This window comes from Proteus myxofaciens ATCC 19692 (genome assembly GCF_001654855.1).
GTDB lineage: Bacteria > Pseudomonadota > Gammaproteobacteria > Enterobacterales > Enterobacteriaceae > Proteus > Proteus myxofaciens.
In genome coordinates, this window is sequence record NZ_LXEN01000139.1 from 1 (window position 1) to 57671 (window position 57671).

Annotated in this window: 48 protein-coding genes, 2 pseudogenes and 1 other annotated feature (1 of these 51 running past the window's edge); of the genes and pseudogenes, 22 read left to right on the forward strand and 28 right to left on the reverse strand. The window is 37.2% G+C overall.

Annotated elements, in window-relative coordinates; translation table 11 throughout:
• Nucleotides 1–238: 238 nt before the first annotated feature.
• Entirely contained in the window at nt 239–1390 is a 1152-nt protein-coding gene (yiaY, locus tag M983_RS13885) for an L-threonine dehydrogenase (RefSeq protein ID WP_066752115.1), read from the forward strand.
• A gap of 154 nt (nt 1391–1544) precedes the next feature.
• Here the strand turns inward: yiaY and hisIE are convergent, their stop codons facing one another.
• Genes hisIE through hisG form a run of 8 tightly spaced genes read right to left on the reverse strand, consistent with a single transcriptional unit; the run spans nt 1545 to nt 8664 of the window.
• Nucleotides 1545–2162, reverse strand: coding sequence for a bifunctional phosphoribosyl-AMP cyclohydrolase/phosphoribosyl-ATP diphosphatase HisIE (gene hisIE / locus M983_RS13890; RefSeq protein ID WP_066752118.1), 618 nt, complete (start codon nt 2160–2162; stop codon nt 1545–1547).
• On the reverse strand, nt 2162–2935 hold the full coding sequence (gene hisF, locus M983_RS13895; protein WP_066752120.1) for an imidazole glycerol phosphate synthase subunit HisF: 774 nt from the start codon (nt 2933–2935) through the stop codon (nt 2162–2164). The genes hisIE and hisF overlap by 1 nt, the downstream gene beginning before the upstream one ends.
• Nucleotides 2917–3654: a 1-(5-phosphoribosyl)-5-[(5-phosphoribosylamino)methylideneamino]imidazole-4-carboxamide isomerase gene (gene hisA / locus M983_RS13900; protein ID WP_066752123.1), complete on the reverse strand. Its 738-nt coding sequence runs from the start codon at nt 3652–3654 to the stop codon at nt 2917–2919. Before hisA ends, hisF begins: the two co-directional genes overlap by 19 nt.
• 5 nt (nt 3655–3659) lie before the next feature.
• Nucleotides 3660–4250, reverse strand: a complete 591-nt coding sequence (gene hisH, locus M983_RS13905) for an imidazole glycerol phosphate synthase subunit HisH (RefSeq protein WP_066752126.1) — start codon at nt 4248–4250, stop codon at nt 3660–3662.
• Nucleotides 4250–5317, reverse strand: coding sequence for a bifunctional histidinol-phosphatase/imidazoleglycerol-phosphate dehydratase HisB (hisB, locus tag M983_RS13910; protein WP_066752128.1), 1068 nt, complete (start codon nt 5315–5317; stop codon nt 4250–4252). Before hisB ends, hisH begins: the two co-directional genes overlap by 1 nt.
• Before the next feature lie 40 nt (nt 5318–5357).
• The gene (gene hisC, locus M983_RS13915; protein WP_066752130.1) at nt 5358–6440 is read right to left on the reverse strand and encodes a histidinol-phosphate transaminase; all 1083 of its coding nucleotides are present in this window, start codon (nt 6438–6440) and stop codon (nt 5358–5360) included.
• Nucleotides 6424–7758, reverse strand: a complete 1335-nt coding sequence (gene hisD / locus M983_RS13920; protein WP_066752132.1) for a histidinol dehydrogenase — start codon at nt 7756–7758, stop codon at nt 6424–6426. Before hisD ends, hisC begins: the two co-directional genes overlap by 17 nt.
• Nucleotides 7759–7764: 6 nt before the next feature.
• On the reverse strand, nt 7765–8664 hold the full coding sequence (hisG, locus tag M983_RS13925; protein ID WP_066752135.1) for an ATP phosphoribosyltransferase: 900 nt from the start codon (nt 8662–8664) through the stop codon (nt 7765–7767).
• Between the two features lie 43 nt (nt 8665–8707).
• Nucleotides 8708–8836, reverse strand: a sequence feature (His leader region).
• A 356-nt stretch (nt 8837–9192) separates the two neighbouring features.
• Between hisG and M983_RS13930 the strand changes: the two genes are divergently transcribed.
• Complete coding sequence (locus tag M983_RS13930) at nt 9193–10014, forward strand: SDR family oxidoreductase (RefSeq protein WP_066752138.1); 822 nt, start codon at nt 9193–9195, stop codon at nt 10012–10014.
• Nucleotide 10015: 1 nt separating this feature from the next.
• Here the strand turns inward: M983_RS13930 and M983_RS13935 are convergent, their stop codons facing one another.
• On the reverse strand, nt 10016–10636 hold the full coding sequence (locus M983_RS13935) for a glutathione S-transferase family protein (protein WP_066752141.1): 621 nt from the start codon (nt 10634–10636) through the stop codon (nt 10016–10018).
• A 156-nt stretch (nt 10637–10792) separates the two neighbouring features.
• Here M983_RS13935 and M983_RS13940 point away from each other — a divergent pair, with 156 nt between their 5' ends.
• Nucleotides 10793–11995, forward strand: coding sequence for a serine hydrolase (locus M983_RS13940; RefSeq protein WP_066752144.1), 1203 nt, complete (start codon nt 10793–10795; stop codon nt 11993–11995).
• An 84-nt stretch (nt 11996–12079) separates the two neighbouring features.
• Here M983_RS13940 and M983_RS13945 read toward each other — a convergent pair whose 3' ends face one another.
• The 4 genes from M983_RS13945 to ybjG form a co-directional block, all read right to left on the reverse strand.
• On the reverse strand, nt 12080–13750 hold the full coding sequence (locus M983_RS13945; protein ID WP_066752147.1) for a formate--tetrahydrofolate ligase: 1671 nt from the start codon (nt 13748–13750) through the stop codon (nt 12080–12082).
• Between the two features lie 304 nt (nt 13751–14054).
• On the reverse strand, nt 14055–15419 hold the full coding sequence (locus M983_RS13950; protein ID WP_066752150.1) for an L-serine ammonia-lyase: 1365 nt from the start codon (nt 15417–15419) through the stop codon (nt 14055–14057).
• A gap of 117 nt (nt 15420–15536) precedes the next feature.
• Nucleotides 15537–16862, reverse strand: a complete 1326-nt coding sequence (locus tag M983_RS13955) for an HAAAP family serine/threonine permease (RefSeq protein WP_066752157.1) — start codon at nt 16860–16862, stop codon at nt 15537–15539.
• Nucleotides 16863–17764: 902 nt separating this feature from the next.
• On the reverse strand, nt 17765–18376 hold the full coding sequence (ybjG, locus tag M983_RS13960) for an undecaprenyl-diphosphate phosphatase (RefSeq protein WP_066752158.1): 612 nt from the start codon (nt 18374–18376) through the stop codon (nt 17765–17767).
• 216 nt (nt 18377–18592) lie between these two features.
• On the opposite strand from ybjG, the gene M983_RS13965 reads away from it, so the two are divergent.
• The gene (locus M983_RS13965) at nt 18593–19018 is read left to right on the forward strand and encodes a secondary thiamine-phosphate synthase enzyme YjbQ (protein ID WP_066752159.1); all 426 of its coding nucleotides are present in this window, start codon (nt 18593–18595) and stop codon (nt 19016–19018) included.
• A 253-nt stretch (nt 19019–19271) separates the two neighbouring features.
• Here M983_RS13965 and M983_RS13970 read toward each other — a convergent pair whose 3' ends face one another.
• The gene (locus M983_RS13970) at nt 19272–19535 is read right to left on the reverse strand and encodes a GrxA family glutaredoxin (RefSeq protein ID WP_066752160.1); all 264 of its coding nucleotides are present in this window, start codon (nt 19533–19535) and stop codon (nt 19272–19274) included.
• Nucleotides 19536–19709: 174 nt separating this feature from the next.
• On the opposite strand from M983_RS13970, the gene M983_RS13975 reads away from it, so the two are divergent.
• The 4 genes and pseudogenes from M983_RS13975 to M983_RS13990 all read left to right on the forward strand — a co-directional run bounded on the left by M983_RS13975 (nt 19710) and on the right by M983_RS13990 (nt 23196).
• Nucleotides 19710–20012 carry a YbjC family protein gene (locus M983_RS13975; protein ID WP_066752162.1) on the forward strand — a complete coding sequence of 101 codons (303 nt, stop codon included), beginning with the start codon at nt 19710–19712 and terminating at the stop codon, nt 20010–20012.
• Between the two features lie 168 nt (nt 20013–20180).
• Nucleotides 20181–20684, forward strand: a complete 504-nt coding sequence (locus M983_RS13980; RefSeq protein ID WP_066752163.1) for a type III secretion system chaperone family protein — start codon at nt 20181–20183, stop codon at nt 20682–20684.
• A gap of 34 nt (nt 20685–20718) precedes the next feature.
• Nucleotides 20719–21852: a 23S rRNA (uracil(747)-C(5))-methyltransferase RlmC gene (gene rlmC / locus M983_RS13985; protein ID WP_066752166.1), complete on the forward strand. Its 1134-nt coding sequence runs from the start codon at nt 20719–20721 to the stop codon at nt 21850–21852.
• Nucleotides 21853–21997: 145 nt separating this feature from the next.
• Nucleotides 21998–23196 (forward strand): annotated as a pseudogene (locus M983_RS13990) (multidrug effflux MFS transporter).
• A gap of 188 nt (nt 23197–23384) precedes the next feature.
• Here the strand turns inward: M983_RS13990 and artM are convergent.
• From artM to M983_RS14020, 6 genes are all read right to left on the reverse strand, one after another.
• On the reverse strand, nt 23385–24053 hold the full coding sequence (artM, locus tag M983_RS13995) for an arginine ABC transporter permease ArtM (protein WP_066752169.1): 669 nt from the start codon (nt 24051–24053) through the stop codon (nt 23385–23387).
• Nucleotides 24053–24757, reverse strand: a complete 705-nt coding sequence (gene artQ / locus M983_RS14000) for an arginine ABC transporter permease ArtQ (RefSeq protein WP_066752172.1) — start codon at nt 24755–24757, stop codon at nt 24053–24055. The genes artM and artQ overlap by 1 nt, the downstream gene beginning before the upstream one ends.
• Before the next feature lie 31 nt (nt 24758–24788).
• Nucleotides 24789–25523, reverse strand: coding sequence for an arginine ABC transporter substrate-binding protein (gene artJ, locus M983_RS14005; RefSeq protein ID WP_066752180.1), 735 nt, complete (start codon nt 25521–25523; stop codon nt 24789–24791).
• A gap of 20 nt (nt 25524–25543) precedes the next feature.
• Entirely contained in the window at nt 25544–26272 is a 729-nt protein-coding gene (artP, locus tag M983_RS14010; RefSeq protein WP_066752248.1) for an arginine ABC transporter ATP-binding protein ArtP, read from the reverse strand.
• A 113-nt stretch (nt 26273–26385) separates the two neighbouring features.
• A complete protein-coding gene (locus M983_RS14015; RefSeq protein WP_066752183.1) occupies nt 26386–27840 on the reverse strand; it encodes a DUF2867 domain-containing protein in 1455 nt (484 codons plus the stop codon).
• Between the two features lie 48 nt (nt 27841–27888).
• Nucleotides 27889–28791, reverse strand: a complete 903-nt coding sequence (locus M983_RS14020; RefSeq protein WP_066752185.1) for a LysO family transporter — start codon at nt 28789–28791, stop codon at nt 27889–27891.
• A 340-nt stretch (nt 28792–29131) separates the two neighbouring features.
• On the opposite strand from M983_RS14020, the gene M983_RS14025 reads away from it, so the two are divergent.
• From M983_RS14025 to macB, 3 genes and pseudogenes are all read left to right on the forward strand, one after another.
• Complete coding sequence (locus tag M983_RS14025) at nt 29132–30805, forward strand: ATP-dependent nuclease (RefSeq protein WP_066752189.1); 1674 nt, start codon at nt 29132–29134, stop codon at nt 30803–30805.
• Nucleotides 30806–30949: 144 nt separating this feature from the next.
• Nucleotides 30950–32056 carry a macrolide transporter subunit MacA gene (macA, locus tag M983_RS14030; RefSeq protein WP_066752190.1) on the forward strand — a complete coding sequence of 369 codons (1107 nt, stop codon included), beginning with the start codon at nt 30950–30952 and terminating at the stop codon, nt 32054–32056.
• Nucleotides 32056–34001, forward strand: a pseudogene (macB, locus tag M983_RS14035) (macrolide ABC transporter ATP-binding protein/permease MacB). Before macA ends, macB begins: the two are co-directional and overlap by 1 nt.
• Before the next feature lie 171 nt (nt 34002–34172).
• Here the strand turns inward: macB and M983_RS14040 are convergent.
• A complete protein-coding gene (locus M983_RS14040) occupies nt 34173–34391 on the reverse strand; it encodes a cold shock domain-containing protein (RefSeq protein WP_066752192.1) in 219 nt (72 codons plus the stop codon).
• A gap of 285 nt (nt 34392–34676) precedes the next feature.
• Here M983_RS14040 and clpS point away from each other — a divergent pair, with 285 nt between their 5' ends.
• Both clpS and clpA read left to right on the forward strand, forming a co-directional pair.
• Nucleotides 34677–34991: an ATP-dependent Clp protease adapter ClpS gene (gene clpS / locus M983_RS14045; protein ID WP_066752195.1), complete on the forward strand. Its 315-nt coding sequence runs from the start codon at nt 34677–34679 to the stop codon at nt 34989–34991.
• Nucleotides 34992–35021: 30 nt separating this feature from the next.
• On the forward strand, nt 35022–37313 hold the full coding sequence (clpA, locus tag M983_RS14050) for an ATP-dependent Clp protease ATP-binding subunit ClpA (protein ID WP_066752198.1): 2292 nt from the start codon (nt 35022–35024) through the stop codon (nt 37311–37313).
• A gap of 150 nt (nt 37314–37463) precedes the next feature.
• Here clpA and infA read toward each other — a convergent pair whose 3' ends face one another.
• The 5 genes from infA to trxB form a co-directional block, all read right to left on the reverse strand.
• Nucleotides 37464–37682, reverse strand: a complete 219-nt coding sequence (gene infA, locus M983_RS14055) for a translation initiation factor IF-1 (protein WP_004244560.1) — start codon at nt 37680–37682, stop codon at nt 37464–37466.
• 328 nt (nt 37683–38010) lie between these two features.
• A complete protein-coding gene (aat, locus tag M983_RS14060) occupies nt 38011–38703 on the reverse strand; it encodes a leucyl/phenylalanyl-tRNA--protein transferase (RefSeq protein ID WP_066752200.1) in 693 nt (230 codons plus the stop codon).
• Nucleotide 38704: 1 nt separating this feature from the next.
• A complete protein-coding gene (gene cydC / locus M983_RS14065) occupies nt 38705–40456 on the reverse strand; it encodes a heme ABC transporter ATP-binding protein/permease CydC (protein ID WP_066752203.1) in 1752 nt (583 codons plus the stop codon).
• Nucleotides 40457–40458: 2 nt separating this feature from the next.
• Nucleotides 40459–42228, reverse strand: a complete 1770-nt coding sequence (gene cydD, locus M983_RS14070) for a heme ABC transporter permease/ATP-binding protein CydD (protein WP_066752250.1) — start codon at nt 42226–42228, stop codon at nt 40459–40461.
• A 138-nt stretch (nt 42229–42366) separates the two neighbouring features.
• Nucleotides 42367–43326, reverse strand: coding sequence for a thioredoxin-disulfide reductase (gene trxB / locus M983_RS14075; RefSeq protein ID WP_066752205.1), 960 nt, complete (start codon nt 43324–43326; stop codon nt 42367–42369).
• Between the two features lie 544 nt (nt 43327–43870).
• On the opposite strand from trxB, the gene lrp reads away from it, so the two are divergent.
• The 9 genes from lrp to allD all read left to right on the forward strand — a co-directional run bounded on the left by lrp (nt 43871) and on the right by allD (nt 55922).
• Nucleotides 43871–44365: a leucine-responsive transcriptional regulator Lrp gene (gene lrp, locus M983_RS14080; protein WP_004244566.1), complete on the forward strand. Its 495-nt coding sequence runs from the start codon at nt 43871–43873 to the stop codon at nt 44363–44365.
• A 125-nt stretch (nt 44366–44490) separates the two neighbouring features.
• Entirely contained in the window at nt 44491–48279 is a 3789-nt protein-coding gene (locus tag M983_RS14085) for a DNA translocase FtsK 4TM domain-containing protein (RefSeq protein ID WP_066752208.1), read from the forward strand.
• 113 nt (nt 48280–48392) lie between these two features.
• The gene (gene lolA, locus M983_RS14090; protein WP_066752211.1) at nt 48393–49001 is read left to right on the forward strand and encodes an outer membrane lipoprotein periplasmic chaperone LolA; all 609 of its coding nucleotides are present in this window, start codon (nt 48393–48395) and stop codon (nt 48999–49001) included.
• A gap of 7 nt (nt 49002–49008) precedes the next feature.
• On the forward strand, nt 49009–50352 hold the full coding sequence (locus M983_RS14095) for a replication-associated recombination protein A (RefSeq protein WP_066752253.1): 1344 nt from the start codon (nt 49009–49011) through the stop codon (nt 50350–50352).
• A gap of 113 nt (nt 50353–50465) precedes the next feature.
• Nucleotides 50466–51755: a serine--tRNA ligase gene (gene serS, locus M983_RS14100; RefSeq protein ID WP_066752214.1), complete on the forward strand. Its 1290-nt coding sequence runs from the start codon at nt 50466–50468 to the stop codon at nt 51753–51755.
• 304 nt (nt 51756–52059) lie between these two features.
• Nucleotides 52060–53055, forward strand: coding sequence for a methionine ABC transporter ATP-binding protein (locus tag M983_RS14105; RefSeq protein ID WP_066752217.1), 996 nt, complete (start codon nt 52060–52062; stop codon nt 53053–53055).
• Nucleotides 53048–53734 (forward strand): methionine ABC transporter permease, encoded by a 687-nt coding sequence (locus M983_RS14110; protein WP_066752220.1) that lies wholly within the window; start codon nt 53048–53050, stop codon nt 53732–53734. Before M983_RS14105 ends, M983_RS14110 begins: the two co-directional genes overlap by 8 nt.
• A 43-nt stretch (nt 53735–53777) precedes the next feature.
• Nucleotides 53778–54602: a MetQ/NlpA family ABC transporter substrate-binding protein gene (locus tag M983_RS14115; protein ID WP_066752223.1), complete on the forward strand. Its 825-nt coding sequence runs from the start codon at nt 53778–53780 to the stop codon at nt 54600–54602.
• A gap of 270 nt (nt 54603–54872) precedes the next feature.
• Complete coding sequence (allD, locus tag M983_RS14120) at nt 54873–55922, forward strand: ureidoglycolate dehydrogenase (protein WP_066752226.1); 1050 nt, start codon at nt 54873–54875, stop codon at nt 55920–55922.
• Nucleotides 55923–55989: 67 nt separating this feature from the next.
• On the opposite strand, the gene M983_RS14125 is transcribed toward allD, so the two are convergent.
• Both M983_RS14125 and pflA read right to left on the reverse strand, forming a co-directional pair.
• Nucleotides 55990–56895 carry a BPSS1780 family membrane protein gene (locus M983_RS14125; RefSeq protein WP_066752237.1) on the reverse strand — a complete coding sequence of 302 codons (906 nt, stop codon included), beginning with the start codon at nt 56893–56895 and terminating at the stop codon, nt 55990–55992.
• Between the two features lie 347 nt (nt 56896–57242).
• Nucleotides 57243–57671, reverse strand: the 3' portion of a protein-coding gene (pflA, locus tag M983_RS14130; protein WP_066752240.1) for a pyruvate formate lyase 1-activating protein. 312 nt of this gene lie beyond the right edge of the window; only the last 429 of its 741 coding nucleotides appear in the window; its start codon lies off the right edge, out of view — the gene reads right to left on this strand; it ends in the stop codon at nt 57243–57245.

Genomic DNA, 57671 nt, shown 5'->3' on the forward strand with positions numbered 1-57671 from the left:
GTACTGAGTTGTTGTGATTGTTTTGATAAGTTCTTCAAACTATTTTGTTAAAAATAATAACCTATAATTAGCATTATCTTATTGAATTAATAGTAAAATTATATTTTACAATCTGAATTTATATACTAATATGATAAGGAAAATGATATTTATTGTTTTTATTGATTACGATCAATTTACGTATTTCAAGAATAGAACATATTAAAAACAGTTAAAAGAATTAAAAAGGAAGTCAATGATGGCCGTTTCAACATTTTTTATTCCCCCTGTAAATAAAATTGGTTCAGGTTGTCTTACAGAAGCCGTAGCTTCAATGAAGGATTTTGGCTTTACTAAGGCATTAATTGTTACCGATAGCGTTTTAAACCAATTAGGTGTTGTTAAGAAAGTAAGTCAATTACTTGCTGATTCAGGTATTGCAAGCGTAACTTATGATGGCACTGCACCTAATCCTACTGTTGAGAACGTTGACGCTGGTTTAGCATTATTAAGAGACAATCAGTGTGATTGTGTCATTTCTCTTGGTGGTGGTTCTCCTCATGATTGTGCTAAGGGGATTGCATTAGTCGCTTCTAATGGTGGAAAAATCGCTGATTATGAAGGATTAGATCGTTCAGCAAAACCTCAGTTACCAGTGATTGCTATTAATACAACAGCAGGTACAGCTTCTGAAATGACACGTTTTTGTATCATTACTGATACTGTGCGTCATATTAAAATGGCAATTGTTGATAAAAATGTAACGCCAATTTTATCCGTTAATGATCCGGATTTGATGTTAGGTATGCCAAAAGGACTAACAGCAGCAACAGGTATGGATGCATTAACTCATGCTGTTGAAGCTTATGTTTCTAGTGCAGCTAATCCAATTACTGATGCATGTGCATTAAAAGCTGTCACGATGATCAGTGAGTCTCTACGTACTGTTGTACATAATGGTAGCGATGCGAAAGCTCGTGAAAATATGGCTTATGCACAGTTTTTAGCGGGTATGGCTTTTAATAATGCATCATTAGGTTATGTTCATGCTATGGCTCATCAATTAGGTGGATTTTATAATTTACCTCATGGCGTGTGCAATGCAGTGTTATTGCCACACGTTCAAGTTTACAATATTCAGGCCGCAGCTGGCAGATTAAAAGATATAGCACAAGCAATGGGTGTTGATGTTTCTGCGATGAGCGATGAGCAAGGTGCACAAGCTTGTATCGAAGAAATTCGTAAAATGGCAAAAGATGTGGGAATTCCTGCTGGCTTAAAAGAACTCGGCGTTAAAGAAGAAGATTTCCGCACTTTAGCTGAAAATGCATTAAAAGATGCATGTGCAATCACTAATCCAGTTCAAGGTAGTGTTGAAGATATTATTGTGCTATTCCGTAATGCAATGTAATTAATCTCTATAAAGAGAAAAGGCAAGTAGCGATTTTTTAACTTGATACTTGATATTGCATTTTAATATTAAGCCGATACAACTATTATTGTGTCGGCTTTTGTTTTTATTTCTTTTTATCTTTTATATAAAAAATATAAAAGAAGATAAGGTCTTATTGTGCTTTCTTATGACGCTCTTGTAGGCAACCTATAACATCTGATAGCGATAATGATTGGTCTTGTAATAAGACAAGCAAGTGATAAATCAAGTCAGATGCTTCATTTTTTAACTCTTCTCTATCATTAACCGTTGCAGCGAGTGCCGTTTCTACACCTTCTTCACCTACTTTTTGTGCAATACGCTTTGTGCCACTAGCATAAAGGCTCGCGGTATAAGAGCTATCAGGCGATGCATTTTTGCGTTCAGCTAACAGGTTTTCGAGTTCATAGAGAAAACCCCATTGGCTTTGAGCAGGAGCAAAGCAACTTTCTGTTCCGTTATGGCAAGTTGGTCCTATTGGGTTAGCTAAAATAAGTAATGTATCGTTATCGCAGTCAGGATAAATATTGGCGACTTTAAGAAAGTTGCCTGATGTTTCGCCTTTAGTCCATAAACGTTGTTTAGTTCGTGAATAAAACGTCACATTGCCACTAGTAAGTGTTGCCGCTAATGCTTCTTTGTTCATATAACCCAGCATTAATACATCGCCAGAAATCGCGTTTTGAATAATAACAGGCATTAGTGAATCGACTTTTTCCCAGTCGAGTTGTTCTGATTTTAATGTATTCATTATAGTCTTACCTTAATGCCATTTTCTGCAAGATATTGTTTTAGTTCGTCAATGTTAATGATTTGTTTGTGAAAAACAGAGGCTGCAAGTGCGCCATCTACATTAGCAAGTTTGAAGGCATCTAGAAAATGGGACATTTCACCCGCACCCCCTGATGCAATGAGTGGAACATTGGTAATTTCTCGCATTGCTGCTAACTGCTTTAAATCATAACCTTGTCTAACACCATCTTGATTCATCATATTTAATACAATTTCACCAGCACCACGTTGTTGTACTTCTTTTATCCAATCTTGTGTTTTCCATGGTGTTTGTTGTGTGCGTTTTTCATCACCAGTAAATTGATAAACAAAATAATCTCCCGTTTGTTCATCAAACCAAGTGTCGATACCAATGACGACGCATTGCACACCATAGCGATCGGCTAAACGTGAAATAAGCGTAGGATCGGATAATGCAGGCGAATTAATGGAGATTTTATCTGCACCAAAGGAGAGAATTTTTCCAGCATCTTCAACAGAACGAATACCGCCAGCAACACAAAATGGAATATTAATGACTTCAGCGACGCGAGATACCCAGCTTTTATCAACAACACGCCCATCAGAAGAGGCGGTAATATCATAAAAGACTAATTCATCAGCGCCTTCTTTAGCATAACGTTCAGCAAGAGGAACGATATCTCCAATAATTTCATGGTGACGAAATTGTACACCTTTGACGACTTGCCCATCACGAACATCAAGACAAGGAATTATGCGTTTTGCCAACATGTCATTGCCTCTTCTAAAGTAAATTTACCTTCTAGTAATGCTCTTCCAACAATAACGCCAGAAACACCAGATTGAGGAAGTGCTGAGATATCGTTTAAATCACCAATACCGCCAGAGGCTTGAAATTGAATATTTGGAAAACGTTGGCTGATTTCTTTATAAAGGGCAACGTTTGAACCACTTAGTGTGCCATCACGAGAGATATCAGTACAAAGTACATGTTTTAAACCAACTGATTGATAAATTTCAATAATTTCTTCAAGAGTATAGGGTGAATTTTCTTGCCAACCACTGATCGCAACCCATTTTTTACCTTGTTCATCAATTCTGATATCAAGAGCTAATACAATGGCATCAGCGCCATAGTGTTTAAACCATCCTTTTACCATTTCAGGATGACTTACTGCAGTAGAGCCAATAACAACACGGCTTGCTCCAGCATCAAGAAGTGATTTCACATCATCTTCTGTGCGTATTCCACCACCGACTTGTACTGGAATATTAACGCCAGCAACTAATTGCTTAAGCAATGGTATTTGGCGAGCAGTAGGATCTTTTGCTCCTGTTAAATCAACAAGGTGTAATAATTTAGCACCTTCTTTTTCATATTGCTGATATAACGTCAGTGGTGAATCACTATAGTCACGTTGCTTTGTGTAATCACCTTGGTGCAAGCGAACGACTTTTCCTTCAATTAAATCTAATGCGGGGATAATCATAAGGCCTACATCTCCAAGAAGTTTTTGATAAGTTGTGCACCTGCTTTTCCTGAGCGTTCAGGGTGAAATTGCACACCGTAAAAGTTATCTTTTTGGATTGCACTACTAAAGCGAGAGCCGTATTCGGTTTCTGCAATAGTTGACTCGTTAAGCGGTAAACCATAGCTATGCACAAAATAAAACCATGCCTCTTTATCTATATCGCGAAAGAGTGGATGTGCTGGTTTTGCAAGGATTTGATCCCATCCCATATGAGGGAGAGGTAATCCTGCGGTATCTAATTTATTAACGGTACTATCAATGAGTCCTAATAAAGGAATATTTTCACCTTCTTCGCTAATTGATGCCAAAATTTGCATACCAAGGCAAATCCCTAAGACCGGCTGTGTAAGTGCTTTTATTAATGGAATAAGGTCTCGCTCTTTGAGTTGTTCCATTGCGGCTTTTGCAGTACCTACACCAGGTAAAAAAAGCTTATCTGCTGATAACACCGTATTTTTTTCACAAGAGATGATGGGGGAATAACCAAGCCGTTCAATGGCATAAGCAACTGAGGCTAAGTTAGCGCAACCTGTATCTAAAATAACAATTTTCATTACAGAACACCTTTTGAGCTTGGTAGGGTATTACCTTCAACGCGAATAGCTTGTCGTAATGTACGACCAAAGACTTTAAACAAACTTTCCGCTTTGTGGTGATCGTTTTTACCTTTTGATTTTAAGTGTAGTGTGCAACCCATTGTGTAAGAAAGGGAGCTAAAAAAGTGTTCAATCATCTCTGTGCTTAAATCGCCGACACGCTGATATTTAAAATCAGCTTTATATTCAAGATGAGGGCGGCCTGAAATATCTAATGCGCAACTTGCTAAGCATTCATCCATAGGTAATGTAAAGCCAAAACGAGCAATACCTCGTTTATCACCCAGTGCTTCACGTAAAGCTTCTCCTAATGCAAGTCCGGTATCTTCCACGGTGTGGTGATCATCAATGATTAAGTCACCCATTACCTTAACATTCATACGAAAACCGCCGTGTGTTGCAATTTGGTCAAGCATGTGGTCGAAAAAGCCAATACCCGTGCTTATTTGGCTTTCGCCTTCTCTATCAAGCCAAATATCGATAGCAATTTGTGTTTCTTTTGTTTTACGTTCAACGTGCGCATAGCGATCCTTTTTTGTAAGACGCTGTGCAATGGTTGACCAATTTATGGTTAATGGATCATAAAGAAAGCTTTGAATTCCCATGTTATCAGCAAGTTGGCTATCTGTTTTTCTATCACCAATAACGTAACTATTAGCTTTATCAATGACATTCTCAGCAAGGTATTTAGTGACTAATTGAGTTTTCGGCTTACGGCATTCACAATTATCTTCTGGCTTGTGAGGACAAATCAGCACTTCTTCAAATTTAATGCCTTGTGATGAAAAGATTTGCATCATTAATTGATGAGGTGGTTCAAAATCGGCTTGTGGAAAACTCTCTGTGCCTAATCCATCTTGATTAGTTATCATCACCAGCTTATAGCCCGCTTCTTGTAAGGCAGTTAATGCTGGGATAACGCCTTTTTCAAAAGCCAGTTTTTCTAGGCTATCAACTTGGTAGTCTGTCGGTGGCTCTGTGATAAGTGTGCCATCTCTATCAATAAAAAGTATTTTTGGGCTCATGATTGTGTTCCTTTTCGTTATTTTTATTGTTTTTTATTGGTTATGCGTTTGCAGTTGCTATATTTTTTATTGCGTTAATCACGTTATCACATTCATCTGCGGTGCCGATAGAGAGACGCAAACAACCACTAAGTCCGTATTGGCGCTGTTGATCGCGTAAAATAATGCCTTGATCCCATAATGTTTTGAAAATCATGCTCGCATCAGTGAACTTTACTAAAACATAGTTGGTTTCACTGCGATAAACCTGTTGAACACAAGGTGATTTTTTTAACTCATCAACTAAATGTGTTCTGTTTTGAACAGTTTCATAAACATGTTGCTTCATTGTCTCGATACCTTTTTCTGTTAACGCTTGAGCGGCAATATCAGCCACTGGTGTTGAAAGAGGATAAGGAGCAATGACCTTTAGTAATAATTCAATAATAGGCGGATTTGCAATAGCAAACCCACAACGTAACCCTGCTAAAGCAAAAGCTTTCGATAAGGTTCGCAAAATAACTAAATTCGGATGCTCTTTTAACCATGATACGAGAGAGGCTTGTGGGCAAAACTCAATATAGGCTTCATCAATCGCGACAATGGCTTTATCCTTGGTTTGTTCTAATACTTCACGAATAAGTGAAGCATCCACAATATTGCCAGTTGGATTATTTGGGCTACAAAGATAAATCAGTTTCACATTATCAAGTTGAGAAGTGATAGCCTCTACATTAGGAGACCAATTTTCTAATGCTGGAATAACGCGTTGCTCAATACCAAATGTTTCAGCACTGACACTGTACATGCCATAAGTTGGTGGACAATAAAGAATGGCATCCTTACCTGGTTCACAAAAAGCACGTATGAGTAATTCAATTGCTTCATCTGCACCACGGCTAACTAATACATTTTCAGGTTTTACACCCGCATATTGTGCATAACGTTCAATTACCTTAGTTGGCTGGCATTCAGGGTAGCGGTTGAGATTTTTTTCATTAAAGGTGAAATTGGGTGCAATTGGGTATTCATTGGCATTTAACCAAACTGTACCATTGCCACCTAATCGCCTTGCTGATTGATAAGGTGTTAATTCTCTGACGTTTTTTCTTGCAAGTGTTGTTACATCAAATTGTGTTGTCATTACTGATGTCTCCTTTTGCAAGTGCTTTAACTCGTAGGGTTACCGCATTTTTATGTGCCGTTAATTGTTCTGCTTGTGCCAATGTTTCAATCGTTTGAGCTAAATCAGAAAGCCCTTTTGCTGTGAGCTTTTGTACTGTCATTCGCTTCATAAAATCAGCTAGCCCTAAGCTGGAATAGGTTGCTGTATAGCCATAAGTTGGTAACACGTGATTAGTCCCTGAGGCATAATCTCCTGCTGATTCTGGTGACCAAGCACCAAGAAAAACAGAACCTGCATTTGTAATGCTATCAACACGTGAATCAGCATCATTAGTTTGGATTATTAAGTGTTCAGGACCATATTGATTGCTAATTTCAATACATTCATCAAGATTGCGAGTAATAATTACGCGACTTTCAGCTAATGCTTGTTTTGCAATATCAGCACGACTAAGTTGTTTAAGTTGTATACGAGTTTCTTCAATAACCGCATTTGCTAATGTTTCATAAGGCGTTAATAGAACGACTTGTGAATCAGGACCATGTTCTGCTTGTGAAAGCAAATCAGCCGCAATGAACGCAGGTGTCGCATCTGAATCTGCAATAACTAACACTTCAGAAGGCCCTGCTGGCATATCAATAGCAGCACCTTGTAGTGATTGGCTAACTTGGCGTTTTGCTTCTGTAACATAAGCGTTGCCAGGGCCAAAAATTTTATCAACACTTGGAATGGTGTCAGTACCAAAAGCCATAGCAGCAATCGCTTGAGCACCGCCAACTTGAAAAATTTCATCAATACCAATTTGTTTAGCAATGTAGAGTATTTCATCTGCAATCGGCGGTGGTGAACAAAGGATAATTTTACGGCAACCTGCAATGCGAGCAGGTATTCCCAGCATCATGACAGTGGATAATAAAGGCGCAGAACCACCAGGAATATACAACCCAACAGTATCAATAGGACGACTGATTTGTTGGCAAAATACGCCAGGTTGAGTTTCAATGTTAATCGGTGCTGGAATTTGCGCTTCATGAAAGCGTTGTATATTTCCCATGGCTTGTGTTATTGCACGTTTTATTTCGTCATCAAGCGTTGCGCTGGCTTTGTCAATTTGCGTTTTTGTAACCAGTAAACTTTCTGGCGCTGTTTTATCGAATTTTTGACTGAGTGCTTTAAGCGCATAATCTCCTTCATTACGTACCTGTGAAATGATACCGGCAACTTGCTCTGTGATTGCGCTAGATGCAGAAATAGCAGGGCGCGTTAATAAAGCGCGTTGCTCTTCTTTCGTGCATTTATCCCAATAATTTAATGTATTAAAACCCATTTTCATCATGCCACCTTATTCCATCATTTTTTCGATAGGTAGAACAAGAATTGAACTTGCGCCTAGTTCTTTTAGTTTTTCCATGGTTTCCCAGAATAAGCTTTCACTACTTACCATGTGCATTGCTACGCGATTTTTATCACCTGCTAACGGTAATATTGTTGGGCGTTCTGCTCCTGGTAATAGAGAAATAACTTCTTCTAAGCAATCACTCGGCGCATGTAACATGATGTATTTTGATTCGCGGGCTTGAATAACGCCTTGAATACGGGTGAGTAACTTATCTATCAGTGCTTGTTTATCGGCTTCTATTTCACCCTCTCTTTGAATAAGGCATGCTTTTGAGCGATAGATAACTTCGACTTCTTTTAAGCCGTTAGCTTCTAGAGTGGCTCCTGTTGAGACTAAATCACAAATAGCATCAGCAAGCCCTGCTCGAGGTGCAACTTCAACAGAGCCATTTAATAAACAGGATTTAAAAGTGATACCTTTTTGATCTAAATAGCGTTTTAAAAGATTAGGGTAAGATGTTGCAATACGAGTATTATTCATACATTCAACACCTTGATAATCGAAATCCACAGGGGCTGCTAATGATAATCTACAGCCACCAAAATCAAGACGACGTAAAGTGACATAGTTTGGGTTATCACCTTGAGCACGGCGTTTTAATAACTCTTCTTCTAATACATTTTCGCCAATAATGCCAAGATCAACCACGCCATCCATTACTAAGCCTGGGATATCGTCATCTCTTACCCGTAAAATATCGATAGGCATATTTTCTGCGTAAGCAATAAGTCTTTGTTGGTTTAAATTAATTTTGATCCCACAACGCGCTAACAGAGCACGAGAATCATCACTTAAACGACCTGATTTTTGCATTGCAATTCGTAATCTTTTTTTATCTAGCATAATGTTTACCCTGTCTCTATCCCTGTTTTTTACTGAAATTTAGTTATAAAAAAACCCGGAAGTTACCTTCCGGGTTTTATAAGTCATTTGCATTCAGACCACCGGAAGCGTTGCTTAAACGTCTTCCAGCACTCATCGCCTGAAAGACTAGTCAGGATGATGGTGATGATGGTTTAGTTGAATGCTATACATAATTATTTACCTAATAACTGAATTTTGTTTGAGAGCCTGTTATTTTAACAAGCGCTTAGAATTTGTCTGTCTTTCAAGCTACCTGATTTACAAAGTAAAAAGCAACCTATTTTTTAATAATAATTTAAATTAATTGTAACCTTATGTTTTTTAAGTTTTTAATTAATAATCTTATTTACTTAGTTAAAATATTAAGCGAGTATATAAATATGAGCAAAAAAGATAAAACTAATTAATAATGTTTAGTTTTATTAATTAATTCCTAGTGAGTTAATATACAGTAATTTTTTGGCGTATACTTAAATTTTATAGTCGCCAAATCAGTAGGGGATAAACATGAGACGGATAACGATTGTTGGACTGGGCTGGTTAGGTTTGCCTCTTGCAAGTGCACTGAGTGAAGCGGGCTATCAAGTTAAAGGAACAAAAACAACCGAAGATGGTGTAGAAGCAGCAAGGATGAGTGGTGTTGATTGCTGTTTAATGACTTTAACGCCAGCCATTGAATGTGACCGAGATGATTTCGATTATCTTATGGAAACTGACGTATTAATTATTACTTTACCACCTAGCGCTGCTGGTGGCGGTTATGATTATGTTGAAGGCATACAAACACTGGTTGATAGTGCGATGTCACGCCATGTTACAAGAGTTATTTATATAAGCTCTACTTCAGTATATGGTAATCAAACAGGGAATATTACTGAGGAAATGGATATCATGCCAGAAACTCAGTCTGCCAAAATGTTAGCAGAAGTTGAAAACTGGTTGCATCGTTTGCCATTAACTACCGTTGATATTTTGCGCTTAGCGGGTTTAGTCGGGCCTAATCGTCATGCTGGCCGTTTTTTATCAGGTAAAAAGCAAGTGAAAGGGGCTCATCAAAGTGTAAATTTAGTCCATTTAGATGATGTTATTTTTGCGATTGAAGCATTGCTTGCTCAAAATGAAGGAGGGCATTTATATAATTTATGTGCACCTATTCATCCTAAAAAACGTGATTTTTATTCAAAAGCATCAGCTCAACTTGCACTCACGCCACCTGAGTTTGCTGATGAAGAAAAACCATTAAGACGAGAAATTGATGGCCAGCTCATTTGTCGAGATCTAGGGTTTCATTATCATTACCCTGATCCCGACAAAATGCCAATGAATTAACTTAATTTATCGGTAATAGAACTATATCTCTGAAAATAGCGTCTTCACTTAATTGTGCAAACCAACGCTCGATATGAGGAACTGGCGCTCTTTCTTTACACGCTTCTAGCCATGGATAGATTAAAGGTGCAATGGCGATATCAGCAAGCGTAATTTTGTTACCCACAAAATAAGGTGTTTTAGCTAACTGATTATCTGCAATCATCATAATTTTATTAAGTTTTTCTTGTAAGCTAGCAACTAAGTTTTTATCTTGTTTTTCTCTTGGCGTTCTAACTACATTGATCATTAATTGTTGAATAGGAGAAAAAAGTGTGCCATTTGACCAATCCATCCACTTTTCGATGGATGCACGTTCTTCTAAATCAATAGGATAGAATTGTTCACCCTTATATTTAGCACATAAATAGCGAATAATGGTATTAGATTCCCATAAAGTAAATTCATTATCTTGTAATGTGGGAATGGTGGCGTTGGGATTCATTGCTAAATAGTTGGCATCAGTCAATCCACCAAATGGACCACCAGCATCAATTCGCTCATAAGGGATATTGAGTACTTTTAAGCACCATAGAACTTTTTTAACATTAGATGAATTTTTTCTACCCCAGACTTTTAACATAATGGCTCCTAAGCGACGTTAAGTAACAGAATTTTCCTCTATAGAGTGCGCAATATGAATATAAGATAAATCTCTATATATCAATGTTGGCGTCTTATTCCAGAAAGCCCTATAGTAGGGAAGCTTTAACAAATTGATATAAAAGGGTGATCAGTAATGAAAAAACATCTTCCATCTATTCTCAGTAAGGTTACCGCGGGAATGGGTTTACTGCTAATTATTTCTACTCCTGCATTTGCGGTGAGTAATCCTGTACCTCCTCAAATCGATGCAAAATCGTATGTTCTGATGGATTATAATAGTGGTAAAATTCTTGCCTCAGAAAAACCTGAAGAGCGATTAGATCCTGCAAGTTTAACAAAAATAATGAGTAGCTATGTTGTTGGACAAGCCATAAAAGAAGGTCGAATGTCACCTGATGATACGGTGATTGTGGGTCGTAATGCTTGGGCAACAGGTAATCCGGTATTAAAAGGTTCTTCACTGATGTTTTTAAAACCAGGTGATCAAGTTAAGGTGATTGAGTTAAACCGAGGCATGGTTATCCAATCTGGTAATGATGCGAGTATTGCACTTGCAGAGCATGTAGCAGGGAGTCAAGAAACCTTTGTAGATCTAATGAACTCTTACGCAAAAAAATTAGGTTTAACAAATACGCATTTTAAAACAGTGCATGGATTAGACTCTGAAGGCCAATTTACTACAGCAGAAGATATGGCATTATTAACTGCGGCCATGATCCGCGATGTACCTTCAGAATATGATATTCATAAAGAAAAAGAATTTACCTTCAATAATATTCGCCAGCCTAATCGTAACCGCTTATTGTGGAACAAAAATATGAATGTGGACGGGGTAAAAACAGGCCATACTAATGGGGCTGGTTTTAACCTTGTTTCTTCTGCGACAGAAGGTGATATGCGCCTTATCGCGGTTGTTTTAGGAGCACCATCAGATAAAATTCGCTTTGCCGAAAGTGAAAAGTTATTAGGGTGGGGATTCCGTTTCTTTGAAACTGTAACTCCTGTTAAAGCTGATGTGCCAATGACAACCCAAAAAGTTTGGTATGGCGATAAAGGTGAAGTGGCTTTAGGTGTTGCTAATGATGCTTCAATTACTATCCCTAAAGGTGAGTTAAAAAACTTAAAAGCATCATTTACGCTAACTAATCCAGTTTTAGAAGCGCCATTAACAAAAAATCAAGTAGTGGGTACCGTCAACTTTTTGTTAAATGATGAAGTGATTGAACAACGCCCACTGGTTGTAAAAGATGCGGTTGAAGAAGGGGGTTTCTTTAGTCGTATTTGGGATTTTGTGGTTAAAACAGTATCTGGTTGGTTTAATGCAATTTTTGGTTAATAAAGCCTATCTTTACTGAGTTTTTCATCCTTATTTACTCAATCCCCAAAGTGAGTATTCTTTTGGGGATTTTTTTATGTGATATCAGAAAAGTCCGCTGATATTGCCATTATTATCAATATCAATACTCATTGCAGCAGGTATTTTAGGCAATCCAGGCATTGTTGTGATAGAGCCGGTTAATGCTACTACAAAGCCAGCACCTGCTGAGACATACACTTCACGCACTGTGATGGAAAAATCAGTAGGACGACCAAGCAATTTGGCATTATCAGAAAGTGAATATTGCGTTTTTGCCATACAGATTGGGAAATGACCAAACCCACTAGCTTCAATCTCTTGTAGTCTAGCCTGCGCAATATTGCTATACGTTACACCCTTAGCGCCATAAATCTCTTTGGCGATTTTTTCTATTTTTTCACTGAGTGATAAATTATCAGGGTAGAGTAACTGAAATTGCGCTGGCTCATTAGAAAGTGTTGCAACAACTTCATTTGCCAATTCAATTCCGCCTAATCCACCTTTTTCCCATACATTGGCGATAGCGAATCGACAACCGCGTTGTTGACAATATTGGGCGATAAATTGGTGTTCAGCCTTAGTATCTGTAATATAGGCATTAACAGCGACAATCACAGGTAAACCGTATTTTTGTAGATTTTCAATATGTTTTTCTAAATTAACTATGCCTTTTTCTAATGCTTCTAAATTTTCTTTACTCCAATCCTCTTTACCTAATCCGCCGTTATATTTTAGTGCTTTGGTTGTGACAACAAGAACAGCACAATCTGGTTGTAATCCACTCATGCGACATTTTATATCGAAGAATTTTTCAGCCCCTAAATCAGCGCCAAATCCCGCTTCTGTCACGGTGATATCGGCAAGTTGTAAGGCAAGTTTTGTAGCTCTCACACTATTACAACCATGGGCTATATTGGCGAAAGGCCCACCGTGAATAATAGCGGGTGTATTTTCGAGTGTTTGAACTAAATTAGGATTGATTGCATCTTTTAGTAAACTTGCCATTGCACCAACAGCTTGTAAGTCAGCGGCTGTAATGGGTGTTGCATCATAAGAATAAGCGACAATAATACGCGCTAAGCGTTGTTTTAAATCATCAATATCTTGTGCTAAACAAAGTATCGACATAATTTCAGAGGCAACCGTAATCACGAAACCGTCTTCTCTTGTTACGCCATCTTTATCTGTGCCTAATCCTGCAATAGTATGGCGCAATACGCGATCATTCATATCCATACAACGTTTAAAAACAATTTTTTTAGGATTAATATTTAGCGTATTACCCTGAAAAATATGGTTATCAAGCATGGCTGCTAATAAATTATTTGCTGACGTAATTGCATGAAAGTCACCCGTAAAATGAAAATTGAGATCTTCCATAGGAACCACTTGTGCATAACCGCCACCAGAAGCCCCACCTTTAATACCAAAGCACGGCCCTAATGAAGGTTCACGTAATGCGATAATGGCTTTTTTACCAATATGGTTCAATGCTTGACCTAAGCCTACAGTAACGGTTGTTTTGCCTTCACCTGCGGGAGTGGGATTAATTGCAGTAACAAGAACTAATTGTCCACGTGGATGAGATGCTGTTTTTGACCAGATTGAGTGACTAAATTTTGCTTTGTATTTACCATAAAATTCAATATCGTCGTTATCTATATTTAAGTTTTTAGCAATGTCCTGAATAGGTAAAAGTTTTGCTTCTTGCGAGATCTCAATATCTGATTTCATTTTAGTTCTCTTTATCCCGTTTATAGTGCATTTAGTGATTTTGATTAATCTGTATGATGTGATTGTTTAGATATGAAACAATAAATACTTATCGTTCTCTCATACCAGATAAAATCTCGTTGGATAACTGTCGCTAATAATACTCTAGCCAATAATATAGTTAACACCAGCATATTAATAGCGTTGTGAGTGTTATGAATGAAATAGCATGCTTATGATTCGATAATGTTATTTTTACAATAAAAAATGCCAGCGTTGGCTGGCATTTATCTTCTTAGAGAGATAATAATCTTCTTTCAAGTGTTCAATCACAGGTGACTTTTATTGCCAGTCCACCTTGTGAGGTTTCTCTATATTTTGAATTAATATCTTTTCCTGTTTCATACATCGTTTCTATGACTTTATCTAAGCAGATACGGGGATCACTCACACGGCGTAAAGCCATTCTTGATGAGTTGACCGCTTGAACTGATGCAATAGCATTTCGCTCAATACAAGGGACTTGTACTTGGCCAGCAACAGGATCACATGTCAATCCTAAATTGTGTTCCATCGCTATTTCAGCTGCCATACAGACTTGTTCTGGGCTTCCACCTAAAAGTTCTGTTAAAGCACCAGCAGCCATTGAACAAGCAACGCCAACTTCGCCTTGGCATCCTACTTCTGCACCTGAAATTGAGGCATTCATTTTATAAAGAGAGCCAATAACACCAGCGACTAAGAAGAAACGACTATATGAGTTCTCATTTACAGGGCGAATGAATTTATCATAATAAGAAAGTACAGCAGGGATAATACCACATGCGCCATTCGTTGGTGCGGTAACAACACGACCACCAGCGGCATTCTCTTCATTCACTGCTAATGCAAACATATTAATCCAATCGACAACCGCCATAGGATCTGTTGTTGTGCTATCGCCTGTGACTAACATACGGCGTAATGCAGAAGCACGGCGCGGTACACGCAATGGACCAGGTAATAAGCCTTCGGTATTAACACCACGCTCAATTCCTGATTTCATTACATCCCATACTGCAGCAAAATGTGCCATTATTTCTTCACGGCTTCGTAATGCGAGTTCATTTTGCATAACAAGTGCTGAGAGAGAAAGGCCCGTTTCTTTGCAATGGTGACGTAAATCAGCCGCATATTGATAAGGATAAGGAACTTGAACTTTATTTTCTTCAGGTTGACCAAAATGTTCTTCATCAACAATAAAGCCACCCCCAATAGAGTAGTACGTTTTTTTCAATAAAACGTGTTCACCATTAAGAGCCGTAATTGTCATGCCATTTTCATGAAGTGGTAAATTACTTTTATGAAAATTCATTCCACCTTCAACAGGAAAATCGACTTGCTTTGCGCCATTTGCAAGCATTAGGCGCCCTGTATTTTCGACTTGTTGAATAAATGCCGGTATAGAATCAATATCGACAGTATCAGGTAAATTACCTGCTAACCCCATGATAATAGCGATATCTGTTGCATGTCCTTTACCTGTTAAAGATAAAGAGCCATAAACATCGACAACAATACGAGAAACACTTGAAAGAAGGTTTTGCTCAGCAAGTAAATCGACAAATTCCTTACCTGCTTTCATTGGACCTACGGTGTGTGAGCTTGAAGGGCCTATGCCAATTTTAAAAATATCAAAAACGCTAACCATAATATTCGCCTCCCTATATTAAAGGCGCAACGGTGTGATTATTAGAGTAATAAAATCTAGTTTGAATATAAGTGCTGGATGGCTACATTCATTGCTGAAAGTAGCCATCAATCTTATTTAGCTAAAATATTTGATAAATGTTTGAGTCAGGGTATAGAACACCGCGGAAATTGCGATAAGACCCATGATTACAACAAATACATTACTGATATGGCCTTGGTATTTCTTCATTGCAGGAACTTTACGGATTGCATACATAGGCATTAAGAACAGTAACATAGCAATGACTGGGCCACCTAATGTTTCAATCATCCCTAAGATACTTGGGTTTAATGTTGCAATAATCCAAGTGGTGACCAGCATAAAGAGCGCAGTGATTTTATTTAAACGATCTTTTTCAACCGTTTTGCCTTTATCACGTAATGTTTTAATCACTAGACCATTAAAGCCTTCACGTGCACCTAAATAGTGACCTAAGAATGATTTAGTAATCGCTACAAAGGCAATAAATGGCGCAATATATTCAATAACAGGGTTGTTAAAATGGTTAGCAAGATAAGATAAAATACTGATATTTTGTTCTTTTGCTTCAGCTAAGTTTTCTGGTGTTAAGCTAAATACACAGCTAAACACGAAGAACATAACTGTAATCACCATCATGATATGAGCATAAGCTAAAATACGAGAACATTTTTTCTCAGCATTTTCGCCATATTCTTCACGTTTTGCGACAGCAAACGCAGAGATGATAGGTGAGTGGTTAAAAGAGAACACCATCACAGGGATTGCTAACCACAGTGTCACGATTAGGCCTTGGCCCATACCAGATGCAGACGCGTGATCTAAAGACAGCGTTTCTAAAACTGCGCCATTCCATTCAGGAATTAGGTATAAAGCTAATACCATTAAGACAGCAACAAATGGGAATACTAGAACGCTCATCGCTTTAACGATAGCTTGTTCACCAAAGCGGATAATACACATGATGCCAATAATCAATACGAGTGATAAAATCGCACGAGGTGGCGCAGCCATATGCATTTGGTTAACAATAAAGCTTTCAACGGTATTGGTAATAGCAACACTGTAAACCAATAAAATGGGGTAAATAGCGAAGAAATAAAGCAGAGTAATTAATTTACCAGCTGTTTTACCAAAGTGCTCTTCAACCACTTCAGTAATATCTTCTCCGGGATTTTTTCCTGATAACACAAAACGGCACATACCACGGTGTGCAAAAAAGGTCATAGGAAAAGCAAGAACGAGCATGATTAATAGTGGAATTAATCCGCCAATACCTGCGTTGATAGGTAAAAATAAAACACCAGCACCGATAGCAGTACCATATAGACCTAACATCCATACCGTATCTGACTTACGCCATGCTTTGTAATCACCTTTAGTGTTACCTGATGTGATAGAACCAGCTTGGGTTGTATCCATAATACTCTCCGAAATAACGCGGTAAAAATAATGAAAAAATGAGTAAGTTTTTAAAAAAATTTTTGTTTCAATTTAATAATGCATAAATGAGCGCATTGAGTACCTGGTGTTATCTCAATATCTTCAGTTACCACATTAGATAAATAATTAAATATCAAAAGCCTTAAATACTTTTGATATTTGAAAAAGTATTCAATAAGTTTATTTCCAGTCTTAAGATGCACAGAATATAGTGTTTTTCAGGATAAAGTACCGTGATCACTATCTCAGTTGCTGAATATAACTGAAAAAATCAAAAATGTAATATTTTTTATACTTAGTTATCTAATTAGGCATTTAAAAAAACATTTTGCAATGGCTATACAATTAAAATGAATACTTAAAATAATCTAGATATAAATATATTCACATGTTAATGATTAATTATAGCTATTTTTATTTTCTATAAAATAAATGATTAAAATCAATAAAGTTATTTTTGATTACATTTAAAACAATATTTTAACTTTATATCTTATTGAAATAAAAGGATAATATTTTTATTTTAAATTTAATCTAATGATTAAAAATACAATATCGAATATATTATTTATGATTATTTATTAATGAATATCTGCTACTCGTTGATGTTAAGATCTTAATGTGATGTATAACAATGAAGCGCTGTTTAAATTTAGAGCAATAATAAGCTTAATTAGTAGATTCAATAATTTGACCTAGAGTAAATATAACGTGTATTTTTGGTTAAAATGACATCAAATAATTTTTTGGACAAAAAATAAAATAATAGAAAATATTTTTATTTAAGTATTAAACAGCAAATAAGATATTTAGGATATAAAATACAAAAAAAGACCTTATTATTTATAAGGTCTTTTTTGATGTTTATTAGTTATAAAATGTTACGCTTTTGTCCAACCTTTACGAATTGGATAAGCAAAACATAGTCGATAAAGTTGCAATATCCATTTTTGCAGTTTTTCTCCACCTTGAGGCCAAACAATTTGGCTTAGTGCACAGGAGAGTAGAGCCACACAAAATGCCCCAATCATATCAATAGGCCAGTGCACACCAAGATAAATACGAGCCCATGCAATAGCAAGGCTGAGTGCAAGCATTATATAGCCAATGCGTTTGCGTTTGTGCCAAAAGAGATAAGATAAGGCGATAACAAATACGAATGTGCCGTGATTACTAGGGAATGAAGGTGTTGCTTCATGAGACAAGAAATTATAGCCAACGTGTGCAACAAATGGACGTGCATGAGGTGCTATCGCACCGATCAACCATGAAACAGACAGTGCGATTGCCAAAGAGATAGCCGCTTTGCAAACTAATGTTCTTTGCTGGTTAAGATTTTGCTCATTTCCCCATAACCAATAATATAAGAGAGACAACGGAAAAAGATAAACAAGATACTTAGCAATAAAAGTTGCAACATTGATTTCAAACGGTAATGTCGCAGGTGTTGCATTTATCATCGAGAATAAGGCTAAATTAAGTTGCTCGAGCAAAGTAGGCTCCATACAAATTGTACTGGTAATAAACATAATCGGCAACTGGTAAGGGTAAATGAGCGATTGAGACGGGTAAAGAGTAATTTTCTTATTTAATTGTGCTTTTTTTCAAGATTTGTCAGATTATTTTTGTTTTTTATTTTATTGCATTGAAAAAAAAGAATAATTTTTGTTATTTTATTATGGTGTTTTTTATTTTTTGAGGTGACGATAATGTGGTTTCAAAAAAGCATTACTCTTAGTGCGAAGTCTCGAGGTTTTCACCTCGTGACACAAGGTATTGTTCAACAGTTGCCAGAGCTTAAACAATATAAACTGGGTCTTGCCCATTTTTTTATTCAGCATACTTCAGCATCATTAACAATTAATGAAAATGCAGATCCTACAGTTCGTCGTGATTTTGAGAGTTTTTTTAATCAAGCAGTAAAAGAGAATGAAGATTATTATCTCCATAATTATGAAGGAAGTGATGATATGCCAGCGCATATCAAAAGTAGCTTATTAGGGCAAAGCGTGACAATACCGATAACAAAAGGTGAGTTGAATTTAGGGACATGGCAAGGGATTTATCTAGGAGAACATCGTAACTATGGTGGAGAGCGCCGTATTATTGTAACTCTACAAGGTGAGTGTTACTAAATTTTAGGCAATAAAAAACCCGACAGTTATTTCACCAAAAGGGTTGAAACTATCGGGATCCTCAATATTTGGGGACATCAAAGAAAAGCAGTGGCACTAATTATGACTGCAACTTATAAAGAAAGTTCGCGGATTAATAAAAAAAGTAAAAAAAAACTTTTAAAAAAGTAAATAGATTAAAAAGAAGAGAAGAATAACGGAGGGATAACGCTAAAATATCAATTTTTATCAATATTTTAGCGTTATAGGAAAATTAGTTATAAATACCTAAATGCTCTTTAGCATAAGCTTCAAAATCAGTACATCCGCCAATGTGCTTCTCATCAATAAAAATTTGAGGAACAGTTTCAACGGGTTTACCAACAGTTTTAGATAAATCAGCTTTGGTGATACCTTCAGCTTGGATATCAACATAGTTGAAAGAGAAATCATCACGTTTTTCTGTCAAAGTTTCTGCTAATTGTTTTGCACGTACACAGAAAGGGCAACCAGGGCGACCAAAAATGACAACAAACATACTAGCTCCTTATTAAAAAATAAAATTCAGGCATTGTCTTAAACCTTTATTGGATAATACTATGCCTGTTTATTCGGCTAAACAAAAACAGTTATTGCCTTTTAGTGTAATAAATTATATCAATTTGATGAATCATGAGATAGGGCTGTAATAACGCAATATAGGGAGAAAACAATGGAAAAACCTTCAAATCAGGATATGCGTACACTATCTGATATGCCAAAAGCCGTGATGATCATTGAGATAATTGGCATTATTTTATTAGTTACCGCTTATTTATATATCAATCAATATATTACCTCACCTGAATGGTTTGCGAGTTATGCAGGGCAATTAACATTAGTTGTATTTGGTGTAATTTGTATGATCCCTGCTGCAATCCATATTGTATGGCGAGCTATTTATAGGCTGACTTTTTTGGGGATTGATTCAAAAGCAATTGATAATAAAAAGAAAAAGAATAATAAAGAAAAGTAGTACCTTTACTTATTATTTTCAATAAGGCTTTTCACTAGAAAAACCATCGATAAATTGGCTTAATTTTCGCTGTTTTTCTATTTATTACTGCCTTCATGCTAGAAAAAGTGGCAGAATAGTATCTATGCAAAAAAGCACACCTATTTTTAGCGCGTAAAGGTTATGTTAATGGACGCTGTTGTAACTCCCCATCTAGATCAGCTAAAATCTTGGCTAGATGAACTACAGATTGCTTACTACGAATGCGACTCTTGTCAGGCGTTGCATTTACCTCATCTCCAATATATCAGTGGTATTTTTGATGCCAAGATTGATGTATTAGAAGATGTTCTTGTATTTACGGCTATTGCAGAATTAAAACCTTCTGCTATCGTGCCATTAATGGCAAATTTAAGTCAGATAAATGCAAGCTCTTTGTTTATTAAAACATTTTTAGAAATCAGCGATGAAAACCTACCAAAGCTGGTTTTTTGTCATTCATTTCCTATTGCAGCCGGAATGTCTCTTAATCAATTTGATCTCTTTTTACAAAAAGCAGAAGAGCAATCTTCTGATGTGGTTAGCGAGATATTTAATAACGGCTTTTTGTATGGTGAAAAGCAAGAGAATGAAGACGAAGAAGAAATTGAAGCGACGACAATTTCGACAGATCCTTCTTACACTGTACATTAATTTACTTTAATCATTCAAACGGTTACATACAATTATGCAATGCGCACGATTTAGTGCGGGTGATTGCCACTCTTGTGAGTGGCTTTCTCTTGCTTATTCTGAACAAATCCAAAAGAAACAACATCATTTATTAGATTTACTCCCAAAAGATTATTTTTTTGATCAATTAGTACCGATTGAAAGTCATGAAGTAAAGTTTAGAAATAAAGCTAAAATGGTGGTGAGTGGCAGTGTTGAAAAACCTATTTTAGGTTTAAAACAAAAAGACGGTGAGGCGGTTGATTTATGTGAATGTCCTCTTTATCCAGACTCTTTTAATACTGTTTTTCCTGTTCTTAAAACGTTTATTGCTAAAGCAGGATTAGTACCTTACAACATTGAACGTCGTCGAGGTGAGCTAAAATTTATTCTGCTAACAGAAAGTTGCTTTCATCATTCGTTAATGTTGCGTTTTGTCCTGCGTTCTGAAAAAAAAGTAGAACAATTACGTAAGGCATTGCCTTGGCTACAAGCCCAGCTTCCTCTGTTGACTGTTATTTCTGTCAATATTCAGCCTGTACATATGGCGATTCTTGAAGGTGAGCAAGAAATTATTTTGACAGAAAAACACTTTTTAGATGAATCTTTTAATCAAATACCTTTGCACATTCGGCCTAGGGGATTCTTTCAAACCAATCCTCATGTTGCCACAAAACTCTATGCAACAGCAGGGCGTTGGGTAAGAGAATTACATATTACACGCCTATGGGATTTATTTTGTGGCTCTGGGGGCTTTGGGTTACATTGCGCTGATAAAACGACACAATTAACCGGCATAGAAATTAGTCCAGAAGCAATAGAATGTGCGCGTTTATCAGCAAGAGAACTCGCGCTAGAGAAGGTCGAGTTTCAAGCGCTAGATTCAACGCGCTATGCTGTTACTAAAGAATCTGTTCCTGAATTAGTGCTGGTTAATCCACCAAGAAGAGGGATTGGTGAGACGCTATGCCAATATCTAAATAAAATGAGACCTCGCTATATTCTTTATTCGAGCTGTAATGCGCAAACTATGGCAAAGGATATTGCGCTACTTTCTCATTATCATATTGATAGAACACAGCTATTTGATATGTTTCCTCATACCTCGCATTATGAAGTGCTGACGTTACTTGTGTTGCAAGATAGTTAAGAAAGTTATTACAATATAAGTAATCAATGATAATATCTAAATAAATATTACGCTCGGTGTATGTCATCGGGCGTTTTTCTTTTATGAAAAAAGTGGTTTTATCTATTGCGGTAACTTTCTCTTTTATTTCACGGACATTTTATTTATGCGAAGTTTAAAAGCGTTATTGCTCATTATGGTGTTATTAGGGCCATTAGGTATTGATTTATATTTACCTACAATACCTGAAATAGCAAAAGGCTTAGGAAGCAGTGAGTCATTAATTCAATCAACGATAGGGCTATTTATTTTAGTCTTAGGTGTAGGTCAGCTTATTTCTGGACCGTTGGTTGATAAGTTTGGTCGTAAACCTGTGGCACTAGTGGGAATAGTCATTTATATTTTAGGTTCAATTATTGCCACGTTATCAATCAATCCTTCGTTATTTATTCTTTCACGGTTATTACAAGCCACCGCAGTGTGCTGTACTTCTGTTGTTGCATTTACCTGTGTTCGCGACTGTTTTAATGGTAATGAATCTGCTCGTGTTTTCGGATTTTTAAATGGCACATTGAATATTATTCCGGCATTGGCACCATTATTAGGTGGTTTACTTGCAGAATATTGGGGATGGAGAGCGCCTTTTGGTTTCCTTATTTTATACTCTTTACTTATTTTAGTCCTGATTGCGGTCTATCTTCCAGAAACTAAACCTGAAAATATAAAGCCACATAATGAAAAATTACATAAAACCTATATTGGGATTTTATGCAGTAAACGATTTTTAACCTTTGCTTTAGTGAATGCAGGTACTATGGGAATGGCATTAACCTATGTTTCATTTTCACCCGTAGTGTTAATGCATGAGGCAGGTTTATCATCACTCAAATTTTCTATTGTCTTTGGTATAAATGGCTTTTGGATAATGTTTGTTAGCTTTTTCGCAAATAGAATCATTCATCGAGTGGGTAGGCCTATTTGTTTGATTATAGGGGGGTATTAATGGGATTAGGATGCCTTGGTTTAATATTAGGTGTCGTCTTAATTCCAACACAAATACAGTCTCATTGGTTGGTTTATATGCTTCCTGTTGCAAGTGCTTGTGCCGGTCTTGCTTTTATTATGGGGCCTGTAACCAGCTATGCACTCGAACCTTATTCAGATAAAGCAGGAATTGCTTCTGCTTTAGTGGGCTTTATTCAAATGGCAGGTGGTGCGAGCTTAGGGCTTATTGCTTTAGCTTCACCCATAGAGCCTAAATTAGCATTATCAATAGTGATGTTAATTGGCTGCTTGTTAGCGTGGAATGCCTATCGAGCAAGTAAAAAAGAAGAGATGGTGTATTCTAAGATTGAATCTATCTAAATTTATAGGGTGACTTGCTAGATATATTTTGATGATAAGTCATGCAAATAAAATAACGACTATCTAAATAAGTGATACAAAAAAGACCCCATATTAAATGTTAATGTGGGGTCTTTTTTATTAATACTAGAACAATATACGTATTATTTTTTTCTTCTCTAAGAAGAAACTAAATTAAGCGTTTATTCTTAGTCTCTATATTCAAAGGCGAGGGCTTTTTTCTCTATTAATCGCATAAGCAGTGTGAGTAAACCATTTACACATAAATAAATAATTCCCGCAGCGACAAAAACCATAACATCATAACTTTGACCAAATACTTGTCGGCTATATCCCGTTAATTCAAGTAAGGTGATTGTGCTTGCTAATGATGTACTTTTAAAAATAAGCACAACTTCATTTGAATATGAGGATAAGGCGCGTTTAAATGCATAAGGTAAAATTACTCTGGCAGTTTGTAATGAGGACATACCTAATGCTTGGCAAGATTGCCATTGCCCTGACGGTATTGCTCTTACTGCACCATAAAAAAGTAATGTTGAATAAGCTGCACTATTAAGAGCTAGTGTTACCATTGCACAGAACCAAGGTGTTGATAGTAATTCCCAAATTAGTGGATATTGTTGTAATGAAGGAAATTGACCTGGTCCATAATAGACTAAGAAAAACTGCACTAATAAAGGCGTGCCCGTAAATAGAGTGATATAAGCTTTTACAATTGGCGTAATAATTGGCGTTTTTAACGCCAATATAAATGTCATTAATACCGATAAAGTAAAGGCAACCAATAAAGCAACAAAAGTTAATGATAAGCTTGTTGGTAAACCTGGTAATATATCAACAATATAATCCCACATTATGAGTTTTCCCTTTCAAAGCGAGTTGTTCTCATTTCCAACCGTTTCAGGATATATTGGCTGATTAAGGTTATCGCTAAGTATATCAGCGCGACAATACTATACCAAGTGAAGGGCTCTTGAGTTCTATTAGCAATACTTTGAGTCTGTAACATTAAATCATTCACGCTAATTAAAGAAACGAGTGCAGTATCTTTAAGTAAGACAAGCCATTGATTACCTAATCCCGGTAAAGCATGTCGCCACATTTGAGGCATGATAAAACGGAAAAATATTGTTAAGCGTCCCATACCTAATGCTTGTCCAGCTTCCCATTGCCCTGCGGGTATAGCTTTTAGTGCACCACGTAATGTTTGTGAAGCATAAGAGGCATAAAGTAAGGAAAGAGCAATAACACCACAATAGAAAGGCAGTGATTCAGTATCACCTAAATCAATTTGAAGTGTGAACGAGCCTATTTCAATGCCATCCATCAGCATCATGACACCTTGTAAAGTGCCATAATAGACAAAAAGAACCACCAGCATTTCTGGTAGTCCTCTTATTAGTGTTACCCAGCATGTTCCTAGAAAAGCAAAGGCTTTCCATCGCGCAGATTCCCAAGCTGTAAAAATCATAGCAAGGATTAAACCAATAATTAGCGCTGAAATAGCAAGTGAAACCGTGGTTACGGCAGCACTTGCTAGAGTTGTTATTTCATTCATCTAGTAAACTATTATTGTTATTGAAATATCGTTATTCAAACCATTTTTTATAGATAACATCATAAGTGCCATCAGCTTTTACTTCTGCTAATGCTTTATTTAATTTATCTTGTAAATTTGTATTACCTTTTCTTACTGCAATAGCAAGACCAGTTCCAAAGTAGTTAGGATCGGTAATACGTTCACCAACCACACTTAGTTCAGGATTCTTTTTCAGCCACTCATTTACCACGGCAGTATCACCGAAAATGCCTTGAATACGACCATTTTTCAGATCTAATACCGCATTTTGATAGCTATCATAAGGTACTGTTTTCATGTCCTTATGTTGTTCGTTAATATATTTCTGATGCGTTGTACCGTTTTGTACACCAATTTGCTTACCTTTTAAATCAGCAACATCGGAAATTTTATCTGCAACTGTAATAAATACAGCGGAGTTATCGTAATAAGAGTCAGTAAAATCAACTTGTTTTTGGCGCTCAGGCGTAATATCAATACCAGCCATCAACGCTTCAAAACGACGATATTTTAAGCTAGGAATTAAGCTGTCGAATGATTGGTTAGTAAAAGTACATTCTGCTTTAATTTTTTCGCACATAGCATTGGCGAGATCGACGTCAAATCCGACAATTTGGTTATTAGCATCGACCATTTCAAATGGGGGATAAGTTGCTTCAGTAGCAAAACGGATAGTTTCTTTTTCAGCTGCGGTTGCATAAAGAGTGACGCTTGCTAGAAGTGCTGCAAATACGATTTTTTTCATTGTCAGATCCCGTTTTAGATTTAGTGTGACAAATAATTAGCAAAAGCTTGCGTTTGCGGAGCGATGAAATGATGGCTATCACCTTGCTCTATAATACGACCGTTTTCCATATAGACAACTTTGCTTGCTGCTTTACGCGCTATTTCAACTTCATGAGTTACAATCACTTGTGTAATACCTGTCGCTGAAAGCTCTTTAATTATATCGACTACTTGAGCTGTTATTTCTGGATCTAATGCTGCTGTTGGTTCATCAAATAAGAGAACTTGAGGTTCCATCATTAACGCTCTGGCTATAGCAACACGCTGTTGCTGGCCTCCAGATAAGTGCAACGGAAAACGTCCTGCATAATCGCTTAAACGTAAACGTTCAAGTAATTTCATGGCTTTTTCTTTTGCTTGTGGTTTTGATAAACCTAATACACGGCAAGGCGCTTCAATTAAATTATCAAGAACCGTTAAGTGTGGCCACAAATTATATTGCTGAAATACCATGCCAACATTTTGGCGTAAATTACGGATAGCTTTGGCGTTAGGTTGCTGATTAAAATCAAAATGCAAACCAGCAATGTCTAACTCACCAGAGCGAGGCATTTCTAATAAATTAAGAACTCGCATTAAAGAGCTCTTACCCGCACCGCTTGGTCCTAATAAGACCATTGTTTCACCAGCAGAGCACTCAAGATTGATATCATAGAGTGCTTGGTGCGAACCGTAGAAACAATTTATATTTTTTAATTGAATACTCATGCGATTTTTTTGAATAGTCATTAACTGATTCAAATAATAAAACGGTCAGAATAATTATGCAACTTAAACTGCATAAAAAAGTAATTTTTTACAGTTAAAACTGTTTATAATGACTATTCATTATTTTTGGGTGAATTTTTATCCAATTTAAAAGCGGTTGAGCTTATCGCTTTTGCCATACCTTTAAAAATAAATAAGTGAGCTGGCATCATGGCAAACCAATATAATAATCCGCTAAAGCCTGCAGGATGCCACCATGCTCTAACATCCAGTGATCGCAGGTTACCACTATCATGAATAGTAAAGGAAAGTCGTCCTAAACCTGGCGCTTTCATACCAAATAGTAGTGTGAGTTGCTTTTGTGGCTCAAGTTTAATGACTCGCCAGCCATCAATCATATCGCCAAGCGCTAATGTCTCACGAGATGGACGACCATAAATTACTTTATTACCTAATATGTCATCCATAATTGCGCGCGTTTTCCAAAGGCCGTTAGCATAAAAATAGCCTTGTTCTCCACCTATTTGTTGGATGGTATGCCAAAGTGCTTCTGCGCTTGCTGGCGTTGATAGAGTGTAACCTGCGTTTTTAGGATAATAACCATAACCCGGTTTCCAGCGATTGCGTACAACAGGATCGTAGCCCCAATCTTGGTTATCTAATGCTGTTTTTTCCCCATCTAACGTTTCTCTCACTGCATCATCAAAAGAAATGAGTGTTTGAGGAATTAATTTACGTAAACGTTCATCATTTGCAGGTAAATCGTATTTAAGACCTTGAATAAGCTCTTTAGCAATAGATGTTGGTACAGAGGTTATCATGCTAATAAAGCCAGCTGAGATCAAACTACCAGGAATAGGAAGTGGGATCAAAAGGCGTTTTTTACCAGAAATTTTGATAAAGCGTTCAAAAAGATTTTGATAACTGACATATTCGGGACCACCAGCATCAAAAATACGATGCTGATTAGTAGGGTGATTAATAATTTCAGTTAAATAGTAAATTAAATTTTTCAGAGCAATGGGGGATGATTTAGAACGTACCCAACGTGGTGGCGTTAATATTGGTAGGTTATACACCATATCACACATAATCTCGAAAGCCGCCGAGCCAGGACCCACTATCATTGATGCACGAATTTCGGTGACAGGTATTGAGCTTGCGCGCAACACTTCCCCTGTTAATTTTCTCGCAATAAGATGAGGAGAATATTGTTCAGTTTTATGCTGTAACGCGCTTAAAAAAACAATCTGTTTAACGTCAGTGCCTTCTAATGCATTCACGACATTAATGGCAGCTTGGCGTTCTTTTTCAACCAGATTATGAGGATCACCCATTCCATGAACGAGGTAATAAACAATATCTGTATTATTCATGACTTCTTTTAGTGTCTCAGGATTATGTAAGTCAACAAAAACACAACGTGTATTTTCCCAACCTTGAGACATCATCCAATCGATACGACGAGCACCCGCTGTGACATGATGTCCTTGTTGTATTAGCGCAGGAATAAGATTTTGACCAATATGCCCACTTGCACCAAGTACTAATATACGCTGTTGATTCATTGTTATCCCACTATAATAGACGTAATCATTTTATTGTTACTGATTTATTTATGAAGTAAAGAACGCCATCAAAATTGGCGTGATCAAACTTAAAACAAAACCATGCACGATGGCAGCAGGAATAATCGCAACACCGCCACTACGTTGTAAAACGGGTAATGTAAAATCCATTGAAGTTGAACCACAAATACCTAATGCTGTATTTCTATACCTATTCACAATAATAGGAATAAGCATAATGGCCGCAAGTTCTCGCATTAAGTCATTAAAAAAGGCGGTACTCCCGATAACAGGACCAAATGCATCAGTTAATACAATCCCTGATAATGAATACCAACCATAACCAGAAGCGATAGCAAGTCCCATTTTAGTTGGAAGACCTAATATATATGCAGCTAAAACACCACCCGCCAGAGCACTGACACCCATCACAATGGCAACCGTAGTGCCTCGTCGATTAATTAAAATTTGTTTTGGGCTCATACCACTATTACGCAGTTGTAAGCCAACCAGCCAAAGTAAGAAAATTAATGCACCTTGGCTTGCATGAGAAGCATAGTGGAAAATAGGCCATTGTGTTAACCCAACAAAAAAGCCGATAACGACAACACCACATAATTGTAAGGATTCAAGCACCATTTTTATGCGTGATGGTGGTTTAGATTGCTTATGGGCAGGCACATGCCATGGATCTTTTTTATCAAGTAGCCATAAACATAATAAATTAGCACCAAAGGTACAAAAAAAGAAAACACTGGCATAAAACAGGATAGAAACGAGATTTTCACCAATATTATCTAACATGGCTAAGCTAACACCCATTAAAAATAAGATAACGTAGACCATCGCACTGAGTAGGCGATTTGCAATCTTAAGTAATGGGAGATTATTTAACTTAATCAAATATCCCACAAAAAGAGGAAGTAGGATAATCAATAACCCTGACAGCATGTCTATTCCTTACTGAGTGTTTTCAAAAATTATAAAATATACTAATAACAGAAGGCTCAATATAACATTTACTAATGATATTGTAGATATCGAAATGAAGATAAGTTGAAAATATTTATTGGAAAAAGAAAAAGTTTAGCACGATTAGAAATTAGTAACCTAAACCACTTTAAAATAAATGTGTTAATGATATATCGCATAGTTGCGTAAATTTTCTTACGGTTATCATCAACTATGATTTAATAGAAAATATGATTAAGCTAAATTATCAATTGATTAAGTTGAGTATTTAAGAGAAAAACATAAATTAGCGCCTTATTCATCATCAACGAGGGAACTTATGTATTTAGAAAGAGTGGAGATAGCAGGGTTTCGAGGGCTTAACCGTCTCTCATTACCCCTTGATATGAATACCGTTTTAGTTGGTGAGAATGCATGGGGTAAAACGTCATTACTTGATGCGTTAACATTATGTTTAGGTGTTGATACTTACCAATATAATTTTACTGCTGATGATTTTCATCGTTTGCCTAACGAGCCTGAAAACAGCAAAAAAAATCTACAAATCATTCTAACCTTTACTGAATCTCGTCCTGGTCGCCATCACTCTTTTCGCTTTCAAAAATTAGCCCCTATCTGGGTTGAAAATGGCGATGAATTAAAGCACATCTATTACCGAATTAGTGCAGAGTTAGATGAACAGCAAAATGTGAAAACATTTCGATATTTCCTTGATAAAGAAGGTAAGCAAATTCGTTTGCCTAATGGGCAAACTCAAGAAATTATTGCTGAAATTGTACGGCTTTATCCTGTATTACGCTTACAAGATGCACGCTTTATTCGTAATCTCACAACAGAAGTGATTGAGCCTAAAAATAAGCCCTATCGTGAAGCTTTTAATAGCAGAATGAGTGATCTAACTGAAGCCTTAGTCAATAACCCAAATGAATTATCAGATGCTGATTTACGTGAAGGGTTAGAAGCAATGGAGCAACTATTAAGTCACTATTTTGCCAATAGTGGGGCTTTGCTGTTTAAATCACATCATCATAAACATAAAACGAATGAACCTCATCTTCGTGGTTGGAATGCACTAGAGAATATAAATAAAGTGCTCGCAAAACCTAATCAGCGTAATATTCGTTTAATTATTTTGGGTATGTTTTCTTCGATTTTACAATCTCGTGGTAGTGTGGCGCTTGATAGGTATGCTAGACCGATTGTGATTGTTGAAAACCCAGAAACACGATTACATCCTATTATGCTTTCTGTTGCATGGGGATTATTAAATCTTTTCTCACTACAACGCATTACTACAACGAATTCCGGCGAATTATTGTCCTTAGCACCATTACAAAGTGTTTGTCGTTTAGTCCGAGATACCGATAAAGTCGCCGCTTACCGCATTGGTGAAAGACAACTTCATGCTGATGAAGAGCGACGAATTTCTTTTCATATTCGTTATAATCGTCCCTCAGCACTTTTTGCTCGTTGCTGGCTATTAGTTGAAGGTGAGACAGAAATCTGGTTAATGAATGAATTAGCAAGACAATGTAGCTATTTTTTTGAAGCTGAAGGCGTAAAAGTGATTGAGTTCGCCCAATGTGGTCTTAAGCCACTATTAAAGTATGCCACATTAATGGGCATAGAATGGCATACCTTAGTTGATGGCGATGAAGCAGGTAAGAAATATGCCGCGACAGTGAAAGAATTCGCGACAAAGCGAAATGATGCGCAAAGAGATAGACTTACGCGCTTACCTGCGGTCGATATGGAACATTTTCTTTATAAAGAAGGTTTTCGCCATGTTTATCATGAAGTGGCAGGTATTCCTGATAATGAGAAATGGCCAACTCGTCGAGTGATTATCAAAGCCATTCAGCGTTCTTCAAAACCCGATCTTGCACTAACCGTCGCAAATAATGCGGCTAAACGAGGCGTCGACGCTATCCCTTCTTTGCTAAAAAGCATGTTTTCTCGAGTTGCTTGGCTAGCAAGAGGTAAAGCTAATTAAACCTTAACAAAATACGCTTTAAATCAGAGAGTGCTTAGTTTGAATCTTATCAATCTGTCGTTATAAGGATGAAAAATTGTTTTTATAACGACAGCATGTATAAATTTTTCAATGTGTTTAATATTAATATAAGAAGGATGTTTCATGGCTTTTTTTCCTTTAAAAAAGCGAGGGAAGGTTGTTGCCCTTATTTTAATTGTTGCTGTTGTTGCAACCTATTTTTTCTGGCCTAAAGAAAAACTACCCACTTATCAAACACAAACCATTACACGTGGTGAACTTTCTAAAGAAGTTTCTGCTACAGGTAAATTGGATGCAGTAAGACAAGTTGATGTTGGTGCTCAGGTCAGTGGCCAGTTACAAACTCTTTTTGTGAAAGAAGGCGATGTAGTCAAAAAAGGTGATTTATTAGCGATTATTGATCCTAAAAAAGCACAAAATGATGTGACTGAATTTCAAGAAACAAATAATGAGCTAAATGCCAATTTACGACAGGCGAAAGCGGAATTGCATTTGGCTCAATTAACTTATCAACGTCAATTAAAGTTGATTAGTTCCCGTGTGATATCACAAGATGAGCTTGATCGCGCTAAAACAGAAGTGGATGTAAAAAGTGCGCGTGTTGCTACCTATGAAGCACAAATTAAGAAAAATAGTGCTTCATTAGATACGGCAAAAACAAATCTACAATACACGCGTATTACGGCACCTATGGATGGTGTTGTGACTTTTATCAAAACGTTAGAAGGTCAAACCGTGATTGCGGCGCAAGAAGCACCCACCATTCTTACACTCGCTGATTTAGATACGATGTTGGTAAAAGCGGAAGTGTCAGAAGCTGACGTTATTTATTTAAAACCTGATTTAAGTGCCTCCTTTACTGTATTAGGTGCGCCTGATAAAGCGTTTAACGGTAAATTAAAAGACATTTTGCCAAAGCCTGAAAAAATTAATGATGCCATTTTTTACTATGCACGTTTTGAAGTTCCTAATGATCAACATTTATTACGCTTACAAATGACAGCCCAAGTAAAAATTTTAGTTGAAAACAAAAAAAATATCTTACTGGTGCCACTTTCTGCATTAGGTGAAGAGGTGGGAGTTAACGAATATAATGTCGACGTTTTAGTGAATGGCAAACCAGAGAAGCGCACTGTTAAAATTGGTATACGTACTGATGTTTCAGCTGAAGTGCTTAGTGGATTAAATGAAAATGATAACGTAATCCTCGGTGAGATAGAGGAGTCATAATGTCTGCATTATTGGAACTAAATAACGTCAGTCGTGCTTATAGCAATGGTGAAGAAGAAACAATTGTTCTTAATAAAGTCTCATTAAGCATTAATGCGGGTGAGATGGTCGCTATTATCGGTGCATCAGGCTCTGGTAAATCTACACTTATGAATATTTTAGGGTGTTTAGATAAACCAAGCAGTGGTGAATACAAAGTTGCAGGCCAAAATATTGCAAAAATGGAAAGTGACCAACTTGCGGCGCTACGTCGTGAGCACTTTGGCTTTATTTTCCAACGCTACCATCTGATGACGCATTTAACTGCTGAACAAAATGTTGAAATTCCAGCAATTTATGCAGATAAAAACAAAGGTGAGCGTAAAGAACGTGCTCGCCAATTATTAACACGCTTAGGATTGGGTGAGCGTGTTGATTATCGACCTAGTCAACTTTCAGGTGGGCAACAGCAACGTGTCAGTATTGCTAGGGCTCTAATGAATGGTGGTGAAGTTATTCTTGCTGATGAGCCAACAGGTGCATTAGATAGTCATTCTGGTAAAGAAGTCATGGCTATTCTTAAGCAATTAAATGAACAAGGTCACACGGTTATTATCGTAACTCATGATCCATTAATTGCTCAGCAAGCTGATCGCATTATTGAAATTAAAGATGGTGAAATAATTAATGATAATCACCATCAATCAACGATACACAAGCCACGTAATGAAAAAAAAGAGGCATCTTCCTCTTCTTACGTTGGCCAAATAATAGGGCGTTTTACACAAGCACTTGATATGGCTTGGCGAGCAATGGTCGTGAATAAAACGCGCACATTGCTTACTATGCTGGGCATTATTATAGGTATTGCTTCTGTGGTTACTATTATTGTTATTGGTGATGCCGCAAAAAGCATGGTGCTGTCAGATATCAAAGCAATAGGCACTAATACCATTGATATTTATCCAGGTAAAGATATCGGAAGTGATTCACCTGAAGATAGACAAGCGCTCACCATTCAAGATGTATATGCACTTAAAAAACAGCCTTATATTGATGCTGTGACGCCAGATGTACAATTTAGTACACGCTTAAGACTTGGCAACCAAGATTCACCAGCTATTATTTATGGTGTTAGTGATGATTATTTTCGTGTTTATGCTATGAAATTTGCTCAAGGTCGAACATTTTCACCTGATATGATCCATCGACAATCGCAAGTTGTGGTTATAGATGAAAATACCAAAAATCGCTTTTTTCCTACTAAAAAAACGTAATTGGTGAGGAAATTATTATTCGTAACATTCCTTCGACAATTATTGGTGTTGTGAAGCAACAAAAATCAGCCTTTGGTAATAGCAAATCACTAAGAGTGTGGATACCTTATAGTACGCTCAATAGTCGTATATTAAATCGCCCATATCTTGATAGCATCACAGTAAAAGCGAAAGAAGGGTATGATTCTTCTATTGCAGAACAGCAAATTATTCGCCTGCTTACTATTAGGCATGGCAAGAAAGATGTATTTACTTTTAACATTGATAGTTTTGTCAAAGCCGCCGAAAAAACGACACAAACAATGCAACTATTCTTAACTTTAGTTGCTGTTATTTCTCTGATTGTTGGTGGTATTGGTGTAATGAATATTATGCTGGTATCTGTAACTGAAAGAACAAGAGAAATTGGTATTAGGATGGCCGTGGGTGCAAGAGCAAGTGATGTTATGCAACAATTCCTTATCGAGTCTGTTTTGGTATGTTTAGTAGGGGGCGTTTTAGGTATTGCTCTCTCATTTGGTTTAGCAATGATTGCAAGTTATATGCTACCAAATTGGAATTTTGTCTTTCATCCAATAGCTTTAGTTAGTGCTTTTGCGTGTTCTACTGCCATTGGTGTTATTTTCGGATTTTTACCTGCAAGAAGTGCAGCTAAAATGAATCCTATTGATGCCTTAGCGCGAGAGTAATATTGTTTTATTGACAATGTGACTTGAAATAAGAAGTAAAAGCCCTCACTTCATTCCATGAACATGACAATAATCGTGTTGTGTTATTGGAATGAATGAGGCGCGTAAATGATCAAAAAGAGAGATAAACTTTTATAATCAGCGTTTAAATAAAGAAGGTTCGTGCTGTATTTACTCATTTTGTTCAATAATCGGAATGATTACCTCAGCATGATCGCCTTTAGGGCCTTTTATAGTGCTATAACTGACTTTTTGCCCCGCTTTTAGTGTGCGATAGCCTTCCATCCTAATGGATGAATGATGAGCAAACACATCTTCGCCACCTTCAATTGGGGTAATAAAACCAAAGCCTTTCGCGTTGTTGAACCACTTAACTGTACCTGTTTCCATACTTAGCTTCTCTTATATACCTGTCTCTATTTAGCATTACCATCAGTATATTTACTGAGTTGTTCATAAAATATACTCTAACGTATTGTTTGAATCGTCAAGTAGATAAACAAAGAGAAAGTGTTTTGGTAAGATAAAATTTTGATGTAGCTAACGCTTTGTTATTTATTTCTGTGTAAAAAACGGGAATAAAAAACCATTGATAGGCACTCTTTCCTATGAGATGGTAAACTAAATGTCATAATCGATGAAGACGTTTAACAAACCGATGAGTAATGCAAAATAATGGGTCAGTTTGATTTTTTAACAGAAACCACGTTAGAGGATAAAGTCAGCCAATTAAATGAGCCACCGCCGATGTATAAGGTGATCTTGAATAATGACGATTACACTCCTATGGATTTTGTTGTAGAAGTATTAACGATGTATTTTTTCCTAAATGAGGAAAAGGCCACTCAGATTATGTTGGACGTTCATCATAAGGGAAAGGGAGTTTGTGGGGTTTACAGTGCGGATATTGCTGAAACAAAAGTAACACAAGTGAATCTTTACGCAAGAGAAAATGGACATCCACTATTGTGTACTCTTGAAAAAGCATAGTCCGATAAGTCTTTTAAGGAGGAGGTGCTTATGCTTAATCACGAATTAGAGCTGAGTCTTAATGTAGCATTTGCTAAAGCCCGTGATAACAGACACGAATTTATGACTGTAGAGCACCTGTTGCTAGCGCTATTGAGCAATAAGTCAGCGCGCGAAGCATTGGAAGCTTGTAAAGTCGATTTATCCGTCTTACGCGAAGAGTTAGACGTTTTTATTCGTAAAACAACACCTATATTACCTGAGAATATTGAAAGAGAGACACAACCCACACTGAGTTTTCAACGAGTATTACAACGTGCGGTATTTCATGTTCAGTCATCAGGCAAAAATGAAGTTTCAGGTGCCAATGTGCTTGTCGCTATTTTCAGTGAACAAGAATCTCATGCTGCGTATCTTTTACGTAAACATGATGTGAGTCGTCTTGATGTTGTTAATTTTATTTCTCACGGTATTTTAAAAGACGAACAGTCAAATGATGACGCTTCTGATATGGGTGATATAAATGGACAATCTCAACAAGAGATGGTCCAAGGCGAAGATCATATTGATAACTTTACGACAAACCTGAATCAACTTGCTCGCCAAGGTAAAATTGACCCATTAATTGGGCGTCAGGCTGAGCTAGAAAGAACAATTCAAGTACTTTGCCGTCGTCGTAAAAATAACCCACTTTTAGTGGGTGAATCCGGTGTTGGTAAAACAGCCATCGCTGAAGGCCTCGCTTGGCGCATCGAGAAAAACGATGTGCCTGATGTCATGAAAGGCTATACCCTTTATTCATTAGATATTGGCTCATTATTAGCGGGTACAAAATATCGTGGTGACTTTGAGAAACGTTTCAAAGCGTTACTTAAAACATTAGAAAAAGATGAAAAAAGTATACTATTCATTGATGAAATTCATACCATTATTGGTGCAGGAGCCGCTTCTGGTGGTCAGGTTGACGCGGCTAACTTAATTAAGCCTCTGCTTTCTGGCGGTCGTATCCGTGTTATAGGATCAACAACATACCAAGAGTTTAGTCATATTTTTGAGAAAGACAGAGCACTCGCTCGCCGTTTTCAAAAAATCGATGTCTCAGAGCCTTCTGTTGATGATACCGTTCTAATTATCAAAGGATTACGTCAACGATATGAAGCACATCATGATGTCCGTTATACTAATAAAGCGATTCAGGCTGCTGTTGATTTATCAGTAAAATACATCACTGATAGGCATTTACCAGATAAAGCTATTGATGTTATAGATGAAGCTGGCGCGAGAACTCGTTTAATTGCACCAAGTAAACGTAAGAAAACGATTAATGTCTCAGATATTGAATCTGTTGTAGCAAAAATTGCTAGAATTCCTGAAAAAACGGTTTCTAGTAGTGATAAATCAATGCTGAAAAATTTAGATAACCAGCTAAAAATGTTGGTATTTGGTCAAGACCAAGCTATCAATGCATTATCTGAATCTATCAAAATGAGTCGTGCTGGTTTAGGCCAAGATAATAAACCTGTTGGTTCATTCTTATTTGCAGGCCCTACAGGGGTTGGTAAAACAGAAGTGACTGTTCAACTTGCTAAGGCATTGAATGTTAAGTTACTTCGTTTTGATATGTCTGAATATATGGAAAGGCATACGGTAAGTCGCTTAATTGGTGCGCCTCCTGGTTATGTTGGTTTTGATCAAGGTGGGTTACTCACTGATGCTGTGATTAAAAATCCGTATTCAGTGGTATTACTTGATGAAATAGAAAAAGCGCATCCTGATGTGTTTAATATTCTATTACAAGTGATGGATAATGGTACGCTGACAGACAATAACGGCCGAAAAGCTGATTTCCGTAACGTTATTCTTGTGATGACAACTAATGCCGGTGTTCGTGAAACACAACGTAAATCTATCGGTTTTACTGAGCAAGATAACAGTACTGATGCGATGGTGGAAATCAAAAAGGCCTTTTCACCTGAATTCCGTAACCGCTTAGATAGCATTATTTGGTTCAACTCACTATCACCAGATATCATTTCTATGGTCGTTGATAAGTTTATTGTTGAGCTACAAGTCCAGTTAGATGACAAAGGTGTTTCACTTGAAGTTAGCCAAGAGGCACGCCAATGGCTGAGTGAAAAAGGTTACGATAAAGCCATGGGTGCAAGACCAATGGCGCGAGTTATTCAAGATAATCTGAAAAAACCATTAGCCAATGAAATTTTATTTGGCACATTAGTCAACGGTGGTTCCGTTTCTGTCACGCTTGATAGTAAAGCAAATAAACTAAATTATGCGTTTTTAAACGAAGAAAAACGCGCTAAGAATGAAGATGCCGTTACCTAATAGGTAGCGGTTCCTTAATCAATCTATAAACGCTTTTTCTAAAAAATAGACACCACAGGTGCGCATTAATAAATGCGTTGCCTGTGGTGTTTTTTTCACCCAAATTATAGCATATCTAAATATTGCAATAGTGGGAGCGAAAGAGGGAGATCAACGGCTACGGAAGATGATACGGCCTTTGCTCAGGTCATATGGGGTCAGCTCAACGGTAACCTTGTCGCCTGTCAGGATACGAATATAGTTTTTACGCATTTTTCCTGAGATATGAGCGGTAACGACGTGTCCGTTTTCTAATTCTACGCGGAACATCGTGTTTGGCAGAGTATCAAGTACAGTGCCCTGCATTTCAATGTTGTCTTCTTTGGCCATCTAATCCTCTAAGTTTTAATAACCATATTTTTTAAACGGCAAGATAATGCCGAAAATATTGTCTTATGTAAAGGAATGTTATTGGATAGCGAAGTGCTTAACTTTGCTATTGTGACTAACATCCTTACTATTACTCGCGTTTTACTTGCTTAATAGCATAAGTAATAACAGAAGTAATAATTCTTAATTTCGTAGTTTTACTAAACAAAACCACGATAACACCCAAACCATATTCTGGATGTAATTGCTAAAACGTTTGTTTACACTACGCAGTGAGAGACTCATTTGTGTGGTTAAACAAAATGGGCTTTATAAAAATAAGCAATGATTATAATTCCAACGATTGCTGATACCAACACTTTTTATCAACAATCACTTTTTTCCAACGAGATAGTGCAGATAAATAGTTTTCTCGTGTTATTTCAATCGCACCTAATGAAGCCGTATGGGAGTTTAACACCTGACAATCAAATAGTTGACCCCCATAACGCAGAAAATGGTTATAAAAAGCAATAAACGCGCATTTAGAGGCATTATCTTTACGGCTAAACATCGATTCACCACAAAAGATAGCGCCAATATTGACACCATATAACCCACCCACAAGCTCAGTTCCAAGCCATACTTCTACAGAATGAGCCTCACCTTGTTGATGCAGCGCTTCATAGCCTGATTTAATATCTTCACCAATCCATGTGCCTTCATCACGAACTGAACATGCTTTAATAACAGAAGAAAATGCACGATTCAATGTGATTTGATAAGGCTGGTGACGTAAAAATTTACGTAATGTACGACCTACATGTAGTGAACCCGCAGTAAGCACAGCACGAGGATCAGGAGACCACCATAAAGGTTCTTCATAAGGAAGATACCAAGGAAAGATACCTGATTGATAAGCTACACGTAAACGAGCAGGGGAGATATCTCCCCCGATCGCAAGTAAGCCATTTGGCTCTTTTAAAGCCAAATGAGGTTCAGGAAAATCGACATCGTTATCATCAAGCTGAAACAATGGCATATTATTCTTCTTGAACAGCGTGTGAAAATACTTGTCTTTGATGGAATTTCGCATATTGCCCTTGTTGTTGCATTAGGGCTGCGTGTGTTCCTGTTTCTATAATCTCGCCACCGTCCATCACACAAATTTTATCCATTTTATCTAATCCATGAAGTCGGTGCGTTATCATCAATACTGTTTTACCTTGGCAATGATGATGAAGTAAAGCGAGGATCTGCTGTTCAGTATCGGCATCAAGGCCCTCTGTCGGCTCATCAAGCAACACAAGAGGTGCATTATGCAATAGTGCCCTTGCAATACCTAACCGACGCTGTTCTCCACCAGAGAGCTGTCTACCGCCATCCCCCATCCATGCATTTAAGCCTTCATCATTATCAAGTAGTTGCTCAAGCCCGACTTGATGAAGTACATGTTCTAATTCTTCGTCTGTTGCATTTGCTTTTGCCATAATTAAGTTTTCTCTTAATGTATGACTAAAAACATGAACACGCTGAGGAACGACCGACATCATAGCACGCAATGTTGCCTCATCATATTCAGTAATAGGCATATTATTCAATATAATATTGCCTTTAGTACAATCAAATGCGCGGTTTATCAATTGTAGTAATGTTGATTTACCACATCCTGTTTTACCTAATAATGCAACATGTTGCCCTGACTCGATATGTACATTTACATGATTGAGAACCTGTAACGGTTGCTCAGGGTAAGTAAAGCAGACATCGTTAATTGCTAATGAGGCTTGAGTGATCAATTCTCCACCTTTAACAGGAAAAGTGACATCAGGTTTTTGCTCAATCAGATGCGAAATACGTGTAGCAGATGCCATAACTTGACCTAAATGCTGAAAAGCAACAGTCACCGGTGCTAGTGATTCAAAAGCGGCTAATGCACAGAATGTAAATAGTGCAATTAAGGCTTCTGGCATATAGTGACTTTCAATACCATCAGCCGCTAACCATAGAATTAAGGTCGCTGTTAATCCTGAGGCAAGGATCATAAGTGATTGTGATAATCCAGTTAAATTAGCTTGCTGTGCTTGTCTATGTAGCCATTTATCTTCAAGATGCGCTAAGTTTTGCCTAAAACGAGGCAGTGCTCCAAAAATGGTTAATTCGGCTTGACCTTGAAGCATACTGGTTAATAGTGTGCGATATTGGCCACGTAAATCAGTTAAGTCGCGACCTATCGGCTTACCTGCGTAATAAAAAATAAAAGGTAACACAATCAACAAGGTCAGCATAATGCCACCCAGTATATTTGCTAGGCGAGCATCAATTAAACCTAGACCAAACATAATGGTCATTATGACGACAAAAGCGGCAATAATAGGAGAGATAACACGAATATAGAGATGATCGAGTGTTTCGACATCAGCCACTAAACGATTTAACACCTCACCTTGACGAAAACGGGCAATTCCACCAGGAGAAAGGGGCAGTATTTTTTTAAAGGTAAATACGCGTAAATGTGACAGTACACGAAATGTCGCATCATGACTAACTAATCTTTCAAAATAACGTCCTGCTGTACGAAAAATAGCAGCACCGCGCACCCCTGCAGCGGGTAACATATAGTTAAAACTATAAACACCTGCAAATCCAGCTAACGACGTTCCTGCTAAAAACCAGCCTGAAAGTGTCAACAGCCCAATACTGGCAAGTAATGTTAAAATCGCAAGAATAATACCTAGCAATAACATAAACCAGTGGCGACGATAGAGGGCAAGAAAAGGAAGCAATACTCTCATGATTAAAGTTCCTCTTTACGATGAGCAAGAAGACGAGCAAAAGCCCCTTGCTGGTGGCTTAATGTCTCATAATTCCCTGTTTCTATTATTTTGCCTTTTTCCATCACCCAAATTTCAGAATAATCGATTGTTTCTTCTAATAAATGGGTTACGAGTAAGGTTGTTTGTTGTAATGATGCCTCATTTAATGCCGTCATCACACGTTGCTCACTGTGTGAATCAAGGCTTGCTGCTGGCTCATCTAATAATAAAAACTGGCAAGGTGATAATAAAGCGCGAGCGACAGCAACGCGTTGTGCTTGTCCAACAGATAGACGAGCTGCGCTATCGCCTATTACGGTATTTAATCCATCAGGAAGAGAATCCACAAACTCATTCACATAAGCTTTTTCAATAGCAAGATGAATTTGCGCATCACTCGCGTCAGGCTGGCTTAAGCGAATATTATCAAGCAATGTTTGTTCGGGTAAATTAGGGTTTTGACCCACCCAGCTAACACATTTTCGCCATTGCTCAGGTGCAAGCTCCGTTAATTCAATCCCATTAATTTTTAATGATCCACGATAAGGTAAAAAGCCTAATAACACATTAAGTAGCGAGCTTTTACCTGCTCCACTTTGACCAACAATCGCGATACGCTGATTCGGGTTTATTGTGAAATTAAGAGGACCTGCGAGCTTAACGCCTTGGTGAGAAAGAATTTCAAGCTCATGTGCGGTGATTTCTATTGCACTGTCACTATCAAGGGTTTTATTACCCGCATATTGTGGTTTTTCACCCTTAGCATCAAGAAACTCAACTAAAGATTCAGCCGCACCAACAGCTTGTGCTTTCGCGTGATAATAAGTGCCTAAATCACGCAAAGGTTGGAAAAACTCAGGGGCGAGGATCAATGCTAAAAAGCCAGCAAATAAGGTAACACCTAAACCATAGCTACCAAAGTTAAGTTCACCTAGATAGGAAAAACCAAAGTAAACGGCAACAACAGCAATAGAAACCGCAGTGAAAAACTCTAATACACCAGAAGAAAGAAACGCCATTCGCAATACTTCCATAGTCCGTTTGCGAAAATCTTCTGTTGCTTCTGTAATTTGTGAAACTTCAGCATCACCACGATGGAAAAGACGTAATGTATCTAATCCTCTTAATCTATCAAGAAAATTACCACTTAAGCGACTTAGTGCTAAAAAGTTTCTGCGATTTGCATCTGCAGCGCCTAATCCTACCAATGCCATAAAAATAGGAATAAGAGGGGCGGTGATAAAAAGAATTAAACCCGCAGCCCAGTTAATTGGGACAATGGCAATTAAAATAAGAATAGGAACAATTGAGGCTAAATACATTTGTGGAAGATAGCGTGCGTAGTAATCTTGCATATCTTCAATTTGTTCCAGAATAATCGTCGCCCAGCTTCCTGCGGGTTTCCCTTTAACCCAAACAGGGCCTAAGTCTTCTAGCCTATCAAGGACGACTTTACGAATTTGCTGTCTGACAGCCATACCACAGCGATAACCAACTCGCTCTCGAATTGCCATAACAATTGCGCGTAGTAAAAAAATAGCAATGAGTGTAAGAAAAGTAGGTATATGCGTATCACGGCTAAGACTATCCATGATGAACGCTTGAAGTAATATAGCGAGTAACCATGCTTGAGCAATGATTAACAAACCACTTACTACACCTAAAATCATAGATAGCCGTAGCCATCGACGGGCTGGAGCACTTTGCTGTTTCAGCCATCGAACCAATTCATTTTGTTTAGTTTTATCCATGAGAAAAGATTCAAATTTGCAGGTGAGATACAACGTATCAGAAGGCCAAAAGTGACTAAAAGGCTTTTGGCAACCAAGCATCTATGTTACATGGTAAAAGGCGCTACTGAAATAGCGCCTTGATAGGAAGTGATGATTTTAGTTAGATTTTAGTGCATCTAAGTAACGTTCTGCATCTAAAGCAGCCATACAACCGGTCCCTGCTGAGGTAATAGCTTGGCGATAGATATGATCCATAACATCGCCTGCTGCAAACACACCTTCAATAGAAGTTTGAGTTGCATTACCTTGAGTGCCGGATTGTACTTTGATATAGCCGTTATCTAAAGCGAGTTGATCGTTAAAAATAGCGGTATTTGGGCTATGACCAATGGCGATAAATACACCCATAACATCAAGTTCTTCGGTGTTATCGCTTTTAGTCTCTTTCAGACGAACTTTCGTCACACCCATATCATCGCCAAGAACTTCATCTAATGTTCTATCTGTGTGCAAAATAATATTACCGTTATTGACTTTGTCCATTAAACGGTCAATTAGGATTTTTTCAGAACGGAAAGTATCGCGACGGTGAATAAGGTGAACTTCAGATGCGATATTCGCTAAATAAAGGGCTTCTTCCACCGCAGTATTACCGCCACCGACAACGGCGACTTTTTGGTTACGGTAGAAAAAACCGTCACAAGTTGCGCAAGCTGAAACTCCACGCCCTTTAAATGCTTCTTCTGATGGTAAACCAATATAACGAGCAGAAGCGCCTGTTGCGATAATCAAAGCATCACAAGTATATTCTTGCTCGTCACCAAATAGACGGAAAGGGCGGTTTTTCAGATCGACTTTATTAATATGGTCAGAGATAATCTCTGTATTAAATTTTTTAGCATGTTCAAACATGCGATCCATTAAACCAGGACCCGTTAATCCTTCAGGGTCACCAGGCCAGTTCTCAACTTCTGTTGTGGTTGTCAGCTGACCTCCTTTTTCGACACCTGTAATCAGTACGGGCTCTAGATTTGCTCTAGCAGCATAAACGGCAGCGGTGTAGCCTGCTGGGCCAGAACCTAAAATAATAAGTTTGCTATGTTTTGTGGTGCTCATGAATACCTCATCTCTGATTAGGCTTGATGCGAATTGAGCGATTGTAGGAGAAATAAGACCTTAAAAAAAGGCAATGAAGAGAAATAGGTAGAATATTTTAACTATTTTAGCAATAGATGAAAGTAATATGGTTTAATAATTAACGAGTTATATTGTGGTAACATCAACGAATTAACAGACAATATTTTACTTTACAATTGCTACTTAACTCGCATATATAGAGAGTAATATAGCCCCTTGTTCTGATTTTTACTCATTTACTTTGACAATCGGCTGTACTTTTGCGAAAACATGATTATCAAAGATAATTATCTTCAATCGGTATATATACTATTTTTGAGACAGTTGTGGTATAGGATAGTCATTTTACGATATTTACTAATAAGTAGTGAGGTAAAGCAACCGCTTTATCGAGTATTATAAGAAAATAGATTAGTAGTTTGCTCTGACTGTTTGATACCAAAGTTTCGACATTGATACTGAAGGTGTGCAGGTATGGGTATAGGAAAAATAAAGTAGAGAAAAAGAGAAAGAGAGTATAGAGATGATTGATAATAAAAAGCGTCCGGGTAAAGATCTTGATAGAATAGACCGGAATATTCTAAATGAACTACAAAAAGATGGTCGTATTTCCAATGTTGAATTATCTAAACGTGTTGGTTTATCACCAACGCCTTGTTTAGAGCGTGTTCGTCGTCTGGAGCGCCAAGGATTTATCTCTGGATATACTGCATTATTAAATCCACATTATCTAGATGCTTCACTGCTGGTATTTGTAGAAATTACACTAAACCGTGGTGCACCTGATGTCTTTGAACAATTTAATATGGCTGTTCAAAAACTAGAAGAAATCCAAGAATGCCATTTAGTTTCTGGGGACTTTGATTACTTGTTGAAAACTCGTGTACCTGATATGTCAGCTTATCGTAAATTACTGGGTGAAACTCTGTTACGTCTTCCAGGTGTTAATGACACGCGCACTTATGTTGTAATGGAAGAAGTTAAACAAAGCAATCGCCTTGTTATTAAAACTCGCTAAGCCAACTTAAAGGTTGTGCAAAATAGGAAAAGTTAGGTACACTCCTGTTTATGCATACAGTTTCAACGCTGGGTTATCTCAGCGTTGTTCCATTTTAACCCTAAGTTAAACCTGGAGAGCCCTCTTTGAGCCAGGAATATACCGAAGACAAAAATATTCGTTTAACCAAAATAAGTAACCGCCGACGTATATGGGAAGCTATCCTCATTTTAATCGGTATTGGTGCTATCTTTTTAATGGTTTCCTTATTCAGCTTCCATCCTTCTGATCCTAGTTGGTCACAAACAACATGGAATGAACCTATCCAAAATTTAGGTGGAGGTATTGGAGCGTGGTGTGCTGATATTCTCTTTTCAGCATTTGGTTTGCTAGCTTATGCCATTCCTGTTGTTATTGTGTTTGGATGCTGGAATTCACTGCGTTATCAAAAAAATCGTGAATATACCGATTTCTTTTCTCTCTCTTTACGCACAATTGGTGCCTTGGCTCTGGTTTTAACATCTTGTGCATTAGCCGATATCAACTTTGATGATATTTATAACTTCAGCTCAGGTGGGGTTGTTGGTAGCTTATTTAGCAAGGCATTACTACCTTGGTTTAACGTATTAGGTGCAACACTTGCACTGCTTTGTGTATGGGCGATTGGTTTTACTCTGTTTACAGGCTGGTCATGGTTAACCATTACTGAAAAAATGGGTGCAGTTATCTTGGGAGCGATTGGCTTTGTTACCAATAGAGGCCAAAAAGATATTGATTATGACAATGATGCTGACTATGACGAAAATGAGTATAACGAATATACAGATGAAAAAGCGCAAGAAGATAATAAAGAACGTTCTGATTATCAACATCAATTAGATAATAACCATGGGCAATCTATTGTAGCGCAAGACAGCGACGATATTTTATTTTCAACACCCTCAGTGCTAGAGTTAGCTCGTCAGCAACATGAGCCTGAAACCTCAGAAGAAGCACTAGAACAGAAGTCTAATTCTAAGAGTGGCGATGAGCTAACTAATCAGCAAGAATTAGATGAAGAAGTACTTCCATCTATTTCTGTAATAAATGAGCATAATCAACAGCCTATTGATACAGGAACTGTACAACAAGTATCTTCAAATATAGACAGTACATCACATTTAAATACAGAATCTCAACATCTTGATACAAATGCAGTTTTACCGCATGCTACATCAAATAGCGATGATAATGACAATATAGAACATTATCGCTTTGAAATTCCAGATGCTTTCTTAAAAGGTTATGCTGGTATAAATCAAGATAGTGCGTCATCAATAACAGACCATGATGCAGATGATAAAGATATATCGTTAGCGCATTCTACTCCTGTTCAACAAAGTCAGAACGAAACACAAGTACGCACCCATATTGAGAAAACAGAGCCCACATTCACGGCTCCTGATGCTGACAGTGCTTCATTTGCTCAAACAGCCTCAACAATAGCTGCTGGTGCAACAGGGGCTATCGTGACACATGGCACTCAAGTCAAACAAGGCATTGGGCCTGAATTACCAAGACCAAACCCAGTTCGTTTACCTACACGTCGTGAAATGTATGGAATCCATATCCCTTCTCAACGTGAAGCTGAGCTAAAGCGTCGTGAAGAAAATATTCATACTGAAACTGATGAAAATAATTTAGCCGATTTACACGAACAAGCGAATTTTGAACAAGCATTGCGTCAGCAGTTTTTTGAACAACAACGTGAGCGTTATGGCGATGATGTAATAGAGCAGGAAAATGAATCTCAAGTATCAATGCCTGTATCTAATGAGCAATACGATGATGAACCACATATTTCGTCAGAAACATTTGTATCAAATACACATAATCAATTTGATGACGAAGAGGATGTGCATCAGCAACATTTAGCTACTCAATTTAAACAACAGCAAGAACAACGTTATGCGAATGGCCGTGCATTAACTGATGATGAACATTTACCAACTATTTCAACAAAAGAACTAGAAACAGCATTAGGCTATCATCCTCATATTGAGCATTCTTTTGCATCTCAATCAACGCAACCAGTACAGCGCACTGAGCCACAAACACAATATCCTGCAAGCAATGCTTTTTTACAGGTATCGCCACGTGATGATGAAGAGGATGAATATAGTCCAACGATTGAGTTAGAAGAAGATTTAACGGCGTTAGAACGTTTTTCTCCACTTGATGATTTATTGGAAGATGAAGCCGTTGAACCAGTCTTTACACCAATGGCTTTTGAAGCAAAACCATCAGACACACCAACACAATCAAGAGTTGAATCACAGCCTAATGTGACTCACAATTTGGCTCAGCAACAGCAACAGCAACAGCAACAGCAACAGCAACAGCAACAGCAACAGCAAGAATCATTAATTCATCCATTCTTGATGCGTAATGACAGACCGTTGCAAAAGCCGACTACGCCAATGCCATCACTCGACTTATTAACAACACCGCCTGTTGAAGAAGAGCCTGTTGATATGTTTGAGCTGGAACGTATTGCTAAATTGATTGAGGCTCGTCTTAATGATTATCGTGTTAAAGCAAAAGTGGTTGGTATTTCACCTGGACCTGTTATTACACGTTTCGAATTAGAACTGGCGCCAGGTGTAAAAGCGGCTCGAATTTCAAACCTTTCACGCGATTTGGCGCGTTCACTTTCAGCCACTGCGGTACGTATTGTAGAGGTAATCCCTGGTAAACCTTATGTTGGGCTAGAGTTACCAAACAAAAAACGCCAAACAGTATATATGCGTGAATTGCTCGATAGTGATTCATTCCGCGATAGCCATTCGCCATTAACTGTTGTCTTGGGTAAAGATATTGGCGGTGAACCTGTTGTGGCTAACTTAGCAAAAATGCCTCACTTACTGGTTGCTGGTACAACAGGGTCGGGTAAATCAGTCGGTGTGAATGCGATGATTATCAGCATTCTCTATAAAGCAAAACCTGAAGATGTTCGCTTTATTATGATTGATCCTAAAATGTTAGAACTTTCTGTTTATGAAGGTATTCCACACCTACTCACAGAAGTTGTGACTGATATGAAAGATGCAGCCAGTGCACTGCGTTGGAGTGTGGCAGAAATGGAGCGCCGTTATAAATTAATGTCTGCATTAGGTGTCCGTAATCTGGCAGGATATAACGAAAGAATCAAAGAAGCTGAAGCTATGGGGCGACCAATTCCAGATCCATTCTGGAAATCAACAGATAGCATGGCAACAGAAATACCAATGCTAGAAAAAGAGCCTTATATCGTTGTAGTCGTTGATGAATTTGCTGATTTAATGATGACAGCTGGCAAAAAAGTAGAAGAGCTGATTGCTCGTCTTGCACAAAAAGCACGTGCTGCGGGAATTCATCTTGTATTAGCAACTCAACGACCTTCTGTTGATATTATCACAGGGTTAATTAAAGCCAATATACCAAGCCGTATCGCCTTTACGGTATCAAGCAAAATCGACTCTCGTACTATCCTTGACCAAGGTGGTGCAGAATCTTTACTCGGTATGGGTGATATGCTCTATGCGCCAAATGGTTATATGCCAGAGCGTGTCCATGGTGCTTTTGTCAGTGATGATGAAGTTCATGCTGTGGCAACAGACTGGAAAGCACGAGGTCGTCCACAATATATCGAAGCTATCACGAAATGTGGTGAAGAAGGTGAAAACAGTGGTGGTGGATATGATGATGGTGAAGAGCTTGATCCATTATTTGATCAAGCAGTAGAATTTGTTGTTGAGAAACAGCGAGTTTCTATTTCTGGTGTACAACGTCAATTTAGAATTGGTTACAACCGAGCAGCGAGAATTGTTGAACAAATGGAAATGCAAGGCATTGTCAGTACGCCAAATCATAACAATACTCGTGATGTGCTAGCACCACCACCTTCAGATATGTAATGTCTTGAAAAATCAGTTATCAGCATATCCAATGACATGATAATCTGCATAATAACTTATAAATAATACGCCGACATTATGTCGGCGTTATCTCAGCCAGAGGGCTTGAAAAAATGAAAAAATTATTACTCGCTGTGTGTGCAATGACAATATTTACCAGTCAGGCTTCTTGGGCTGATGCTCGCCAAGATTTACAACAACGTTTAAATAAAATAAACAGTTTTCAGGCAAATTTTAGCCAAACAGTGACAAGTAATGAAGGCTCATTAATTCAAAAAGGTGAAGGTAATTTAAAAGTACAACGCCCTGATTTATTTAACTGGCAAATGACATCACCTGATGAGAGCACCCTAATTTCTGATGGTAAAACACTTTGGTTTTATAACCCTTTTGTTGAACAAGTCACAGCTACATGGCTTGAAAGTGCAACGACTAATACACCATTTATGTTGATTGCACGTAATGACAGCAAAGAATGGCAAAATTATGATGTAAAACAAAAAGGTGATAAATTTGAGTTAACACCAAAAACAGAAAATAACTTAAAACACTTCACGATTACTGTTTTACCTAATGGTCAAATCCAACAGTTTGCAGCGACTGAGCAAGATGGACAAGTCAGCAACTATCAACTGACAGCTCAGAAATCAGCAACGGTTGACGCATCAACCTTCCACTTTACACCACCAGAAGGTGTGACTGTGGATGATCAACGTCAGTGAGGATATTTTGAGTAATTTATCACTCGATTTTTCACACAATGAATTCCAACCTTTGGCCGCGAGAATGCGGCCAGAAACGTTAGAACAATATATTGGACAGACTCACTTATTAGCAGAAGGTAAGCCTCTACCGCGTGCGATTAAGGCGGGTCAATTGCATTCCATGATCTTATGGGGGCCTCCAGGTACAGGTAAAACCACATTGGCTGAAATTATTGGTCGATATGCCAATGCGGATATAGAAAGACTATCTGCGGTAACATCAGGTATAAAAGAAATTAGAGAATCGATTGAAATTGCACGTCAAAATCGTAATGCAGGTCGTAGAACAATTTTGTTTGTTGATGAAGTCCATCGTTTCAATAAAAGCCAGCAAGATGCCTTTTTGCCTCATATTGAAGATGGCACAATAACCTTTATTGGTGCAACAACCGAAAATCCCTCTTTTGAATTAAACTCAGCACTTCTTTCAAGAGCCCGAGTTTACTTACTACGTTCACTGACTGAAAGTGATATTGAGCTTGTTTTACAGCAAGCATTAGAGGATAGCTCGCGCGGATTAGGTGGTCGCAATATTGTGCTACCTGATGATACAAAAAGAATGATCGCTGAATTAGTCAATGGTGATGCTCGTCGTTCATTAAACTTGCTTGAAATGATGGCTGATATGGCGGAAGTAGACAGCCAAGGTATGCGCATCTTAACACCTGAATTACTAAAAGAAGTGGGTGGAGAACGCAGTGCAAGATTTGATAACAAAGGTGATCGATTTTACGATTTAATTTCTGCTGTACATAAATCAGTAAGAGGCTCAGCACCTGATGCAGCGCTTTATTGGTATGCGAGAATTATTACAGCGGGTGGCGATCCACTTTATGTGGCACGACGCTTGTTAGCTATCGCCTCTGAAGATATTGGCAATGCGGATCCTCGAGCAATGCAAGTCGCTATAGCTGCATGGGATTGCTTTACACGAGTAGGCCCAGCTGAAGGTGAGCGCGCGATAGCACAAGCGATTGTTTATCTTGCTTGTGCGCCTAAAAGTAATGCAGTGTACACGGCCTTTAAAGCGGCATTAAATGATGCGAAAAATAAACCGGATTATGATGTGCCAGAACATTTGCGTAATGCACCTACAAAATTAATGAAAGAAATGGGATTAGGTGCACAATATCGCTATGCACATAATGAACCTAATGCTTATGCTGCTGGTGAAGTCTATTTTCCTAAAGAAATGGCAGATACTCACTACTACGAACCCGTAAAAAGAGGTTTAGAAATCAAGGTTGCTGAGAAATTAGACTGGCTTTCTCAACAAGATCAAAATAGTGCGACAAAACGCTATCGTTAATTGTAAAGTTGCGGTAAGGTTGTTTAAATATCAGTAATTTTTTAACTATGCTTTTTCTCAATAGTGAGGAAAGGTTTTTATTAAACTATTAAATTAATAAGCACAGGATAAGCATGCTCGATCCAAATCTACTGCGTAATGAGCTAGACGCGGTCGCCGAAAAACTGGCTCGCAGGGGTTTCACCCTCGATGTAGAAAAAATTCGTCAACAAGAAGAACGCCGTAAGGTGTTACAAGTTGAAACTGAATCCCTGCAAGCAGAACGTAATTCTCGATCGAAGTCCATTGGTGCTGCCAAATCGCGCGGTGAAGATATTGAGCCACTTCGTCAGGAAGTTAACCTGTTAGGTGAAAAACTCGAAAAAGCAAAAGCTGAATTAGAAAAACTGCAAGCTGAAATTCGTGATTACGCGTTAACTATTCCAAATATCCCTGATGATGCTGTACCAAATGGTAAAGATGATAGCGAAAACGTTGAAGTCTCTCGTTGGGGCACACCAAAAACGTATGATTTTGAATTAAAAGATCATGTAACATTAGGTGAGTTAACGGATGGTCTAGATTTTGCTTCTGCGGTTAAAATTACCGGCTCTCGCTTTGTTGTGATGAAAGGGCAAATCGCGCGCCTACATCGTGCAATTACTCAGTTTATGCTTAACCTGCACACAGAAGAGCATGGCTATCAAGAGCTGTATGTCCCTTACTTAGTTAACCATGCAACGCTTTATGGTACAGGTCAGTTACCAAAATTCAGTGATGATCTTTTCCATACTAAGCCTTTAGAAGAAGAAACTGAAAGCCAATATGCGCTTATTCCAACGGCTGAAGTTCCTGTGACTAATATGGTAAGAGATGAAATCCTAGAAGAGGATGCTCTGCCTCTGCGTATGACTGCTCACACGCCGTGTTTCCGCTCTGAGGCAGGCTCTTATGGTCGTGATACTCGCGGTCTTATTCGTATGCACCAATTTGATAAAGTTGAACTTGTTCAAATTGCACATCCTGAAAAATCTATGGATGCACTAGAAGAACTGACGGGTCATGCTGAGAAAGTATTACAGCTTTTAAACTTACCTTATCGTAAAGTTATTTTATGTACTGGTGATATTGGTTTTGGGTCACGTAAAACTTACGATTTAGAAGTTTGGGTGCCTGCTCAAAATACTTACCGCGAAATTTCTTCATGCTCAAACATGTGGGATTTCCAAGCACGACGCATGCAAGCTCGCTTCCGTTCTAAAGGTGATAAGAAAACACAACTTGTTCATACACTAAATGGTTCAGGTCTTGCTGTAGGTCGTACACTAGTTGCAATTTTAGAAAACTATCAAATGGCTGATGGCCGTATTGAAATACCAGAAGTATTACGCCCTTATATGAATGGTCTAGAATTTATCGGTTAATTATTTAGCCAATAAAAAAGATTTAAATAATGAAACCCTCTGTTTTTACAGAGGGTTTTTTTATAGTTCTTACTAAGTGTAAATAACTATTTATTATCATCATTAAGAATCTTAAAACTATTTTTTCAGTTTAAGGTGAAATATAAACGTGTAATTAGAAATAAAATAGATAATTTTATCCTAAGATATGTTTATTTGTTTTATCGGTTTTTTATTACCTACTTGACAATTTGACTTATTATCATTAACTTGGATTTCCAGACGTTTAGCCATCTAGATCTCTATTTAAAATGGGTTAATAAAAATGATAACACTAAAAAATGTCAGCAAAATTTATCAACGAGGGAAAAAGCAAACAGTTGCAGTTGATAATATTAACCTTAATATCTCACAAGGTGATATTTTCGGCATTATTGGTTACAGTGGCGCGGGTAAAAGCAGTTTGATCCGTTTACTTAATCGGCTAGAAACGGTGACAAAAGGCGAGGTTATCGTTGGTCAAAACAATATTACGACCAGCAGTGAAAAAGAGATCCGTAAAATACGTCATTCAATTGGAATGATCTTTCAACATTTTAATTTATTGTGGTCGAGAACTGTTAGAGAAAATATTGAATTTCCACTTGAGATCTCAGGTGTAAATAAAAAACAACGTACAGAGCGAGCTAATGAATTAATGGCATTAGTTGGGCTTTCTGATAAAGCCGAAGAATATCCATCAACATTAAGTGGTGGACAAAAACAACGTGTAGGTATTGCTAGAGCGTTGGCAAATAATCCTGATGTTCTATTATGTGATGAAGCAACATCAGCATTAGATCCTAAAACAACACAAACAATATTATCGCTACTTGCTGAAATCAATCGTAAATTAAATATTACGATTGTTCTTATAACTCATGAAATGCAGGTAGTAAAAGCAATATGTAATAAAGTTGCCGTTATTGAGCAAGGTAAAATTATCGAACAAGGTGATGTTAGTACGGTTTTTGAAAAGCCTAAACATCACGTCACTCAACAATTTTTATCTCAATCTACCCATCTTATTGATAGTAATGACGATATTATCGCATTAAAACAACAAGGCACGATAATAAGAGTATTATTGCAAGAAAATAAGCAACAAGATTATTTTCTTTATGACCTAATATCTCAATTTAATGAGCCAATTAAATTAATAAAAGGTAACTTCTCACAAGAAAATGGTTTTATTTATTTGCAATTAAAAAATAAATCTAACGAGATTATTCATTATCTCGAAAATAATAATTTTAATTTAACGGTTATACAATATGGATGAAATACAACATTGGGTTAAAGATTATTTACCCCATTTAAAATTAAATGTATTAGGTGAAGAAACGTTAAATACACTTTATATGACATTTGTTTCTGGTGCGCTTTCTTGTGTATTAGGTATTTTTATTGGTGTTACCTTATTTTTAACAGCTAAAGAGAGTTATAAAGAAAATCTTATTATTTATCGTATTCTTTCATTTATTGTTAATATTTTTAGGGCTGTACCTTTTATTATTTTAATTATCTTACTTTTCCCGGTAACTAAATGGATTGTAGGAACTATATTAGGTGTAAATGCAGCACTTCCTGCTTTAGTTATTTCAGCAGGTGCTTTCTATGCTCGATTAGTTGAATTGGCACTACGCGAAGTTGATAAAGGGGTAATCGAAGCGAGCCAATCAATGGGCGCTAATTTATCAACACTTATCTTTAAAGTGTTATTACCTGAATCATCACCTGCTTTAATATCAGGTCTTACTGTGACATTAATTTCATTAGTCGGTGGAACCGCAGTCGCAGGTGCAATAGGTGCCGGTGGGTTAGGGAATTTAGCGTATTTAGAAGGATTTCAACGTAGTCATCTTGATGTTGTTTGGGTTGCTACATTGGTTATTTTATTGATTGTTTTATGTATCCAATTAATTGGTGATGGTGTTGTACGTAGTATAGATAAACGTTAGTAAATAAAAAATTAACCAAAATTAAATTTTAAAAGGTAATAAAATGACTCTTACAGTATTAAAAAAGCTGGGTACTTTGCTATTTATTGGCCTAGCTATTTCAGCGTGCAAACCAGCGGAAGAAAAATCACACGATAAACTTATTATTGGTGCATCAAGTACACCACATGCAGAAATTCTTGAATTTATTAAACCGCAATTAGCGAAAGAAGGCGTTGATCTCGATATTCGTATTTTTAATGACTACATTATTCCTAACCAAGCGTTAGCTGAAAAAGAATTAGATGCTAATTTCTTTCAACATGTCCCATATTTAAATAAAACATTAGCCGATCACCCTGATTGGAAATTAGTTTCTGCTGGTGCGGTACATATGCACCCGTATCGTTTTTTCTCTCAAAAGTATAAAAGCTTACAGGATTTACCTAATGGCGCAAAAATGATTAGCAGTAATAATCTCGCTCAGCATGGTCATATTCTAAAGCTTTTTCAAGATGAAGGTTTAATAAAATTACGTTCAGGTATTGATCCTGATGACTCAACCATTGATGATATTGTTGAAAATCCACGCAACATAAAATTCCTTTTTAATTATGATGGTCCATTACTGCCACAAATTTATAAAAATGGTGAGGCTGATGTTGCATCAATTGATGGACACTTTGCTATTAATGCAGGATTAGATTTAACCAAAGAAGTTATCTACACCGAGCCTGCGGCTAATAGTAAATTTGCCAATGTGATTGTAGTAAGAGAAGAGGATAAGAATGATCCTCGTATTGAAAAATTAATGGCACAACTGACTTCTCCAGAAACAAAGCAATTTATTTTAGAATCATTTAAAGGCGAAGCTGTTCCTGTTCCATAATGATTAATACGTTAATTAAATGACAAAAGTGAAGTGAGTAATAGCTTCACTTTTTTCTTATTTAATTAATAGATAATAGAAAGATTATAAAAAGCTTTTTAATAAAAAAAGGTCTATTTAACAAAAATATAACGTAATACTTTATTGGTTAAACCGATCACAGCATCAGCATGTAATACTGTTAGATTAAGTTTATAGCATAAATTTATTAATTATTATTACTTACCGATATTCTTATTTATAAGAACCCTACAATAAAGAGTCAATTCTATGATAGTAACTAAACAACAGTTACATGAACTAATCAAAAATAAATTACATCATGCAGGATTAAATAACGACCATGCTGATACTGTTGCGGATGTATTAGTACATGCTGATGCGAAAGGCATTCACTCTCATGGTGCTGTACGCGTTGAATATTATGCTGAACGTATTAGCAAAGGTGGAACGAATACCCATCCTAATTTTACTTATACTGAAACGGGGCCTTGTAGTGCTATTTTTGATGGCGACAATGGCGCAGGTCATGTTGCGGCAAAACAAGCCATGGAAAAAGCCATTATAATGGCAAAAGAGAAAGGCGTTGCCATTGTTGGTGTAAGACGAATAGGTCATAGTGGTGCACTTTCTTATTTTGTTGAGCAAGCATCACAAACAGGCATGATTGGTATTTCACTTTGCCAATCTGATCCTATGGTGGTGCCTTTTGGTGGATCTGAAGTGTATTATGGCACTAATCCTATTGCATTCTCAGCACCAGGTATAGGTGATAAACATATTACATTTGATATGGCAACAACAGTACAAGCATGGGGTAAAGTGCTTGATGCTCGCTCTCGCCATGCAGATATTCCTAATACATGGGCTGTTGACGATAAAGGGCAACCTACAACAGATCCTTTTGCTGTAAAAGGGTTATTGCCTATCGCAGGGCCTAAAGGCTATGGCTTAATGATGATGGTAGATGTGTTATCTGGTATTTTATTAGGATTACCTTTTGGTAAGCACGTTAGTTCTATGTATCACGATTTAACGCAAGGGCGAGAATTGGGTCAATTACATATTGTGATTAATCCCGCTTTCTTTACTGATACTACTTTATTTAAAGAGCATATTTCGCAAGTAATGACCGAGTTAAATCAAATTAAGCCAGCAGAAGGCGTTGAAAAGGTACTTTATCCTGGTGAAAATAGTCAAATAGAAGCACAACGCAGTGAAAAAGAAGGAATAGAAATTGTTGATGAAATTTATGATTATCTAACTTCTGACGTGCTTTTTAATCAGTCTTTCGATAATAAAAATCCATTTGCTAGTTAGTTTTTTAGCGATAAAAAAGAGCCACTTATATAAATAACTGGCTCTTTTTACATGTCTTTATTTGGTATTAGTTAACAATATTATTATCATAAGTCTTGTTAGAAGAATGACTATTTAATGCAAGTTCAGAGCTATTATCATTGTTGCCAGTATAATTGCTATTTTGCTCTTCAATATTGTTAAGATAAAAAATATCACGATAGGAAGCGTATTGTGCAACATATGAAAGTGGAATAGTGATAAATAAACCAATACCAAATGGAATTGCACTAATCGCAGTCAGAATAGACAGCAAGATAAAATAGACAAAGCCACCCGATAGATTTTTTATTACGGCAGTAAAGCTGGTTTTTATTGCGGGGATTGCTTTATAACCATTGATTAAAATAAGTGCAGGTGCAAACCAAGATATCGCTACGCTAATAAGTGAGAATATCAATAATATAATGAAAAATAAGATAAAAGAAGAAAAGTTATTCTCTATTAATACTTGAAGATAATATTTTGAATTCGTATCACTATCATTAACCAGAGATATCATTGTACTAATTAAATCCCAGTTAATCGCAAGCGCTATAATAAAGCCGATAAAAATTATCAATATCGAAATACAATAAGCGCCAATCAAGCTAATATAGCGCCCGTTTTTAAATCCTGAAAATAAGAGGTCAATATCTATTTGCCCTGTATCATATTGCTTATGAGCGATGACTGCGATACCAGCAACGATGATAGCAGTAAAAAAACTCGCTGCAATTGAGCCAATAATAGGGATGAGGGAAAGCAAGAGAGTGATAATTGCATTAATAATAACATAGATAATAATAATACCTATCCATTTAAAAATGCCTTCTTTTAATAGATCCCACCCAGTTCCTATCCAATTAATACCACCCGAAAAGCCTCGTTTTTGAGGAGTTGGTGTAAAAGTTTGTTGTTGATTGGGTTGTGATGGGTTACTACCTTGTTCCATTTTTATTTCCTTTATTTAATACTATAATTAATATTAGCAGTACCTATAGTATCTTTTTAATTTAATATTAATCAAATTGATTAAACTAAATATAAAGTAAAAATAATCCTGTGAAAAAATTTATACTCATTATGTGGATAATTATGTGTTTTATAAAGAGAATAGGTGAGTTAATTAGTCTGTATGACTGCAATGAAGGGGAAATAAAAAATTTATTATCGTTTAGTGTAAAGGATAATTAATGTGTAGTAGAAAGATTAGCCAAAGTATTATTAATAATTATGTACAAAAAGAAAAACAGCGCATTATACGCTGTTTTTAAAGGATTAAAGTGTGTTATGTATTATTTAGTACATCACTTTATGACCATAAGATTCTAAAATAGATTTTACGTTTTCCATCGTTTCTTTTGAAGGGGGATGAATACCATCAAGTTTATATTCTTCGCCTAGCGCTACCCATTTATGTTTACCTAATTCATGGTAAGGGAGTAGTTCTACTTTTTCTATGTTTTTCATGTCTTTAATAAACTCGCCTAAGCGATGAGCAGAGTCATCATCATCAGACCAACCTGGGACAACAACATAGCGAACCCATGTTTTTTGCCCACGTTTTGCGAGATAGCGTGCGAATTCTAATGTACGTTGGTTAGATACACCAACCAGTTTTTGGTGAATTTCATCATTAACTTGTTTTAGATCGAGCATAACCAAATCTGTCACATCCATTAATTCATCAATGACAGGATCATAACGGCGCACAAAACCATTGGTATC

What these genes read in the sequence shown, in the direction of transcription:
- yiaY (WP_066752115.1), top strand. Translation starts at nt 239, where the DNA reads ATGGCCGTTTCAACATTTTTTATTCCCCCTGTAAATAAAATTGGTTCA.
- hisIE (WP_066752118.1), bottom strand. Translation starts at nt 2,162, where the DNA reads ATGAATACATTAAAATCAGAACAACTCGACTGGGAAAAAGTCGATTCA.
- hisF (WP_066752120.1), bottom strand. Translation starts at nt 2,935, where the DNA reads ATGTTGGCAAAACGCATAATTCCTTGTCTTGATGTTCGTGATGGGCAA.
- hisA (WP_066752123.1), bottom strand. Translation starts at nt 3,654, where the DNA reads ATGATTATCCCCGCATTAGATTTAATTGAAGGAAAAGTCGTTCGCTTG.
- hisH (WP_066752126.1), bottom strand. Translation starts at nt 4,250, where the DNA reads ATGAAAATTGTTATTTTAGATACAGGTTGCGCTAACTTAGCCTCAGTT.
- hisB (WP_066752128.1), bottom strand. Translation starts at nt 5,317, where the DNA reads ATGAGCCCAAAAATACTTTTTATTGATAGAGATGGCACACTTATCACA.
- hisC (WP_066752130.1), bottom strand. Translation starts at nt 6,440, where the DNA reads ATGACAACACAATTTGATGTAACAACACTTGCAAGAAAAAACGTCAGA.
- hisD (WP_066752132.1), bottom strand. Translation starts at nt 7,758, where the DNA reads ATGATGAAAATGGGTTTTAATACATTAAATTATTGGGATAAATGCACG.
- hisG (WP_066752135.1), bottom strand. Translation starts at nt 8,664, where the DNA reads ATGCTAGATAAAAAAAGATTACGAATTGCAATGCAAAAATCAGGTCGT.
- M983_RS13930 (WP_066752138.1), top strand. Translation starts at nt 9,193, where the DNA reads ATGAGACGGATAACGATTGTTGGACTGGGCTGGTTAGGTTTGCCTCTT.
- M983_RS13935 (WP_066752141.1), bottom strand. Translation starts at nt 10,636, where the DNA reads ATGTTAAAAGTCTGGGGTAGAAAAAATTCATCTAATGTTAAAAAAGTT.
- M983_RS13940 (WP_066752144.1), top strand. Translation starts at nt 10,793, where the DNA reads ATGAAAAAACATCTTCCATCTATTCTCAGTAAGGTTACCGCGGGAATG.
- M983_RS13945 (WP_066752147.1), bottom strand. Translation starts at nt 13,750, where the DNA reads ATGAAATCAGATATTGAGATCTCGCAAGAAGCAAAACTTTTACCTATT.
- M983_RS13950 (WP_066752150.1), bottom strand. Translation starts at nt 15,419, where the DNA reads ATGGTTAGCGTTTTTGATATTTTTAAAATTGGCATAGGCCCTTCAAGC.
- M983_RS13955 (WP_066752157.1), bottom strand. Translation starts at nt 16,862, where the DNA reads ATGGATACAACCCAAGCTGGTTCTATCACATCAGGTAACACTAAAGGT.
- M983_RS13965 (WP_066752159.1), top strand. Translation starts at nt 18,593, where the DNA reads ATGTGGTTTCAAAAAAGCATTACTCTTAGTGCGAAGTCTCGAGGTTTT.
- M983_RS13970 (WP_066752160.1), bottom strand. Translation starts at nt 19,535, where the DNA reads ATGTTTGTTGTCATTTTTGGTCGCCCTGGTTGCCCTTTCTGTGTACGT.
- M983_RS13975 (WP_066752162.1), top strand. Translation starts at nt 19,710, where the DNA reads ATGGAAAAACCTTCAAATCAGGATATGCGTACACTATCTGATATGCCA.
- M983_RS13980 (WP_066752163.1), top strand. Translation starts at nt 20,181, where the DNA reads ATGGACGCTGTTGTAACTCCCCATCTAGATCAGCTAAAATCTTGGCTA.
- rlmC (WP_066752166.1), top strand. Translation starts at nt 20,719, where the DNA reads ATGCAATGCGCACGATTTAGTGCGGGTGATTGCCACTCTTGTGAGTGG.
- artM (WP_066752169.1), bottom strand. Translation starts at nt 24,053, where the DNA reads ATGTGGGATTATATTGTTGATATATTACCAGGTTTACCAACAAGCTTA.
- artQ (WP_066752172.1), bottom strand. Translation starts at nt 24,757, where the DNA reads ATGAATGAAATAACAACTCTAGCAAGTGCTGCCGTAACCACGGTTTCA.
- artJ (WP_066752180.1), bottom strand. Translation starts at nt 25,523, where the DNA reads ATGAAAAAAATCGTATTTGCAGCACTTCTAGCAAGCGTCACTCTTTAT.
- artP (WP_066752248.1), bottom strand. Translation starts at nt 26,272, where the DNA reads ATGAGTATTCAATTAAAAAATATAAATTGTTTCTACGGTTCGCACCAA.
- M983_RS14015 (WP_066752183.1), bottom strand. Translation starts at nt 27,840, where the DNA reads ATGAATCAACAGCGTATATTAGTACTTGGTGCAAGTGGGCATATTGGT.
- M983_RS14020 (WP_066752185.1), bottom strand. Translation starts at nt 28,791, where the DNA reads ATGCTGTCAGGGTTATTGATTATCCTACTTCCTCTTTTTGTGGGATAT.
- M983_RS14025 (WP_066752189.1), top strand. Translation starts at nt 29,132, where the DNA reads ATGTATTTAGAAAGAGTGGAGATAGCAGGGTTTCGAGGGCTTAACCGT.
- macA (WP_066752190.1), top strand. Translation starts at nt 30,950, where the DNA reads ATGGCTTTTTTTCCTTTAAAAAAGCGAGGGAAGGTTGTTGCCCTTATT.
- M983_RS14040 (WP_066752192.1), bottom strand. Translation starts at nt 34,391, where the DNA reads ATGGAAACAGGTACAGTTAAGTGGTTCAACAACGCGAAAGGCTTTGGT.
- clpS (WP_066752195.1), top strand. Translation starts at nt 34,677, where the DNA reads ATGGGTCAGTTTGATTTTTTAACAGAAACCACGTTAGAGGATAAAGTC.
- clpA (WP_066752198.1), top strand. Translation starts at nt 35,022, where the DNA reads ATGCTTAATCACGAATTAGAGCTGAGTCTTAATGTAGCATTTGCTAAA.
- infA (WP_004244560.1), bottom strand. Translation starts at nt 37,682, where the DNA reads ATGGCCAAAGAAGACAACATTGAAATGCAGGGCACTGTACTTGATACT.
- aat (WP_066752200.1), bottom strand. Translation starts at nt 38,703, where the DNA reads ATGCCATTGTTTCAGCTTGATGATAACGATGTCGATTTTCCTGAACCT.
- cydC (WP_066752203.1), bottom strand. Translation starts at nt 40,456, where the DNA reads ATGAGAGTATTGCTTCCTTTTCTTGCCCTCTATCGTCGCCACTGGTTT.
- cydD (WP_066752250.1), bottom strand. Translation starts at nt 42,228, where the DNA reads ATGGATAAAACTAAACAAAATGAATTGGTTCGATGGCTGAAACAGCAA.
- trxB (WP_066752205.1), bottom strand. Translation starts at nt 43,326, where the DNA reads ATGAGCACCACAAAACATAGCAAACTTATTATTTTAGGTTCTGGCCCA.
- lrp (WP_004244566.1), top strand. Translation starts at nt 43,871, where the DNA reads ATGATTGATAATAAAAAGCGTCCGGGTAAAGATCTTGATAGAATAGAC.
- lolA (WP_066752211.1), top strand. Translation starts at nt 48,393, where the DNA reads ATGAAAAAATTATTACTCGCTGTGTGTGCAATGACAATATTTACCAGT.
- serS (WP_066752214.1), top strand. Translation starts at nt 50,466, where the DNA reads ATGCTCGATCCAAATCTACTGCGTAATGAGCTAGACGCGGTCGCCGAA.
- M983_RS14105 (WP_066752217.1), top strand. Translation starts at nt 52,060, where the DNA reads ATGATAACACTAAAAAATGTCAGCAAAATTTATCAACGAGGGAAAAAG.
- M983_RS14110 (WP_066752220.1), top strand. Translation starts at nt 53,048, where the DNA reads ATGGATGAAATACAACATTGGGTTAAAGATTATTTACCCCATTTAAAA.
- M983_RS14115 (WP_066752223.1), top strand. Translation starts at nt 53,778, where the DNA reads ATGACTCTTACAGTATTAAAAAAGCTGGGTACTTTGCTATTTATTGGC.
- allD (WP_066752226.1), top strand. Translation starts at nt 54,873, where the DNA reads ATGATAGTAACTAAACAACAGTTACATGAACTAATCAAAAATAAATTA.
- M983_RS14125 (WP_066752237.1), bottom strand. Translation starts at nt 56,895, where the DNA reads ATGGAACAAGGTAGTAACCCATCACAACCCAATCAACAACAAACTTTT.